The following is a 57,671-nucleotide window of genomic DNA, read 5'->3' as shown; positions in this document are numbered from 1 at the left end:
TCCTGTTAAGGCTTTTGACCAAAATGGAAGCGCCTATGTATCCGATATCATCGCGGGTATTGATTGGTGCGTGCAAAACGACCTCGATATAATTAATATGAGCTTCGGCATGAAGACATACAACCCATCTTTGGAACAAGCGGTACTCAATGCTTATTACAGAGGGAAGGTTATCGTAGCTTCTTCCGGCAATGACGGCAGAAAGAAAACGGTCGATTACCCTGCTCGCTTTTCCCAAGTCGTCTCCGTTGGCGCGACAACACGAACGGGCCGGATTGCTCCCTTCAGCAATCAAGGCGCACAAATCGACATCTATGCACCTGGCGAGCGTGTGTATTCCGCTTGGCTCGGCGGCAAATACAACGAGCTCAGCGGCACTTCTATGGCAACGGCGCATGTAAGCGGCGTTATCGCTCTCATGCTTTCGCTGCGATCCATGTCGCCGCAGCAAATCAAGAATGCGCTGCGCCGCTGCGCATTCCCGCTGAACAAGCGCGCCAACGCCAAGTGGCAGCCTGGGCAATTGAACGCTCCGCGAGCGATCCGCGCAGCGGGGCAAGATTAATGGCGCTGACGGAACCCCAGCGCCTAAAAGAATAAGCTCCCTCTGACCTATGGTCAAGGGAGCTTATTCTCGTTGAGCGGGGATTACATCCGCTCAGGGGCAGATACGCCAACCACGCGAAGCGTGTTGGCTAGGGTCGTGCGCAACGCGCCGAGCAGCGCGAGGCGGGCCTGGGTTAAGGCTGCGTCATCTGTGATGACGTAGTGGCCTCTATAGTAGCTATGGAACTGGCTTGCCAGTTCGTAGACATAGCGGATCATGCGGTGCGGCGTGTACTGCTCAGCCGCAATGGCGATCTCTTCCGGAAGCTCGCCGATCTTGCGCAGCAAGTCGAACTCGGCTTCCGAGGTGAGCTGGGACAGGTCAACCTGCTCCAGCGGCAGCACTGCGATATTCTGCTCTTCCGCCTGACGGAAGATGCTGCAAATCCGTGCATGGGCGTATTGCACATAGAACACAGGGTTCTCATTGGACTGGGAAACCGCCAAGTCCATGTCGAAGTCAAGATGCGAATCCATGCTCCGCATCGCGAAGAAATAACGAATCGGATCTACACCGACTTCGTCCATCAAGTCCTCCATCGTAACGGCTTTGCCGGTACGCTTGGACATTTTTACCTTTTCGCCATTCTGGAATAAGCTCACCATTTGGGCGATCAGCACGACAAGTCGATCTGCTTCAAAGCCTAGGGCTGTCATGGCTGCTTTCATCCGTGGGATGTAGCCGTGGTGGTCAGCGCCCCAAATATTAATTAAGCGGTCATAGCCGCGTCCAAATTTGTTGCGGTGATAAGCAATATCAGGCGTTAGGTAGGTGAAGGACCCGTCGTTTTTGATCAAAACACGGTTCTTGTCATCACCCAGCGGTGTCGTGTTCAACCAAGTTGCGCCATCTTCTTCATAGATATGCCCATTATCGCGAAGCTCCTGAAGCACAGGTGGGATAAAGTTATTGTCATAAATCGACGTTTCGGAGAACCAGTTGTCGAAATGAACACCAAAGCGACCCAAGTCGCGTTTGATTTTGTCGAGTTCTTTCTCAAGTCCGTAAGTACGGAAGTAGGTACGACGCTCTTCGTCCGACAAGCTAAGCAGACGATCTCCCTCAGCAGCCGCAAGATCCGTTGCGAAGCCCTTAATATCTTCACCAAAATAGCCATCCTCTGGCATTTCCGCATCCTGACCAAGCGCTTGCAAATAGCGTGCCTCGATGGATTTGGCCAAGTTGATTACCTGATTACCCGCATCATTAATGTAGTACTCACGAGAAACATCATAGCCCGCAAGATCCAACACGTTGCAAAGCACATCACCAACCGCTGCGCCACGCGCGTGACCCAAGTGGAGGGAACCTGTAGGATTCGCGCTAACGAACTCTACTTGCACTTTGAGACCTTGACCCACGTTAGATTCGCCATAACGGTCACCCAGCTTAGCTACATCGGCGATCACCGGATAGAGGTAGACTTGATTCATTTTAAAATTGATAAAACCCGGGCCTGCAATTTCCGCTTGCGCAATACTCGCTGCATCCTTGTTCAGGTTGGCGATGATTTGCTCAGCAATTTGTCTAGGATTCTGCTTCGCTATGCGCGTCAGCTGCATCGCCACATTCGTCGCGAAGTCACCATGCGTTTTCTCTTTCGGCACTTCGAGAATAATTTCTGGCAGCTGCGCCTCTTCGACGATACCTGCGGCAATAACCGCTTCTTTGATCGCTTGCTTCACGTTTGCTTTCACTTCGTTAAGAACATCCATTTCGTCTTACTCCTCCTGAATTAACAACTTGATTCGATAGGCCCCCGCATGCGTGCCTGATGCATATAGATCATAGCTCCATCTCGTAATTCCAATCCCATGGATGGCTTCCGAGGATAGCTGATGTGTCTCCATTTCCAGTTCCATTCGGAGCTGTGGTGTGTGATAATAGCCCGTCCGCTTCTCTCCGGGAACGAAGGTCTGCTCCGCTTGTACATCGCCTTGACGAAGAATACGGATCTGATTGTCTTCGAGCTTAATGATCGTCACGGTCCGTCCAAGCTCATTCTGCTCTTCTTCGTAGCGGATATAGGTATGATCGCCTTTGCGGTACAGATCACCGCGCGCTTTCTGCACGGTAGTTTCGCTCCCGCTTCGACTCTCAATTCGAATCCGCACCCGCTGCTTATCCGTCATGATTCGATAATCCCCTCTTCTTCTGCTATATCCGGACATTGGATATCCGAACGTAGACATGTTAGGTAATAGTTTATATGAAAGGATAAGTAAATTCAATGGATAGGGGCTCAGGAGGATGGGTTGGGCTTGTTTCTGTGGCGGCAAAAGGGGATGAAAAAGCCCCCACATCCGTTAGGTAACGGAGGTAGAGGCTTCTATCACATCTAAATTGCTGGGGCTGGTCGCCCAAAAGCGACCCATTCCTCTTTCGACGGGCCATAGGCACCGATCACCGGCAAGCCTGCTTGACGCATCAGGATCGTCAACTGGCCGCGATGGTGAATTTCATGTTTGAAGTAACTATATAAGGTATAGCTGATCGTCCACGATTGTCCAAACATCGGAACAACATCCTGCAGTTTCTCATCCGTCAGTTGCGTCCTGACCGCGCTTAGGATATTCTCTGTTGTTGATCTGAAGGCATCAGCAATCATATCAGCTTGCGCAGGCGGCTCGCTTACAAGGGGTGCTGACTCGAAGGCTAACCCAGTTCCGTACAACATGCCGCGTTCCGCATGCACAAGATGCCAAGCAATATAACCTAGTGGACGGTAGCCATCCGCTTGTGTTTGTTTGAGGGATTCATCCGTTAACGTATCTAATAGCTGCTGAGTTTTGGCGGACTCCATTTGGTATTCGCTGATAAAGCTTTCAATTGTCGTAAACATATATAAAACCTCCTAGGAATGGTGGTACAGGCTCGCTGGAGCTTGATGCTCGTGCTGGTGCTAGTGCGATTCATGTCCTGTCCTTGTGTTTATAGTATAGCTAGGAGCTACTGACAGCTGTATGGCAGTGATTGAAATTTGTTTATGGGAGATTAACGTAAGCGAGTTGGGTCGGATTGGCGGTTGACGGACCCGTGGCCAAAACGCAAAAAAGGAAGCCGAATAGTCGACTCCCTCTCTATCAAATCCTATTAACCGCAATTCCGCAGCTTATTTAATTAAATCTTCAACAAATTTAGGCAATACGAACGCTGCTTTGTGCAAGCGAGGTGTGTAGTATTTCGTTGGGAATTCTGGGATTGCTGATTCTTCCACTTGCAGTGGATCGTGCTTTTTGCTGCCCATTGTGAATGTCCACAGACCACTTGGATATGTAGGGATATTCGCACTGTACACACGAACGATAGGGAAGATTTCTTTCACGTCGCGATTAACCGTTTGGATCAAATCCGCTTTGAACCATGGGTTATCGGTTTGAGCAACGAAGATCCCGTCTTCTTTTAGCGCATCAAAAATACCTTGGTAGAAGCCTTTGGAGAATAGCTCCACAGCTGGACCTACAGGTTCCGTGGAATCAACCATGATAACATCGTACGTATTTTTGTGATCGTGAATGTGCATGTAGCCATCGTTAACGATAACTTCAACGCGTGGGTTGTCCAATTCGCCAGCGATCGTTGGCAGATACTTCTTGGAGTACTCGATAACTTTACCATCGATATCAACAAGAACTGCTTTTTTCACTTTCGGGTGCTTCATGATCTCACGAATAACGCCGCCATCTCCGCCACCTACAACAAGTACGTACTCTGGGTTCGGGTGAGTAACAAGCGCTGGGTGAGCAACCATTTCATGATAGACGAACTCGTCTTTAACCGTTGTCATAACCATACCATCGAGTGTAAGCATTGTGCCCCACTCTTCGGTTTCGATCATGGATAGATCTTGAAAATCTGTTTGCTCTCTTACGTATGTTTCTGTAACCTTCGCCGTGATCCCGAAGCTATCCGTTTGTTTCTCCGTGTACCATAATTCCATGAATAACCCTTCTTTCGTTTCTATATTTGGATGAATAATTCCTGATATTTGTCATCTCTAACAGTGTTCCACCAGCCCAAAAAGTCATACGATTTCGGACGTTAATTTCCAGTCCTTTGACATGCACAAATTGTATTATAGTTCATTACCCCCAAAATGCAATAATTTCCTTCCCTTTTTGCCCATTAAACAAAAAATATTTACAATTCATTGAATACGGACTGCCATGCTTTTCCATACTGGATAGTAGCGCCTTTGGGCACAGAGAAAGGAGGCATAGCATATGTCCGAGAACGAGAAACCTCGCCAACAACCATCCGAAACACAACCCGCTAGACAAAAAGATGATATTCCTGCTTCTATGCGGTGGATGCGGCGAATCAAGAAGACATTCTCCTTCTTCTTCACCTGCAGCCTGCTGTTACTCATTGGGGCAGCCGTTTTCCTGGTCTATTTGCGGTCCCAAACACTGCCCGTCACCAAAACGATGCAAACCTCTCAAATGTATGATGTCCATGGCGAAGTAATTGACACCTTTTATTCTGGCCAAAATCGGCAGGTCGTTTCCTTAAATGACATCTCGCCTTACTTGATACATGCTACGCTCGCTGTGGAGGATCAACAATTTTATAAACATTTCGGTGTCGATGTCAAAGCGGTAGCACGCGCAGCCATTGTGAATGTCCAAGCCATGGCCAAGGTGCAAGGTGCTGGCACGATCACACAGCAGTTAGCCCGGAATTTATACTTAACGCACGATCGTACGTGGACGCGTAAAATCAAAGAAACCGTATATGCCGTTCAAATGGAAATGCAACTGAGCAAAGACGATATACTGGCTGACTATTTGAATCAAATCTATTATGGGCACTCCACTTATGGGATTGAGACCGCATCTGAGCTATTCTTCGGCAAGCATGCCAGTGAGCTAACTTTAGCTGAAAGCGCCATGATTGCCGGGGTTCCGAAAGGACCGCGTTACTATTCCCCTTATTATGATCTGCAAAATGCCATGGATCGGCAAAAGATCGTCCTTCAGACGATGGTAAACAGCGGCTTCATTACTCAAAGCGCCGCTGACGCCGCAGCCAAAGAGAAGCTGACGATTCAGCCTCTTACCAAAAAGAAGCCTTCTGCAGCGCCCTATTTTAGGGATTATGTACGCAACCTCGCGACGGAGAAGCTTGGCATTACGGAAGAACAATTCGATGAGGGCGGCATCCGTATCTATACCACACTGGATAAGAATGCCCAGCAAATTGCTGAGAATGTCATCACGAAGCAGCTCGATGGCAAGCCCGATCTTCAGGCAGCTCTAGTCGCGGTTGACCCACGGACAGGCGAGATCAAAGCTATGGTCGGCGGACGCGACTACACCGAGAATCAATTCAACCGTGCGTTATCGAACACGCGACAGCCGGGGTCATCTTTTAAACCTTTCGTCTATATGGTTGCCCTTATGAATGGCTTTACACCCGTCTCCATGGTCAAAAGTGAACCGACGGTGTTTACCTATGATGAAGGGCGGCAGCAATACACGCCACGAAACTTTAATGACCAGTATACCAATGGGAATATCGATATGCGTCAGGCGATTTCAAAATCGGACAACATCTATGCCGTGCACACGATTCTCCAGGTAGGGCCGCAGAAAGTTATCGACTTCGCCCGTAAGCTGGGCATTGCTTCGCCAATGAAGCCGCTGCCTTCCCTTGCTCTTGGTTCCTTCCCCGTGAGTCCATTGGAAATGGCGTCTGCCTTTTCTTCCATTGCAAATCAAGGGTTACACCATGAGCCTACAGCTATTCTACGTATTGAGGATGCGAACGGACGTATTTTGTATGAAGCGACACCTGCGGAGGAGCAAGTGATTCCCCCTGCGGTTGCGTATGTGATGACCAACTTAATGGAGAGTGTGTTCGAAGAGGGCGGTACGGGCAATCGTGTTGCAAGTACAATCAAGCGGCCGATTGCAGGCAAAACGGGCACGACCGATACGGATGCTTGGCTCGTCGGCTTCACGCCCGAGCTGTCTACTGCGGTATGGGTGGGCTATGATAAGAGCCGAGATATTTCAACGGTGGAATCACACCTCGCCTCGCCGATCTTTGCGGATTTCACCGAACAGACCTTGGATGCTATTCCGCCCAAGCTGTTCCCGATTCCTGAGGGTGTATCGACGGTTTACATTGATCCTGTGAGCGGCAAATTGTCCAATGAAGACTGCCCGAACGCCAAGGTGGAAGCTTTCCTCGCTGGTACGGAGCCTACGACTTATTGTACAGGCAAGCCTGCAAAGCCAGATGCGGCGGGTGGTCAAAAAGATGGTTCCAAAGGCGCTAACGGCTCTTGGTGGAACGATCTCAAACGTTGGTGGAATGACTAATTTACACCTCAATGAAAACACAAAAAGGCAGTACTAAGCGCGTCTTAGTCCTGCCTTTTTGCTGTCCTAGTATATGAGGGTAACATACACTAGGGTCTAGTATACCCGCTTCGACATTGTGTAACAATGGATGACACATAATGTTCATATTCTCCAGATTGGCTACAGAAAGCTTAGGAGAGCGCGTCCTTGAGGCTCTGATCTGAGCGATTCCACCAGTCTTCGTTATGCTCAATTAGTCTATTGCGAAGCGCTGCGCGCTCGTTGTCTGACAATCCTTCTAGGATAAATTTACGTTTCATAGCGCCATCCATTTTGTTCACGTGCTCCGCAAGAATCTTCCATCCGCGGCGAGCTTCCGTATCGATCAACATCTCGCAAGCAGACATTCCCGCGTAGTAGGCACCTTCTTCTGTGCGATCAACTGCTACCCACACGATCCACGCTTTACGGCCATTCGGAACATCCTCTTTGTTCGTGGAGAATTTAATCCCTTTCTCAATCTTACTCTTGGCATGCAGGGTTCCTTCATCCAGATAAGCCTCATCCCCATCAATAATGATACCGGAGACGTTGCTTAGATCAATGGCTCCTGCACCGAAGCCTTTGTGATTCACTTTTGAACTTACTATATTTAAGGCCAGCTTCTTCTTATCCGCTTCCATAAGGGCACCTTCCACTCTACATAAAGTTAAAATAACGACTTGCTTTCATTGTAGCGAAAGTCATCTCTTAGAACAAGGGGCGGAGTATGGCATGGCCCTTTCTAACATTTCTTTCACCTCGCAGAAATATTCCCTAGGTTGTCTACATATACATGCTGTAGATGCTTGTTTAGGCGGGGTGAATCTCATGGATATGAATGCTCTATTCAATAGTCGCAAGGTACAGTGGTTTGCTGTCATGCTCCTTGCTGCCGGCGCAGTGTTAATAACGAACACCTTGCTCCCCTCCACATCAAGAGGGACTGTTCCTGTCGTCTCTAAAGAGGTACCTATTGCGAAGACACCGGACATGCAGCCTGCAGATAATGGCAAACCGTTAGAAACCTCAACACCACTTAGTTATCGTATTGCTGAATATCACATGAACGTTGCGTACACACCAGAAACGAGGCAGCTCCAAGGACAACAAACGCTCACGTGGGAAAATCCAGGCAATGTGCCTGTACAAGAATTGTATTTCCACCTTTATCCGAATGCTTTCGCATCGAAGAAAACGACATTCATGCGCGAATCCGGCGGGAAGCTGCGGGACGATGAAGCGAAGGCAGATAGTGGCGGAAGTATGGAACTGCTATCCGTGAAATCGGATACGGGTGATGATCTTACTAAGCGGATGGCTTTTGTACAGCCGGATGACGGCAATAAGGACGACCATACGCTGCTCAAAATCCCATTATCTAAACCAGTGGGACCTGGCGAAACAGTCACCGTGAAAACCGAATTCCTCGTTAAGTTACCTGCAGCCTTTGCCAGAATGGGCTACGTTGATGACTTTGTTATGGCTGGTCAATGGTTTCCGAAGGTTGCCGCCTATGAACGCAAGGGTACCAGAGGCCGTACTGAGGCTGGCTGGAATCTCCATCAATATCATGGCAACTCTGAGTTCTATGCGGATTTTGGTATGTATGATGTGAAAATTCAAGTACCCGCCAATTATATTGTGGCTGCTACTGGGCATCCTGTGAAGCCCGCTGTGACGGAAAAAGGAACGAAAACCTATCAATTCTACGCCGAGGATGTCCATGACTTCGCTTGGTCGGCTTCGCCTCATTTCGTCTATGCCGAACAATCATTCTCTGCTCCACAAGTTCCTGGTGTCAAAATTAAACTGTATCTCGATCCCAATCATCAAGATTTAAAGGACCGTTATATGTATGCGGCCAAAAAAGCACTCTCCCGTTATAGTCAGTGGTACGGAACGTACCCTTACTCTACCCTTTCTATTGTGGTACCGCCTCCAGGTGGAAATGGCGCGGGCGGCATGGAATACCCGACTTTAGTTACGGCTTGGGGGGCTAGTGACAAGGATCCCGACTTAGAACTAGAACGTGTCGTCGTGCATGAAATCGGCCACCAATTTTTCTACGGGCTCGTCGCCAGCAACGAATTCGAAGAAGCCTGGCTGGATGAAGGCTTTACCTCTTACGCAGAGGATAAGGTCATGGAAGCCGAATATGGCGAGGTGCCTAATTTACCTGTCGAATCCAGCTATATAACCTCTCCTAATGGGTTGCAGAAGGAAGCATGGGCTTACAAAGGCCATGACCAGTATGCTGAAAATGTGTACACGCGTGGCAAGCTAGTACTGAAAGCGATTGAGCAACAGGTCGGCACCAAAATGATGGACCGTATCATGCAAACCTATTTCGCGCGGTGGCAGTTTAAGCACCCTTCTACGAAGGACTTCCAGCAAGTGGTAGAGGATGTCAGCAAAACAAAGTGGGACGATTTCTTCAATCAGTATGTCTATGGTGAGATGATGATGGACTATTCTGTCGAGAGTGTTCACGTCCAGCCTCAGGGCGTTAAAGGTGCCGAGACTTACGAAAGCACAGTCCGCATCGTTAAACTTGGTGGCAATTCACCGGAAGTACCCATCCAGTTCCACTTCGCAGATGGGACAACATTAGATAAAACATGGGATGGCAAAGAAGGCAGTATTGAGTTCAAATTAACACATGCCTCTCCTGTCGACTGGGTGCGTATTGATCCGAAATACACACTTATTCTTGAGAATAAGCATATCAATAACTTTTACCAAACCCAATTAGATACAAAGTGGCAAATTCGATGGAATCTCGGCATTATTCAGTTCCTTCAAGCCGTCTTCGGCTCGGTCGCCTGGTAAGGACTTGGCTTACGTCTCATGACAAACGCTGAGGGTATGCTTATGATGCTAGTTTTCTAAAGAAAACGTTAAGGAGGGACCTCGTTGGCCACCTATATCAAATCAGGTTTCAGGGCAACTATGGCACAGCCATTTGCCACAATCATTTTGTTCCTATATCAGATGGGCTGGGGTATTCTCCTGTATAAACTCGTTCAGGGCATACTTGTCCCCCTCATGCATCGTTTCCCTGGCGCCGAGCAGCCTAAACAGGCATTGCAAATCTTCCTAGCTGAAGGCCAGTTTCAGTTAATAAAAACCGATCTTAGCTATTCCTATTTATGGTGGCTAGCTGTTCTCTTGTGTGCTCGCATGCTGATGACGCCACTCCTAAATGGCGGTGTATACTACTCACTTACGCACCCTCATCAGAATGCAGGCTATCGGTTCTTTCGCGGGATGAAAAAACTTATGTTACCGTTTCTGCTCGTGTATCTCGTCCGGATTGCACTTACCCTGTTTCCGCTCATCTGGCTGCTACCGAAAGCCTCATATATTCTCGCGCATAGCGGATCCTATGAGCAAGTAATTATCAAACTTCTGCCTTGGATACTTAGTCTCTTGGTCTACGGATTTGTCTTACAGCTTCTCTTTATGTATGTACAATTCGCCATCGCGGCGAATCTAGGCATCCTATCTACGGTTATCTCCTTTTTTCGACATTCACTGTCGATTGTCGGACTGGCCATTATTCTGTTAGTAATAACAGGACTTTTAGCAGGGGTAACTGTCACAGCTACCTACATATGGGCTGGACTGCTAGCACTAGTCATTTATCAGCTATATCCCCTATTCCACATTTTCATCCAGATTTGGGGGATTTCTTCTCAATATCAACTGCTTTCTGCCAAAATATCCAATTAATATTCAAAGAAACAGCCAATAGGCAAATATTCCCCCCCTCTCTTTGAGAAGGGGGCCTTTTTTTTGTCTATTCCTCGAACAATTCCGCTTATTTTTTTGCCTATTATGTAACCATAAAAGAGGAATTTCAAACTTTATGACGAATAAAAAGGACTAGCATCAAAAAACCAAATATTTCATGCCGAATTCCTCAGTTTATGGGGAAACGGGGGAACCACTCCGGGTGAATTGATCTTGCAAGACAGGGATCATAGGGAACCTTCAACCGAACCCTCCAGCTAACCTCGTAGGCACCGGAAGGAGACAAGCAGTTGAAGAAAGTTGTTGGTCTTGTTTTTAGCCTTGTTTTGTTTTTGAGCGTAAGCGTAGGAAGCGTTTTCGCGTCATCCTCTATGGACAACGCAGTCGAAGATCTCGTAGGAACTCCCTACAAATGGGCAGGAACGACAACCAAAGGGTTTGATTGCTCTGGTTTCACATCCTACTTGTTCAATGGTTTCGGCATCGACCTTCCACACAGCTCCAAATCACAAAACAGCGAAGGCTACTGGGTTGACAAAAAGGATCTTCGTAAGGGCGATCTTGTATTTTTCAACACGGATGGCAGCGGCATATCTCATGTAGGCATGTACCTTGGAGATGGTGAATTCGTTCACTCCGCTACAAATCAAGGTGTTGTGAAGAATAAGTTGAGCGAATCCTATTATGCGAAGCGGTATGTATCAGCCAGACGAGTTCTATGGGATGATATCTACAATCAACTAACTGCTGAATCCAAGTAATATTCTCGGCACAGAATGAAGCCCTGCAAGCTTTGCTCGTAAGAGCAGTTTGTAGGGCTTCATTCATTTGAGCGAGAAGATCTGCGTATACTACAATGAATACATAATGGCCTTCGGCCTCCAGGAAGGATAAGAATACATGGACAGCATACAAGATCTTACACCCCCACCGTTCCCCGGCATCATTCAATCCATTGATGAGATTCGCGCAGATATCGGAGAGGCGCATCCAGCAGTCCAAAAGAAAGTGATCAACCAAGTCGACGCACATGCTAGAGCGTTCATCGCCAAGTCACCCTTATTCTACTTATCTACTTCACATGCGAATGGACTATGCGATGTTTCACCTCGCGGTGATAGCGCAGGCTTTGTACGCGTTCTAGATGAACATCGCCTTATCTATCCAGAAAGACTGGGAAACCGTCGACTGGACTCGATGCAAAATATGTTAACCAACCCGCAAGTGGGTCTCTTATTCATCATTCCTGGCGTGGACGTGGTGCTTCGCGTCAATGGCCGCGCTTGGCTGACGAAAGATGAGGAGCTATTGTCAACGATGCAGTTAAACGGGAAGTCCCCCATCGCCGCTGTCGGCGTTGAAGTGCAAGAATGCTTCATTCATTGCAGCCGTGCCCTCAAGCTGTCAAAGATTTGGGATTCCACGACGTGGGTGCCTGAGAAAGAGCATCCAGACAGCATGGAAATGTTCCGCGCCCATCTAGCATTAAACGGCGTTCCGCTAGAAGAGTAGGAACAAAACACCCAACTAGCCATAATGTGTAACTTGACATCACATGTTACCCCATCCTATAATTACGGCATGTCGTTTTCTAGGGTTCCGCGGTGTACGTCGCCGGCTGGTCCGAGAGAAAACACACAGCGGATACGCTGTGGTCACGGAGGGAGAAAAGCCCGGGAGTCTTATCGCGCAAGCGATATTACTTCCGGGCTTTTCTCTGTTTTTTGGTCACACTAAACAACGTGTATCCCCACTTTGAAAGGAGTGTATGTACATGGCCTGGTTATACTTAGTCATTGCTGGTGTTTTTGAGGTGGTGTGGGCGATTTCATTGAAATTTTCCAATGGATTCACACGACTCGTCCCCTCCATTGTTACGATCCTTGGCATGATAGTTAGCTTCTATTTCTTAGCCGTAGCGACCAAAACGCTTCCGATCGGAACAGCCTATGCCGCTTGGACCGGAATCGGCGCGGTTGGTGCTATTATCATTGGCACGATGTTTCTCGATGAACCCATCAGTTTGCTTCGTATCTTGTTCATGGTTCTGATCCTAGTCGGTGTGCTTGGGTTGAAATTCACGTCAGGGCACTAAAATGTCTATTTGATCGTATAACTTACGTACCACAAGCTGCCACCTACGAAGATGCGCAAATGTTGGGACAATGGACGAAAAATATCATTCAACTCTTCGTAGCTCCAATAATTTTTGAGAATGTCATGCTTGGAACCGTCGGCGAGCTCACGCCTTTTGTAAGTATCCTCACTATCCGCATGGGTGATGAGCTCGCCGCCTCTTCCAGGTACATACACATTATCCGCGATAAACACCTGTGCCCCGCTGCCCAACCGTTCATGTAATCCCTGCAAAAAGCTATCGATGCGATTGCGCGGAATATGCGAGAACCAGAAGTTGGCCAGCCCGTAATCAAATTCGCCTCGCACCTCAGAGAGCTTATAAGCATCTCCTTCTACAAAAGTGGCATTCCCCTTGGGCCATGTCTTCGACTCCGCGATGCGCAGCACTTCAGGACGTATGTCCACGCCAACAAGCTGTGCAGCAGTTTCAGAAGCTATGTGTGTCCAATACCCCGTGCCGCAGGCGATTTCCAGCACACGGCGTCCAACTACCTGTTTCCTAATCATATCGGACAGAACGCTCAGTTCTTCTTGGTACCCCGCATCTTCGCGGTGATAAATCCGTTCATACTCCTCTGCTCGTGCACCATAATAGGCTTGCATGCTTAGTTTTTCTTGGTCCAAAAGCGTCTGCTTCTCCCTCACCTCATGAAGGATACGATGTCTCGCCGAAAGCAAATCCGCAAAAATCGCGCCGCCTTGCACCGCGTAATTTGCCAGCAGCCCCTGCGTCGCCATAACGATCAACTGTGTCATCGATAGGCCCGTGTCTTCGGCCATCCGCTCCAGGTCGGATTTTACTTTCTCAGGCAAATAAACAGAGAGTCGCTTCGTCTTGTCTTGTTTGTCTTCCATGGTTATCCGCCTCCTTTTTTTATTATTATAACATATAATATATACCATAGTAACACTTATTTTATATCAATAAACTTTTCCGTTCTCTTTATGCTAATCCCCCCACAAGCAACAAAAAAGCCGAGCCCCATCCATAAGATGAAAGCTCGACTCTATTACATCAACTGGCGCTCCTCGCCGTAGCGGCGCTTAAGCTGGTTCAAGAAAAATTGCAGAGAAAGGAATAACAACGCAAAGCTTGTCCCCGCACTGAGAATAATCCACGGGTGCAATCGAATATAGCGTGCGCCGTAAGCGATCAGCGACAGCCATTCACCGGAGGTACTGATCGTAATCTGGAAGCCAGCTTCCTCATCCCCGATCGTTTCGGTACCACCGAGTACGATATTAAATACAGCCAGCTGCCCCAGCAGGAACAACACTTGCATGAACTCGCTTAAGAAGATGAACATCATTTCATTCCGCATCGAGGGGAAAATATGCCGAAGCGTCCGATGCCAGAACGAACCGCCCATGAGTCGGGATGCTTCGATAAACATTTTGCCACTATAATACCGTGTCCGATCTGCGATCTGATGAGCCAACGGGAATATACCGATCAGTGTAATTAAGGTAATAAAGGTGATGCTGAACAATAGCTTATTGTGAGGATCCGCCTTGGCCCCGAGATCGAGCCTTAACCCATAATACATCCCCGCTAGCGGCGGGTAGAGAAAAATGAAGGCCGGCACCGCCGCAACTGCCCACTGCAAGGACCGGAGAAGGCCGCGCCCTCGGCCCGTCATTCCGCTCGACAATCCCCATGGCAGCGCAACTGCAAGACGAAGCAAGGTTAACCCAAGAGCCGTACCTAGTGTGTATTTTAACCCATTTAATAACAAGCTGAGCATATCGTAGCCACGATGATCTGTACCGAGCACGAAGTTGCTATTCGGCGCATACGGTGGGATGGCGTATCTGGTTTTACCATCTTCTTGATATTGAATCATGTTGATCTTGTCCTCTGGCGATATCCCATGCGGCTTCAACCAAGACCCGAACACCATCACAATCAGGAAAAGCGCCAAGAAAGCGATGGAGATATAAAAAGCAGTAGAAGGACGCTTTCTCATGGTCTAGCCACCTCCTCAGCATGTACCACGAAACGTTTTCGCAGCAGCGCATACAGAACATGGAAAGCCATCGCAACAATACCAAGCACGACACAGATTGCAGACATAGACGTGATTCCCTGATAAATCGGCAAGATGATGAAGCCCCCCAAGCCCCCAATGCCACAAATAGCTTCGGCGACAGCCATACTGGCTAGGGCCAATGTCGTTGCTCTAGGCAAGATAGCCAACACATCCTCCATCACATTTCGAAGCACATGGGAGAAGAGTACCTCGCGGCGCGTCAATCCTTTGGCCAAGGCGGTAACGACGTAATCCTGCCCCAGCTCCCGCGCAATGGCAACACGAAGTGTCCCATAAATCGTCACGGACGGAATCAATGCAATTGTCAAAAATGGAATGAGGAAAGGAGTTCTATCTCCCACCTGAACAATCAGCAGCACATAGTGACCGAGAAGCTTCGTTGCGTAAATAGCCCCTAATTGAATAAGCACAATCAAGAAAAAGTCCGGCAAACCCACTAGCAGTGCATGCAGGCCATCTAGCAGAACGCCAATACGTCTTGAGATCGAAGCCCACAGCGCAAATAGCATACTAAGTAGAATCGCGAGCAATAAGCCTGGTATGAAATAGGTGCAGGTTTTCAGAAGCATTTTCGGGATGGCTTGTGTGACAGCAACCTCTTTGCGTGTATAGGGATCTCGATATTTACCAAAATCACCATGCAGGAATCCCTTAAGCTGGTCTTTGACGGTATAGCCATAATAGCGCCACGATATGATTGGCTTCTCCAGCGGAACGACTGAAGATCGTAAAACACCTTTGATCGTCATAGCCGTTCCCTGATACTCCCAGAACTTCCCGTAGGGAACCTCGATTAACCCCGTTTTCTCATTCAAAACCTTACTGCCTGGCAGCATCTCACTGACCTTTTGCATGTTTATGCTGGAATTGACTGCCACCTTGATCTGATCAGGTTGAACGGACAGAAACATCTGCCGAATGTTACTCAGCAAAAAAATTCCGATTAGCGTAATCACACCCAGCAACAGCCATCGTCCTATTACCTTCAATCCGTGCCACCTCATTTATTATTTACCTTAGGTAAAATAGTCATCGTATTGTCATAGTTTATCACGAAGGTTTTGGACAGGACTAGTCTATTCTGTTGAAAAATAAAAAAGCCTCCGCCTCCCTAACAATCAGGGAGGCGAAAGCTTCCTAAGAGCTGAACTGCGCCTGATGCAGGCGGCTGTACACACCGCCTACGGCGATAAGCTCCTCATGCGCGCCTTGCTCGGTGATGCCCTCTTCGGTTACGACGACAATCCGATCCGCGTTCTTGATCGTCGCGAGTCGATGCGCAATGACAAGCGTCGTGCGGCCCTTCGACAGCTCCGCCAAGGACTGCTGGATCGCCGCTTCGGTCTCGGTATCCAGCGCCGATGTCGCCTCATCTAAGATGAGAATCGGCGGATTCTTCAAGAACATGCGCGCGATCGCGAGGCGCTGCTTCTGCCCCCCGGAGAGCTTGACGCCGCGCTCTCCGATCACGGTATCCAGTCCCATCGGCTGGGACTGAATGTAGTTCTGCAGCTGCGCGCGACGCGCAGCATTCCAGATCTCCTCATCCGTCGCGCCCAGCTTGCCGTACGCAATGTTCTCCCGCATCGTGCCGGAGAACAGGAACACATCCTGCTGCACGATGCCAATTTGGCGGCGCAGCGATTCCAGCTCGATACTCCGAATATCGAGGCCGTCAATGGCGATGCTGCCCTCGCTGACATCGTAAAAGCGCGGCAGCAGGGAGCAGATCGTGGTTTTGCCTGCGCCGGATGGACCGACGAAGGCGACCGTTTCACCTGCTTTGATCGACAGGTTGATGTTGTTCAGCACACGATCTTCATCCCCGTACCCGAAAGAAACGCTATCGAACTTGATCTGACCTGCAAGGTGATCCACCTTACGAGCATTCGGATGATTCGCCACTTCTGGCTCGGTGTCAATCACCTCTACATAGCGTTTGAAGCCGGCAATTCCCTTCGGATAGCTTTCAATAACGTTATTGATTTTTTGAATGGGGCCTAAGAATACGTTCGTTAACAGAACAAAAGCAATGAACTCCCCATAGGTAATCTGCTTGTCGATAACGAACCACGTTCCACAGATAAGCACGAATACCGTCACGGAACGCATTAAGATGTAGCTTAATGAAATGTTCCACGCCATGATTTTATAAGAAGCCAGCTTCGTCAGTCGGAATCGGCCATTGTTCACTTCGAACAATTTCTTCTCATGCGCTTCATTGGCGAAAGCCTGTACCACACGAATACCACCGATATTGTCTTCCACTCTTGCATTAATATCAGCCAGATCGCCCATCATGCGACGGAACGTTTTTGTCATTTTCTGATTAAAATACACCGCAATCCACAGAAGGAACGGCACAATGACGAATGTTAACAGCGCAAGCTTCACATTAATTTGCAGCATCAGCACCAGCGCCCCAATGAGTGTCATCACGGCAATGAACAGATCCTCCGGGCCATGATGCGCAACTTCGCCGATCTCTAGCAAATCATTCGACATCCGCGACATAAGCTGCCCCGTTTTGTTATTGTCATAGAATCGGAAGCTTAGTTTCTGCAGATGGGTGAACAGCTTTTTCCGCATATCCGTTTCAATGTTAATCCCCAGCATATGTCCCCAATAGGTAACGACAAAGTTCAGCAGTGTATTCAGCGCATAGACGGCCAACAATCCGATACACGCCCAAATAATCCATGTCCAATTTCCTGCTGGAAGCAATTTATCAATTACCTGGTTGACGGCCAGAGGGAAGCCTAGCTCCAACAACCCAGCCACCACTGCACAAGTAAAATCCAAGATAAATAAGTGCTTATAGGGCCGATAGTACGAAAAAAACCTTTTCAACATGTGTCTACTCCACCTTTCCTTTACATATTATACCTGAAATCCTCCACAAATAGGCAATTGCCAGAGGACATGTATCCACTATTTTCATATGAATAGGTATATCTTATTCTGGCTGTGGAGGCATGGAATCATGTTCAGCAACACGATGGATACGCGAACTGCCATTCGCCTTTCAGCGATGTGCGGTCAAAGCTATACCCAACTGGAACAAGGAACTGAAGCTATCATTTTACCTGCTGCCTATCGCATCGTTTCTCCGATCACAGCAAATGCCGCTTTTGGCGGGCGTGAGCTATTTGGTTTTATTGCAGAATCCGACAGTCAAATTGTGATTGTATTTCGAGGAACCTCCACCACATCAGACTGGATCTCGGATGCTATTGCTAGACAGACCGATTTCCCCTATGCCAAAAATGGTGGTCTTGTACACCAAGGATTTCTAGATATTTACGAATCTGCACGGAAACCTATTCTAGCATCAATGAGCAAACTATCCCCACACAAACAAGTTTACCTGACAGGGCATAGTCTCGGTGGCTCGCTCTCTACGCTATGTGCTGCTGATTTGGCAACAAACACGAAGTTCAAGAATCCTGCTGTGTACACCTTCGGTTCACCAAGAGTCGGCAATACAACATTCGCCAAGCAATTTAATCTCAAAACAGGGCCACATTATCGCGTCTACAATCGCAATGATATGGTACCATTCCTGCCGCCTCTCGTGTATAAATCGCCTCGTACCGGTGATCTCTATCACTATATCCATGTAAAAAGAGGCGTTGAGCTCGCCTTTCCAACGGGGTCGTTCGCGGGAAATCATGCGGTTAGCAGCTATTATACGGAACTCGCTAAGCTTGATCCCAAATATGTGAAGCTGATCTGCGCCAAAACACCGGGCTTCTGCCCGAACTGAAAGAGACTATGGGAACTGGCCCATAGTCTCTTTTTTAATGGAACAAGCTTATACGACATCCTCTTTCACAGCGAAATGCTTCTGTATCAAAGAAATTTGACCTGCATGAATCCCTGTGTGGTACATCAATCTTCCCACTGCTTCTAGCGGTGTCGAAGGCCCCATCGGCGAATCTACGGGCACGGTCCAAGCCTCTTCAGGCAAAGCACGCATCGCTTCAATGAGATGGTTGTTCGAAACCGTTAGATCATCAACTAATTCCTGCAGGTTCGTATAGGAAGCCTTTGCCTTCGCGCCGCCAGGGCCGCCACTAGTAGATAATTGGATGCCTGCTGGCATTTTCACCGCGAAGGTGCGATTTCGCTACCCTTAACGGTCTATTGGGGATTCCTATTCTCCTTATTCAAGCTCTGTAAAAAGGGCCGACGACAAATATCGCTCACCTGTATCAGGGAGGATAACGACGATCGTCTTCCCTTTATTCTCAGGTCGTTTCGCCAGTTGAACGGCGGCATAAGCCGCAGCACCTGACGAAATTCCGACGAGCAGCCCCTCGCTTTTGGCTAACTGACGAGCTGTCTCCATCGCTGCCTCATTGCTGACAGAGAGGATTTCATCGACAATGTCTCGGTTAAAATTATCCGGCACAAAACCAGCACCGATCCCTTGGATCTGGTGCACACCTCGCTTGCCGCCGGACAGCACAGGGGAGCCCGCAGGCTCCACGGCTACAATTTGAACATCAGAGTGGCGCTGCTTCAGAATCTCTCCTACCCCAGTAATCGTGCCTCCTGAACCGACGCCTGCCACAAATATATCAACCTGCCCGCCCGTATCTCGCCAAATTTCTTCTGCCGTTGTCGCACGATGGATTTCAGGGTTAGCTGGATTACTGAACTGCTGAGGGATGTAGGCACTTGGCAGCTGAGCAGCTAGTTCCTTGGCTTTACGAATAGCACCTTGCATACCTTCAGCAGCTGGCGTGAGCACAAGTTCTGCGCCTAGGGCTCTTATGATTTTGCGGCGTTCCTCGCTGAACGAATCCGGTAATACAATAATCAAGCGGTAGCCTAGTGCAGCCGCTGCAAAAGCGAGACCAATGCCCGTATTCCCACTCGTCGGCTCGATAATCACCGTGTCTTGCTTGATCTTCCCTCTGCGTTCTGCATCCTTCAGCATGCCATAACCGATACGATCCTTCACGCTTCCCGCAGGGTTGAAATACTCCAGCTTCGCGATAATTCGCGCTTCAAGTCCTTGTTGTTTATTGAAATTCCAGAGCTCAAGCAGCGGCGTATTCCCGATGAGTTCTGTTAAATTATTATATATGTTAGGCATGTGAGACCTCGCTTTCACGGATTTGTAATTAAACCTATACGTTTAGTTGGATAAGTAAAGTATAACACCTGCTGAAAGGGATATTAAATCAATAATCCTGATGAATGAGTGTGGCATTCTCTTATATTGAGCGATAGGCGACGAGCGTTAGAAGCTTAATTAGAAGAGAACTATGACGCGAACATATGATACACTGGTTGCTAGATGATAATTATCATACATGGAGAGTAAGGAGTACCGATTATGAAACTAGTATCTTGGAATGTTAACGGCTTGAGAGCCTGTGTGAATAAAGGATTTTTGGAGTACTTTAAAGAGGTTGATGCGGATCTCTTCTGCTTACAGGAAACAAAGCTGCAAGAGGGGCAGATCGACCTCGAACTAGGAGAGGGCTATAAGCAATATTGGAACTATGCAGAGAAAAAGGGGTATTCCGGCACGGCTGTTTTCTCCAAAGTGGAGCCTCTTTCTGTCCGTTACGGTATTGAAGAAGATTCTGAGCCGGAAGGTCGTATCCTGACCCTAGAATTCGAGAACTTCTATCTCGTAACAGTGTATACCCCGAATGCGAAGCGCGATTTATCAAGGCTGCCTTACCGGCTAGAATGGGAAGATCGCTTTCGCGACTATTTAGTCGGACTAGATGCAGCGAAGCCTGTCTTGGTGTGCGGTGATTTGAATGTGGCCCATCATGAAATCGATTTAAAAAATGCCAAGGGCAACCACAACAATTCCGGCTTCACCCTCGAAGAGCGTGGCAAAATGACGGATTTGCTGGCGGCAGGCTTCCTTGATACGTTCCGACACTTGTATCCAGAGCGAACAGATGTATACTCATGGTGGTCCAATATGCCAGGCGTTCGTGCACGGAATGTGGGCTGGCGTATTGACTATTTCCTCGCATCTGCTCGATTAGCACCTATGATTACGGAGGCATCAATTGCCTGTGATATTCTAGGGAGCGATCATTGTCCGGTGGTTTTGGAGTTGGATTTAGCCTAGAGAGTTGGCTAATCCAATCCCCGACTTCAGGAGGAGCACACGTTCCGACCTTGGTCTCTTCTGGAAATAACTTCCTAAGTGGTAAGATCGAATTAACAAGAATTCGATGAGCTGCGAGGGATGCAAAGTGAAAAGAAACCGAAGAAGAAGACGGAATTGGGTGTTTGGCATTCTCGCTTTTCTAGCCGTTGGGATCGCGGCTTATGCTTTGTTACTCTATGGCAACCCAGACGATATCAAAGATCAAGGTTTCGTTACGGAAAAAGGTACCATGCCTGATCTCTGGTATACCGTGCTTTGGGTCCATGCGGTTTCTGGTGGTGTAGCGCTCGGCATTGGTTGGCTGCAATTCATAAAGAGGATTCGCCTCCGAACCCCGAATATTCATCGCGCGATTGGCTATGTCTATGCAACGATGATTACAGCAGCAGGTTCGACAGGTCTCTACATGGCTTATTACACTAGCGGTGGCTTGAGTGCTCAGCTTGGTTTTGCAGCCCTATCTCTCATGTGGTTGTACACACTTTACCAAAGCCTTAGGAGCATCATTGCTGATCGCAACCCACGCGTACACGGTCAATGGATGTTACGAAATTACGCGTTGTCCTGCGCAGCGATCTCGCTTCGTATCCTGACACCGTTAGCCGCTGTATTCTGGGGCCTTACGGATACGAATGACACATTCGGCGTCATTGCTTGGATCTGTTGGCTGCCGAATTTACTCATCGCGGAAATGTTCATTCGCGTTGGGATTCGCAAGTATAATAGGAGTAAAGGAGTGATGTTGTTATAAAAGTAAAAATGAGCCACGATACGCTTCCGCTTATAGAAGACAAGGCACTTATAATGGCCTGTTTTCAACCACTCATCCTCGCCTATAAAGAAATTCAATCCCGAGGCGAAGATTTCACCTCGGGACTATATCAAGAGCTTACGCCAGACCAACAAGCCCTGTTTGCTTTCTGGACCTATTATACCCATGCCATCAAATCACAGGCTGATTTCTATTGGTGGAGTGCCTATTTCCTAGCTCAGCCGGCAAAATGGGCTGGAATTCAAAGCGCGCTGCGCTTTTTCGAAGACAGCTGCACGTTGCCTCTTGTCGAGCGCATGGAGTCGCTTCTGAAGCAAAGAAATCACCCGAGGAATATGGCTACCTTCGATATATCTACAACGGATCTTGAACAAGATGCCGATCTGTTGTCTGAGGTCAGACCGCTCTATGCAGCTTTATTAGAAGCTAGGGAGACCACTCAACATGGCATTGCTGCTTACATTAGGAACCATCCTGATGCGTTCTTTGTCTTACACTGATTCAGGATTAACCGCAAAAAGCGAATGAATATTCCCATCCGGATCAGCAAAAAAGGCTGTTACGTGTCCCCATGACTTTGCTTTTGGCTCCATAATCGCAGTAGCCCCTTTCGAAACATACTCCCGATATAGTGCTCCCACTTCTTCTGGTGAGTCACATTGAAAATTGAACTCGTAGGCTTGCCCTCTGCGCTCTTCCAGAAATGAAGGATGATCATTCGTATTATCCGCCATAAGCGGAGTCGAGCAGATCGCTAAACGGACGCCGTTATTTTCAAATTCAACATACGCCGCTTCTTCCACCACAATTCGAAAGCCAAGCACATCATGATAAAAACGAGCTAGTCGTGCAACATCTGTCGATAACATGGTGATACCTTCTAATTGAATTTTCATATTGCGTGCCCACCGTCCCTCATCTATTTCCTAAAATTGTATCACGCACATATAGATGGGATCAAGTGTTCCTATTCAATGAAAATCCTACTCAGCCAGCAATCCCTTAATAACTGTCCGCATCTGATCTTCCGTTAATGTGCCTACTCGGTTGTAGGCAACTCGTCCCTGCTTATCTACAAAAATAGAAACCGGAATGGATCGAAGTTTGTACGCTTGGGTAACCTTTTTATCCGGATCGAGCAGCACACGGAAGGAATAAGGATGTTCTTTCAGATAATCGCTTACCTTTTCATGACTTTCTCCGACATCAATAGCCAGCATGACGATATTGTCATCTTTGTAATCGTGATAGACCTTCTCCATGTCCGGCATTTCTTTGATACACCATTTGCACCAAGTCGCCCAGAAGTTGATATACACGTTCTTGCCTTTCAGATCGCTTAAGGTGACCCGCTGCCCATGTAAATCTGTTACGGTGAAATCAATCGCATTCTCCCGCTCCTGAGCATCGAGTAATAGCGTATTGGGCGCTGTCGCCCCCTCTGCGCTCTCCGTATTCGCATCCACCGTCTGCAAGTTGGAAGTTTGCACCACCGCCTCTTCACTAATGCTATAGGAGCTGGTTAAAAAGGAAAGGGATTGATTAATCGTCTCCATCCGATTCGTGAAAACAAGAACGCCCATAAAGATCATAATGATGCCGCTGATAACGGAGAAAATGGGCAAGTATTTGAACACCTTTTTCAACAATCGGGATAAATGTTCAACTAAAAAAGCCGAAAGCACAAAAGGCATCGCCATACCTAGTGAATAGGCCGTGAGCAGCAGGACTCCCTTTTGGATGGTTTCCATGCTGCCTGCATAGATGAGAATCGTAGAGAGCATCGGTCCAATACACGGTGTCCATCCGACTGCGAAGGCCATTCCTACCAGGAACGGACCTGTTCTTTTCACAGATGGGCCGCTGGTTAAGAACCTTTTTTCGGAATACAACCATTTAATCTTAAATATCCCTGTCATATGAAGTCCGAATAGGATGATAACCACGCCGCCAATCTGCCTGAAAATCGATAAATTGGACGTAAATAATTTGCTGATCGAGCTTACGGAAATACCTAAACCTATAAACTCGAGGGAGAATCCCAATATAAAGAATAAGGATTTATAGACAACATGACTCTTCCCTTTATTTGTAACCATATCAGGTATAGAGGAGCCTACAATATAGCTGAAATACACAGGAATGAGCGGAAGAACACATGGGGATATGAATGAAAGCAGCCCCGCTGAAAATGCCAAGATGAAATCCAAATCGCCTCTCCTCCCCTGTTCGTTTTAACCAAAATGGGCAGCCTTGCGGCTACCCATTTCACCTCTTATTTAAGTAAGTTGTATAACACTTGAGCGGCTTCAGCTCTTGTGGATAGGTTTTGCGGGTTAAGCTTAGCGTTATCCCCTGTTAGGATCCCGCTCTCAACAAGTGACTTGAATGCCTCTTGTGCAAATCCTGCGATTTGGCCCGCATCCGTGAAACTAGACAATGTAGCTGCCCCATTCCCTTTTGGAAGCTTATTCAATACACCTAACGAGCGATGTAATAGTGTGAACAGCTCCTCACGAGAGATGCTTTGATTCGGCGCGAATTGGTTGTCGCCAACACCACCTGCGATGTTCAGACGTTTAGCAGCCGCCAAATAAGGCGTGTAATATGTGTTACCTGCATCCGCGAAATTGTCTTTCGCGTTCTCTTCCGGCGCTATGCCGTATGCTTTTAATAGGAGCGTAATGAACTGTCCTCTTGTCAGCTTGTCATTCGGACTAAAATGAGTCTCGTCTGTGCCGCCAGCAATCTTATTGGCTGCTAGGAAGTTAATCGCTTGATGATGCCACGCTGACTCTGGCACATCTACAAAGGCAGATTTCGTGTAAGTAATAGCAACATCCGTTGCTGGACTTGGGTTATACCCATATTTGGCTGCATATCTAACTTGATATTTACCGGTGGATAATCCTGTCGTTTCTGTGGCTTTGGCTGCTGTGTATTTGGTTGTTCCCGCAAGTTTATATTCCAACAGCGCAGTTGTGCCTGTGATTTTTCCATCAAGACTCAACGAAGTCGTTGCTGCTGCAGTGCCAAGACCTGTAGGTGCTGCTGATTGTTCCAAATTCAAGTCGATGATCGTGGATGGACTTGGCTTGAAGCCAGCTTTAGCTGCAGTCCTCACGTAATAAGTACCTTGCGTAAGTCCTGTAAGGGACGTACCCGTTACTGGTGCATAAGCTTTGTCTTCTGCACGTTTGTACTCAAGAGCTGTAGACGTACCGCTAATTTGGCCATCTTTGCTTGTATCTGACTTCGGAGCTTTTCCTGTCAGTCCTGTTGGAGCTGCTTGATCAGCCGCACCTTGCAGTTCTGAGAAGGCACGATCTAGCGCCTCAATGTAGTTGTTGTAATTGACACCTTTTTTACCATTCAGTTCATAATCAGGTTGAATATCTTTCCATGTGTACATTAACTCAACATGATCAAGAATTGGGGCTGGTTTGCCTTGCGCATCTTTATGATCCTTATTGTAAATAAAGAAGTAAGGCACTTGCAGCTTGTTAGCTACATGATCAACGCCATTCGCGTCCTTGTAGCTGACGTTATTGCTTGCTTTTGCATAAAGAGTTTCGATATTCGTTAAGTAGGTATTAACCAGATCTACGTATCGATCGGAAAATAGAGCACCAGTTGCACGGATTTGAAGGAAATTGCTGCTATCCGTTCCTACAGGCACATCTGGCGTACCGCCAATGCCTCCGTCCAGCTTCGTATCCCAGTTGTACACTTTGGTTACATTGTATTTCTTCGCATATTCATTGACATACTTCGCAACTGCCCGTGTATTAGGGCACCAAGAGCATCCGAATAGGAAAACATAGTTCCCTTCGCTTTTCAACACTCCATTAAGCTCGTCATAAGTTACTGGATCAAGCACGATGTCTTTATCTGCTTCACCAAAAATCGTTTCTCCCGCGAATTCGTTATAAGAGGAGGCAATATAGTTGTTGTTATTTTGATCGGCTTGCAAGCCAGCTTTCAGATTAGCTGGAACAGCATCAAATGCCGCGCTAACTTTGGCTTTATACGCATCCACTTTGGCATTATCCACAACACCATTGGTTAAAAGTGCGTCGATTCCCTCTACCGAAGAAATAATTGGAGCGTTGGCTGCGCCATTTTTGTTATTTTTGTTGTACACGAACAAGTACGGGGTTTGAATCTTTTGAGCTGTTCCTGTCAGGGTTTTCGTAACGAGGTTAGGCGCTTTGCCTGACGTCACATCATTGCTGTAAGTGACACTTTCCGAACCCTCGATTTGTGTGCTGAGATTCGTTAAATACTTATTAACCAGATCGACATAACGTCTCGAGATTGGATTGTTGGCGGAATCAGCGATATCTGTAGCAGGGTTTGCACCATCTAACCGCGTATCAAAGTTATAGACGGACTTGATTCCCTTCGCTTGTGCCACCTCGTTTATGTATCCAACAACAGCTTGTGTATCTTTACTCCAGGAACCACCGAATAGGAATACATAGGTTCCTTCGGAGTCTAGCAAATAATCAAGTTCATGATAGGTTGTTGTTTTAAAAACGTTCTTATCGTCAACGAGATTATCATATTTTTGATTGAAATAACTTGTATAAGTGCTGTTGAGTGGTGCTGATGGCGTTGATGATGCTGCGGCACTTGCTTGGTTCGTATGTAAAAAAGGTAAAACTAGCGTAGCAGCCAGAAGCAGCGTTAAGGCTTTATTCGTAGTCGATGATTTAGTCATGGTATTCTCCTCTGTGTTAGTTTCGTTAGTGTATGGCTCCGATTAGCAACCCTCTTCTTCGATGTCGCAGTTCTCTTCATCTTGTGCAGCAGGCGCAGGAGTTGCAGCCGCTTTGGCAGGTGCCGGTGTAGCTGCTGGCTTCACTTGAGCAGGTTGTGGAGTCTCAGCCACGGCAGCTTTAGGCTCTTCTTTCTTCACAGGTTCAGCCGTTGGTTTAGGCTCTTCCGCTTTTGTGACGACTTCTGCTTTTTTCGTTTCAGTCGCAGTAGTTACTGCTGCTGTCTTAACTTCAGGCGCTTTTGTATTCACGGCAGTGGTTGCCGCAGTGTTCGTTGTAGGCGCAGTTGTCGCTGCCGGTGTTGCAGCAGCAACTTGCGTCTGTGTCGCTTCCACAGCTGGTGTTGCAGCTGCTTGCGGCTTAACTTCAGCAACTGCGGCTACCGCAGCTTGAGACGGGATCTCCACTTTCGGTGTTGCCGAAGGAGCTTGTGTTGTTGTAGTCACAACAGCATTCGTTCCATTATTATCCGTGCTCTTCGAAGCGGATACGGTGACCGCATAGATGACAATAAGTACAGCAATCGCTGCGAGTATTGCCAATAATTTAAATTTTGATAGTCCAATGTTAGCCATGTTTGAACATCCCTTTCCTCTTAGGTTTCATGTGTACAGTTGCCATCGTGCCGACTTGCCTCTTCGCTGCCATCCTCCTTCTAGTTGTTTTGAAGATAAAAAAAAGAGACACAACAAAGAGCGATTACATCTGCTCCCGTTGAATCTCTGGCTGTCCAGTAGATCACATTCGATATTCTGTTGAGATACATACGACATGTGTGAATCTCAATGTAAACATATCTTAAATGGCATTGATAGTTATGTCAATCATTTTTTAATTAATTCCTATCGGTTTTGTTGGAATTAATAAATTTGCCTGTAAATGAGGCTTTCTGCCCCCTGTCGCCAGACAGAAAGTCAGCATGTCGGTGGTACAATAACAATGTATATCAGCCGCACTATCACATCTCATAAACCAATAACTTGAAAAACTTCATCTATTTTGACATGAATCAGCTATTTATTTTGAATAGATGGAAAACGTACAGTTAATTCTTCGCATTCTTCCGTTTTTGACAACTAGCCTTAAAATTAACTGCGTTTTTTACAGCTAATGACTCCAAACTCCAGATGCTGAGGCTCACGCTTTCTAATACGGCAATTCATGCCCCTCCAAGTAAGCTTTCAAATTGTCCAATGACATCGCATACCCTTCTTCGGTCGGCTTCGCCTGCTCTTGGGTCTCATACCCCGTCTCGGTGATCGTTACACGTGTGCCGTCGCCTTCCGCCGCGGTGAGAAATGTCGTGATCATCTCATAATCCGGCACACTGAACTCCCAACGCAACGCGAAGCGTTGCTGCAGTTCAACTGCCTCGATGGTCGCTCGCAAAGTTACAACCTCCGTCCCTTCGTGGTACTCATTCGGTACATGGTGAAAGTAGACCTCAGCTCCCGGCGAAAGCTCGGCAACGTCCCATGGCGAGCCTGGCGAGTACCACTCCGTTAGCTGCTCGCCTTCCGTCACCGCTTGCCATGCACGCTCCAGCGAAGCCTGAATCCAAATGCTTTTGACGACTGTAAACTGTTCCATACCAACTTTTCCTCCCTATAAATTCTGCTGAGTGACACCCGTTGCCGGATCAAATGTCAGCATTTTCGTACCGATTTTATCAATAAAGAACCGATCGTGACTCACTGTAATGACCGCTCCTGGGAAATGAATCAACGCCTGCTCCATAACTTGAATACTCATGAGATCAAGATGATTCGTCGGCTCATCCAAGATGATGACCGCAGCGCCGGAGAGAAGACATTTGGCAAGCGCGACCCGTGCCTTCTGACCACCAGACAAGTTGCCAATAAACTTGCTGAGGTCCATCTCCGAGAATTGCAGCATGGCGAGGAATTTATTCACCTTTTTCCGCGGCGCATCCAGTCCGAGGCCGTACGTATTCACCGCATGGCTAACGGTATCCTTCGGATTAAGCTCTTCCCACATCCGGTTAAAATACGCGTAGCTGACGCCTTTCTCCCAGATCACCTCGCCGGACTCCGACTTCTCCTGTCCCGTAAGCACCTTAATGAGCGTGGATTTCCCGCTTCCGTTCGGGCCTACGACGACTAGGCGGTCTTCCTTTTGAATATCGAAGCTGACGTTCTCAAAGATGGTCCGACCCTCGTAGGTCTGCCCGATACCTTTCACCTCGCACAGCTTGTCCGGAAACCGTAGACGCTCATAAATATCCGTGATCAGCACGTTGACGGGGTGAGGCTCGATCCGTTTCTTGTTATCTGCCAGTTGACGTGAGAGACGGTCCTTGGACATTTTCTTGCTTGCGCGGCTATCAATAGCCTCCGACTCCATGAGGAGCAGCTCTTCTTCCCACTCAAATTGGCGGTCGAGCTCCTTTTTGCGCATCTTCTTTTTGCGAATATAATCCGTGTAATTGCCCTCATACTCTTGAAAACGATAGTTCTCGATCTCGATCACTTGCGTGACCACCTTATCGATAAATTCCCGATCATGGGAAATCAGCACCATCGCACCTTTGAACCGATACAGCCACTGCTCCAACCAAGCAATCCCTTCAATATCCAAGTAATTCGTCGGCTCGTCCAACAGGACAACATCGGGTTGCTCTATAAGCATTTTGGCAAGCGCCGCACGGTTTCTCCAGCCGCCGGACAACTCATCAACAGGTTGATATCGCGACCGCTCATTGAATCCAAGCTTGGTAAGAACGGTGTTAATTTCAACAGATACGTTCCACCCATCTAGATGCTCCATTTGCTCAAATAGTTCCGCCTGCCGCGTCAAAAGCTTATCCATCTCGCCGTCATCTGTGACGGTACCGAGCTTTTCACCAACTTCTTGCAACTCGCGTTCAATCAGTGCAACCTGCTCAAAACACATTTCCAACTCTTGCTGAACGGACAAACTTCCGGTCATTTCTGAGAATTGCGAGAAGTACCCTATTTTAACCTGAGGATCTATCTCTACCTTGCCTGACGTTGGCTCTTCTTTTCCCATGATTAGTCTAAACACCGTCGATTTCCCGGCACCATTCCGTCCAATCAAACCGATTCGCTCACCTTGACTTACTTTAAAATAAATATCGCGAAAAATCATCGCGTCCTCATATTTCTTTATCACGTTCTCCAAACGGATTACACTCATAGCTATCCCCTTTGACCTGCATCATTCATTCTAGGCTGATTATATCATGTTTAGCTTCACGACATTTTTTTATAAATAGTGTATTGTACAGTTGACTTAATGTATAGTATACGCTACATTGTGTATAGAGTATTTTACTAAAGGTAAAAATGAGCATACAGGAGGCACCAAAGAAATGTCCTATCAAGAGAAAAAGCATATCGTCTCATTTATAAGCACGGTGTTCATTTTTGGTTTCTATTGTTGGTATATCTTTCAAAAGGTTCAAGATACGAGCATGGATACAACGGAAACCTTTCACTTCTGGGCGGCAGCCATCTTAATCTTAATACCAGTCTCCATTGTTGCCAAAATCATCATTGCGATCATCTTCAATATCATTTATCGCATTACAACTAAAGAAGTGGAGCCTTCTTTCTCGGATGAACTTGATAAACTCATTGATTTGAAAGCGACAAGAAATTCGCATTATGTCTTTACGCTTGGTTTTCTCCTAGCGATGGGGTCGCTCGTGTTGGATATGACGCCTACCACGATGTTTATCATTCTTATCTTCTCAGGATTCATGTCAGAAATGGCCAATGTATTCACGCGGCTCTACCATTATCGGAAGGGAGTTTAAGATGGGCAAAAGTCTGTTCAGCAATCACATACGGAAATTACGATTTAACCATGATGAAATGACACAACAACAACTAGCAGATAAAGTTGGGGTAACCAGGCAAACGATCGTCGCTCTCGAACAGGGTAAATACTCCCCTTCTTTGGAATTAGCTTTTCGTATTGCACAGGTCTTCAAGTTACCGTTGGAGGATGTTTTCTTTATTGAGGAAGAGCAGTTATGAGATCGGCTAATAACAACCCATTCAGGAGGGAAACGAATGAGAGCGATTGTATGTTCAAAGTACGGAAAACCCGAGGTTCTTCTGCTGAGACAGGTAGATCTGCCAGAACCTAAGGACAATGAAGTGCGGATTAAACTGCACGCGGCTATTGTCACTCCTTCGGATTGTGCTTTTCGCAAGGCTGATCCTTTTATCATCCGTTTGATGTATGGTCTACGCAAGCCCAAACATACGATACTCGGCGTCGAGTTCGCAGGTGAAATTGACGCAGTGGGTAAAAGCGTAACGGCCTTTCGAGCCGGCGACCGCGTTTCCGGTATTAGTCCGACTAGTTTCGGTGCCTATGCGGAGTACGTATGTCTGCCAGAAGCTGCCACAATGGCTAGTCTGCCAGTTAATGCGAGCTTTGAAGAGGCTGCGGGCCTCTGTGACGGTGCCTTAACAGCATTGATCTTCCTCCGTGATACAGCCCAACTTAAACGGGGGCAAAAGATCTTGATCAACGGCGCCTCCGGATCCGTAGGGGCTTACGCGGTACAACTGGCGAAGTACTTCGGTGCTGAGGTGACAGGTGTGTGCAGTTCCACGAATGCCGCATTCGTGAAATCGTTGGGGGCTGATCGGGTTATTGACTATACGCAGGAGGATTTTACAAAAAGCGGTCAGTCGTATGATGTTATTTTCGATGCGATAGGCAAACGTTCATTCACACAATGTAAAGACTCGCTATCTGCCAAAGGCGTCTATCTCACTACCGTTCCATCACTGGGCATCATGCTTCAGATGTTATGGACATCCAAGCTTAGCAGCAAAAAAGCCAAGTTCACAGCCGCGGGCTTACAGCAAAAGAAAGAGAATCTGGCTTTTCTCGGGAAGCTTTTTGAGGCAGGTCACGTGAAAGCCGTAATTGATAGACGCTATCCACTCGAAAAGATGGCTGAAGCTCACAGCTATGTGGATACAGGGCGTAAGAAGGGGAATGTAGTGATTACGTTTGGGGCGCATCCCCTCACTCCAAATTAGCAAACAACTGCTGCGTATACTCCTTAATTACCGCGGACACTTCAACATCCTTCTTTGTAATACGCCATAGGTAGTTCGGGTATTTTTTATATGTGCCAATCGGTATCGAGACGACCCCGTTCTTGAATTTCTCTGGCATAGTATTCACGATGTAGTCCGTCGCAATGGTAATCGCATTGCCGCGGCTAACCATTTGCATGATGGCTTGCGTGTTATTGGTTGTCAGGGCAATTCGATTGCCTGAATCTCCGGAAATTAACTCCGCTGCAATTCTTTCTATATAAGCATCTTTATAAATAACGAATACTTCATTATGTAACTCAGAGCCAGTTATCGCAGTTAAAAATCGCAGAGGGGATTGTTTATTCACGACAATGACGGCTTCCCCGCGAATCACAGGCTCCCACGTGAACGAATCGTTCTGACTCTCGCGCGACAAAGAGACGAACCCCATGTCCGCTTCCCCTTTCATCACCTGATTCATCACCGCTGTATTATCGCCCTCCAAAAGTTGCACATTAATATGCGGATAGATCCCCATAAAAGTAATCGTGGTATCTGTTACTAATGAAACCATGCCAGGAATCGTGGCAATCACAATATTCCCTGTATTGATGGATTTGGATTGGGAGAGCTCATTTCTCATATTCCGCACATTCGTCAGTATGGTACGTGCATATTGCCTAGCTTTAAACCCATCCTGTGTAAGTGCGATGCCTTTTTTGGAACGAGTAAACAACGTAACTTCTAATTCAAGTTCTAGCTGGCTAATGGACTGACTTACGGCTGGAACGGTAATCCCATGCTTTTTGGCCGTTTCGGTGAACGAACCTGATTCCGCCGAGTCAATGAAATATTGAAGTTGTATGATATTCAAAATAGCTCATCCTTAACTTTTTGTTTAGTCAAATAAATTAAACTTAAATATATTTTATCATATGATAGTGGTATTATATAGTAACTATCTCAACCTTGCCGAAACCACTTCAATGAAACTTATTCTTTCGAATAATTGTTTGGATTAAGGGAACATCATTAACGACGAATATCACTCACATTAACCGACCGCATCGTCTTTCTACGACGATTGTGTTTATTTATTCTATCTTGAAAGGAGCATTACCATTGAAAAAAAACAACATTTTTCAAGTATTCGCAGGTGAATTTCGCCGATTTATTAAGAACCCCATGATGATCATTACCTTTATAGCTGTTGCCTTAGTTCCTATTTTATATAGCGGATTCTTACTGAAAGGCACTTGGGACCCTTACGGCCAATTGGAGAAACTTCCAATCGCTGTGGTCAATATGGATCAAGGCGCTGATTTTGAAGGCGAATCCCGCAATGTGGGCAATGAATTCATCGATGAATTGAAGAAAAACAGCTCATTTGCGTGGGGATTCATGAGTGCAGAGGAAGCCGCACTTGGGATGAGAAATAACCATTATTATGCCACGATTACTGTTCCGCCTTCATTTTCAACAGACGCCGCTTCGATTACAAGCTCGACACCGAAGCAGGCAGAGATCATTTTCGAATCCAACAGTTATTACAACTTTGTTGCTGGTCAGATTGGGGAAAGCGCGACAAAAGAATTAAAAAACAAGCTTTCTCACACATTGACGGAAGCTTACTCTACAAGCATTCTTTCTGAATTCGAAACGATTTCAAATGGGCTCAGCGAAGCAGGCAAAGGAGCCTCCGATCTCCAGGCAGGGGCTCAAACCTTAAGCGACGGGATTCATCAAGTCAAATCCAACTTGGTCATCCTAGCGGATGGCACCAAACAATTGGACGACAGCGCTGGTTTACTTCAAAAAGGAGCCGCTTCCCTTAGCTCAGGCGCATCGGAAGTTAGCAAGGGAGCCGCTTCTCTAGCGAGCGGCGCCAACCAATTGCAAGACGCAGGCGCTCAGCTGGAGCAAGGTGCTCAGAAAGCAGCAGCAGGCACTTCTTCCTTGGTAACAGGGCTACAAGCCTCCCAAACCGGCGCTGAGCAATTGGCCTCTGGGCTTGCCGCTTCCGCCAAAGGCAGCACGCAAGTCGTCGATGGCCTTACATCAGCTGTAAGTGCCAGCAATAAGCTGGAAGATGGCTCCGCACAGGTCGCCACTGGTCTTGAAGCCTTCGTCGCAGCGCATCCTGATTTGGCTTCCAATGCGACAATGACCAAGCTCATCGCAGCCAGCAAAGAAGTCGCAGAAGGCAACAAAAAGTTGCATGATGCGGAGTCGAAGCTGCTCACAGGCAGCCAGTCCGTGGCCTCTGGCACAGAAAAGCTCGTCACTGGCGCTGAGAAGCTCCGCGACAGTCAAAAGCAATTAGTTGCTGGAGCAACTCAACTACAAACGGGCGGGCAGCAGCTTGCAGATGGCCTGCACGCCTTTAACGCCAACTTGCCGCAGCTAGCTGCGGGCGCCACCAAGCTGCAAAGCGGCGCGGCGCAAGTCAGCACAGGAGCCGGAGATCTGGCAAGCGGCATGACGCAAATGACAGCAGGCATTCATAAAGTGGCAAGTGGCGCCGCGCAGCTGAATGAGGGTGCGACTGCGCTTGACACAGGTGCAGCGAAATTGGTCGATGGCAGCGGTCAGCTAGCATCGAAATTAAACGATGCCGCGGCGCAGACAGCCGCGGTCAAAGCTGATGACAACACGATCAAAATGCTGGCAGAGCCCGTTAAGATTACAGCTAATGACGACCGTAAGGTGTCGATCTATGCCAATGGCATTGCCCCTTATTTCATATCCATGGCGTTATTTGCAGGTTCGCTCGTGTTCACAACGATCTACGCAGCTAGAAGCACGTTCACTACAGGTGCTCACGGGTTCCGGTTGCTGGTCAGCAAGCTTTTAACCTTTAGTTTGATGAGTATTTTCCAAGCATTGATTGCAACGACCGTTCTCACTTATGTCTTAGACTTGAAGGTACAGAGCATTCCCTTGTTTTATGTCTTCACCTTCGTCGTTGGCCTAACTTTCATGCTGATCATTCAAATGCTGGTCACATGGCTCGATCAACCTGGTCGATTCGTCGTATTGCTGCTGATGATTCTACAGTTAGCATCAAGTGCGGGAACTTATCCGCTAGAGCTATTGCCTGATTGGGCGCAAGCTCTGCATCCTTGGCTGCCGATGACTTATGCTATTCAAGGTTTCCGGTACGTCATTTCCAGTGGTCAGTATGCGGAGATGTGGCATCAAGTGGGTTACCTGAGTATCTACTTGGTAGCCGCTTTGATACTAACCAGCGTTTATTTTCTCACTCGAAAAAAGCAAGATAGTCACGATGAGGAACAATTGATGCCTGTTACGGTCTAATGAAATTAATAAAGGCTAGAAGCCACCTTCGAGGTGATTTCTAGCCTTTTTTTGTAACCTTTACCGGATATCCTGCTTCATACGAGGCCGTTTCCTAACTAGCTTGCTGTTGTTGGCCCGCGGGCTTGCACACAGCTCTTCCACGTATTGATCAAATATCTCCGCGAGGACTTCATACTGGAACCCTGTCTTCGCACGTTTATAGCCAGCTGTGATCAAGCGATCTCTAAGCGCATGATCTTGGGCCAATTGGAGAACGCTTTCTATAATTTCCGTATGTGAATCTGGATTAACGAGCAGCCCCGTCACCCCGTCAAGCACCGCCTCCAGAGCTCCGCCGGACCTTCCAGCTATAACCGGCACTCCTGCCGAGGCTGCTTCCAAGTAGACGATCCCGAAACCTTCGGCATCCCCCTTCTCCAGCTCTCGACACACCATAATAAACTGATCTGCCATGTTGTAATAGTCATTCAAACTCTCACTTCCGCTGATACTACCAATGAAAATAACCGCATCTGAGACGCCATTCACCTGTACAATGTGTTCAAGTCGTGCACGATCGGGACCATCTCCGACAATGACATACACTGCATTGGGAATATGCTTTAGGATTTCGGGCATGGCCTCTATGACGCGATCCTGTCCCTTCCTAGTGACAAGTCGACCGACGGATAAAATGACGTACTTATCTTCAAGCCCATGGCGTCGGATCAGTTCCACATTTGCAGATCTCTGGTCAAAAACAGCCTCCACACCAGGATGTACAAGACGAATACGTGAAGGATCGACGCCATAATCTTCTACCAATTTTCTGGTAAATATACTATTCGTCAACACACCGTCTGCATGAACCAATATGAGCTTCACGATTTGATTTAGGCCGATAAATCGACGAAACATCAGCATATCCATCCCATGCGTGGAAATGACATAACGTCGTTTGCCAAAAACCCGAAACAACAGACCGATGATACCAATTAGCACATATCCGTAGACCGTAACATCAGGCTCTTCCACCATCATTTTTCTCACATGCCGAAAAAGTCGCCCCCAGCTCAGAATGTGCGCACGCTCATTACGCATGAATGCCCCACGCACCGTTCGAAAGGATTGCTGACCATCGAAAGCTTCGCTGCCTGGATACGCTGGAGCGAGAACTGTAATCTCATGTTTCGTATGCTTAGAAAGGTTGTAGTAATAACTTTGCATACCACCAATTCCAGGAGGGAAAACACCAGCTACAAGCACGACTTTTTTACGATTCATAGCTTCTCACCTTTCGAACTAGTCTGTTGGCCATTTGAATCACGACCCAAAATGTAATTTCAGCCATCATATTCCATATCCTTGCTAGGATCGAAATGTTCAGTGCGGCCTCCGCACCTAGCTTGTGCGATAAAAAGTAAACCAAGAAGCCCTCCCTAACACCAAGCCCGCCAGGAAGTGGACTTAACAATCCGAGCAGCCAAGAAGTGGCGAACGTACCTGCCGCATACAATACGCTAATTCGGCCAGCTCCGAAGCTATTTGACAACATCCAGAAGGCGATTCCCATCACGAAATGACTGCCTAGAAAACAACAAAAATAACTAAAAAATTGATTGCGGGACAAGATGGCACCCGCGCTGCTACTCGACAGGGTATAGGCGGAATTAGTGAATCGCTGTAGCAGCCTATGGAGTACCTTCCATCGAGAAATGTGAGCGAATACTCGGCCTAACCAAGCTGTAATCCTTGAATAATACCTATAGGCTACACCGGCAATAACAACAATGAATATGCAAACAGGAATTGATACAACGTCTAGGCTAAAAGCAAGTAAAAGTGCATACGAAAGCGCCGCGGACACTAAGAGAACGTTTTCGTATAGGATGGCGGCAAACTGCGTACCCAGTGATACACCAGCCCTTGTGGCGAGTACAATGCGGCCCGCATAATTCCAGAAGCCACCTGGTATGTACTTGGCGAATTGCGAGTTAATAAACATAGTCAGACCTAATAATAGATCCAGTCTTGTAGGACTGTCCGTTCTTGCTCCAACGGCATTGACAATAAGCACCCAAATGCTCGCTTGCAGTATTAAAAACACGGTGAAAAGGACCATAGATACATAAAAACGATAATCTGCATCCATCAGAAACGTTAGTAAGTCCGCCGGCTCTAGCGCTAAGCTTCTCTTGGCAAAATACAAAATGACGGCCACGAGTAAGCCCTTTAGAAGCACTGGCCACCATCTCCGCAGCATCTTGGCTCCACCGTCCCTTCCTATACGTATGGCGGGTCCAATTATTGTACAACAGCATTGTAAAACGTCATGCAGGCAATCATTTTTATTTTGTTAATGTGCTGATCACACTCTAAATCAAACTAAATATTCCCAATTACAACAAATACCGATATAGTTAACTTAATCTCAATTTCTACATTCCAGAAGGAGTCCAAATGACTACTAAAGAGCAATCCTCAGGCGGCAGCACCATATATCGCCATCAAGCAACAGATCGACCTTTCACATTCGCCCAAGGGAATGAAGCTTCAATCGAACTCATTTCTCAGCATGTGGAGACGTACATCGGACCGATCCAATCCGTATTCCATGAAATCATCTCCGACTTGGTTCATATTGACATCCTTTACGTAGCTCCGACTAAGGAGCGCAATTACATCACATTGGTAACCTCCGGCATGAGCAACTTACCCATGACGGTCCCACAAGGAGCGGAAGCCTTCCGCTATGCCGAACTTTTGATCTGTCTTCCTGCAGATTGGCAGCTATCAAACGAAAGCATGCAAAAAGAAGAAAATTATTGGCCGATCCGCAGCTTAAAAACGCTAGCAAGACTTCCACACGAATACAATACGTGGCTGTATACTGCTCACACCATTCCCAATAACAATCCTGCTGAACCTTATGCAAGCAACACGAAGCTGATGGGCATGATGCTAACGATTCCTTCCATCGTGCAGCAAATTAATGAGTTCTTCACATTAACCATCTCGCCAGACAAAGAAGTTCATTTCTTCAGCTTAACTCCACTTTATAGTGAAGAAATGGACTATAAACTTAATCATGGTGCCGAAGCATTATACAAAAAGCTAGACAAAGCAGGCGTTACTGAACTTCTTGATCCTCGACGTAAAAATACGTGCAAAAAACGATTCGGATTGTTCTAAAGCAGTGAAAAACCCACCGAAGGCTTGCACAATCGTGCGGCCAAAAGTGGGTTTTGAAAGATCTGGATCAGAAAAATTTGCTGAATATGCCATTCGGCTGAAGGGGTTGTTCCTATGGGGATTTTAGAAAACTTGGGTAAACGCATTTCACATAAGGCTACCGTCATTCAAAAGCAACAAATTGCTGAGCATACGTTTAGAATTTCACTTCAGCTACAGCAGGCCAAAGGCCTTTCCTATACGCCAGGAGAGTTTCTGCGCGTATTGGTAGGTGCTGATCAATCCGTTAAACTAACCGACATGATCCGAACCTATTCCGTCTGGCGTTATGATACGGCATCTCAAGTCATTGAAATAGCGGCTTGCACATTTTCCTCAGGATCTGGGGCAAGTTGGGCTAAGCGTCTACAAAATGGTGATACCGTTCATTTCACAGGACCTAAAGGAAATTTTGTGTATGATGAATCCCCTGATTACTATATCCTTATCGGAGACATCTCCTCATTAGCCCATTTGTATGAAATCCATCGCCAAATCCCTCCACACAAAAAGGTATTTAGCCTCATTTATGCCGATCATAAACAAGATTTTTTCACCGATTTGGATGGAACATCTCCCCTCACCTTCTATAACTTGCCTGCAAACCCTGTACAGTCGTTGACGGAACAACTAGAGCTAATCATGAAACAAGCACAAGGTAAGGGCATGCTCTATGTGGGAGGCGATGGACGGGTTTGTGTCGAGATGCGTAACTATATGAAAATGCATCACCAATGGGAGAATCGTCAAATTAAAGCGAAGCCCTTTTGGATGCCCGGTAAGAAGGGACTTGAATAGAGGCTGTTCACAGCATTAACCGATCAATGGAGCCGTCTCGCCGAGCGTTCCCTCTACATTGTTCCCTTCCTTCCTCCAGTACTCCATGCCTCCGAGCATCTCTTTCACCTTAAACCCGAGACCAGAGAGTCGAGCTGCTCCTTTGGTTCCACCGTTGCAAGCAGGTCCCCAGCAGTAAACGACGATTGTTTGTTCTTTTGCGAATGAAGCAGTCGTCTCTTCGTTGATCTGGTTGGAAGGTAGGTTAATCGCACCGGGTACGTGACATTCTCCGTATGCTTTAGTGCTGCGAACATCGATGAGCAAAAAATCATTGAAGCCATGTTGCATATCATAACGCACATCCGCAACATCCGTTTCCACGGAAAGCTTATTCATATAATGACGATGAGTAAGCTCCGGTGATGCGGCAGGTATCTCGAGAACGAGTGATTTATTCGTTGGAATGGTCATTTGGGTTGCCTCCAGTGGGTTTGTCGATTTCTTGATGTTAATGTAACACAGGAACCGACACTGGAGTTATCGATAGAAATCGATACTAGACTTCACTCATTTCGATAGTTAGTTAGCACCACCGAGTATCTCTAGAAAACCAAGATAGGCTTTCGATCTCCATTTTTTCTTGGCGATAATCAATTGTGTATAGAACTTACACTCGGGATGAATGAATGGTATTGCGACGATCTGGCCTTTGCGAAGTTCCTCGGCGACAGCAATTCGCGGCAACAAGGCAATGCCAAGCCCGTAGGTTACACACTGCTTGATTGCTTCGAGATTGCCGAATTCGTAGGATAAATTGTAGCTCACTTGATTACCTTTCAACACTTTCAGGAGCATCGCTCGGTACGTACAGCCATCTTCGGTCAGGATGAGGGATTCGTGCGCTAGATCTTCCACATGGACTTCGGTTTGCCCAGCTAATTTATGATCAGGACTTGCAATAATGACTAATGGTTCTTCTCTCAAAATGGTGCTGTCTAGCTCTGGATCTGTAAATGGCGGGTCCAATATAATCCCAATATCCACAGCCCCTTCTTTAACTGATTCGATAATGAAAGGCTCGTTCCCTGGATGAATGACAATGTTGACGTCCGGATATTGGCGTCGATACGCCTGAAGATGGGGTGGTAGATAGAAAGCGGCCAACGTCTCAATGGTTCCAATCGCAAGCGTCCCCTTGGATTGCTGGGATACAACTTCTTTGGATTCTTCATGTAAACGATAAATCTCGTTTGCATATTGCAGCAGCGCTTCTCCGGCCATTGTCAATTTCATCGTCCGTCCGAATCGTTCCAAGAGAACAGCGCCGTAAGATTCCTCCAATTTCTGGATCTGCGCCGTTATACTGGATTGCGCATAGCCCAGCGTTTCCGCGGCTCGCGTATAACTGCCATACTTCGCCACTTCACGAAATGTCCTCAAATATGTCATTTCCACAGGGCTCAACTCCCTTCTTCTATTCTAACTTCCCGATAAAGACCGCAGCCTCCGAAGCGACGGAAACAGATACATCCACAGGCCTGCAACAGCAAGTGTCCCTATGCCACCGACGAGCGCGGCCGGAGCAGCGCCGATGAACCCAGCCACGATGCCCGATTCGAACTCTCCCAGCTGATTGGATGTCCCAATGAATAGTGAATTCACGGCGTTAACCCTGCCTCGCATCTCGTCTGGCGTTTGCAGCTGCACAAGGGATGACCTGATCACGACGCTGACTACGTCCGAAGCACCCACGAGGAATAGAGCGAATAACGATACGATCAGGTTCGTCGAGATGGCGAATAGCATCGTTGCAAGTCCAAAAACAGCGAGTGCCCCAAAGAGCTTAAGTCCGACTGACTTTTGCAGTGGAAAATAGGCCAACACGACTGACATCAATAAGGCACCAATTGCCGGTGAGGTTCGCATAAGCCCCAGTCCCACAGGTCCCGTATGCAAAATATCCTGCGCAAAGATTGGCAATAGAGCTGTCGCTCCGCCTAATAAAACAGCAAATAGATCCAGAGAAATCGTCCCGAGAATGATCGGTTTGCGATAAATAAACGTTAACCCCATGAACACAGAACGCATGGTGACCGGCTCGAATTTACGTTCGATAGGCGTCATACGAATCAAGAACGTTAGGATGCCAGCACCGAGCAAGGCAATTGTCGCTGTGCTGTATACAAAAGTGGGCCCTATCGCGAAAAGCAAGCCGCCGAGCGATGGTCCTATAATTTGCGACGTTTGTCCGACGGACGTGCTCCAGGCGATCGCCTGCTGCATGATGGATTTGGGGACCAACTGCGGGAGCAGCGCAGAGGAAGTGGGCCCTTCAAAGGCGCGACAAGCACCGAGAATGGCAGCTGCCACAAGAATTTCTTCTCGTCCGAGCCAGTCATTCAGGTTGCCCAACAGCAGCAGCACGGCAATCAAGGCCTCGATGAACTGACAGATGAAGACAATCCTCCGACGGTCGAAGCGGTCCGCCACTTGCCCTACCACGAAGGTAAGCAGCACCATCGGCACAAACTGAGCTAACCCGACAAAGCCGAGACTGAACGCATCGTGGGTCAAGTCATACATTTGCCATCCGATCGCAACAGATAGCATCTGAAAAGAAGAAGAGGAAAACATACGCGAAATCCAGAAATAATTGAACGATGGATGACTCAACACAGAATCTTTGGAAGTAAATCGCAAATGAACTCACGCCCTTATCGTAGAGTAGTTGAGGTTGGGCTGTCCCATCTCCTATTTGTAAACAGATTAATTATACGACTAATACGGGCCTTGTTGAAACGTTTCATGCAAAAAAGTAAATTCAGAAAAAGCGCCCTCTCACCATCCGGTGGGAGAACGCTCTTATCAATAATCATATGTTAATTTCCGTCGACGATGAAGGGAGGTTCTAATCCTTTTGTACATATAAAAGGCAAGCAGCGTCATCTCAAGTCCCCAAATGATGTAAGTCGAGGTTTCGCTTACTTCAATTTGCAAATAGTTAAAGTCAGCAAATTGCTTTCTCACAAATTGGTCTGCCACCATCTTGGCCACATGGTCCACAATCGGCACAAAATCTTTGCCAAACCCCTGCGCCATCATGTAGTCCTGAACTTCAAGCTTGAGCATATCTACTTCACTCCAGGAGAAAGCATGCACCCACCTCATCGAACCATCCGTTGACGGGCTGAAGCTAACGACAAAATCGTTCTTATTGCCGTTCTTCCATTTATCCTGAAGAGCATAACCGTATTCTTGCGGCAGATCCGTCCCCACATTCACAAAAATTAAATTGACTTGTTTCCACGACTTGGTCTCCCCCGGATTCTCAGGGTCAGGCACCGCTTTGTTCAGCTCGGTATTCCACGCCGCCAATGCTTGCAAGGCTTGCAGACCATTCGGCACAGCGCCTACAATCCTATCGACATGAAGCAACTCAGATACATGGCTCGGATACCCTGGCAGGTCGGGGTAATCTTTTAGATCAATGTCGTCATGTTTAAAAAGACTGTAAGAACCTCTCACCTTATTCACATACAAATGAACAGATGCTGAAGGCGTCCCCAACGGAAAATATTTGGCTAATTCGGCTGTCGTGTTGGGGGAGCGATCATTAAACCTAGTTCTCCCGTTCATGGACTCGTCCACTTCAAACCATCCGTTGTCCGAGGTTTTAATCTTGTTTTTCGCCTTGTGGTGCTCGTAGTGCCCCGGATTTTGGGTACAGCTCTTGCGGCCGTTAGCATCCGTGGAACATTCTTTCTTGCCTGGAATCCACTCGTCCCACTCTTCCGTGTGCTCCCAGTTCGTCACGCTCCCCGACCAGACCTCTGTATCGACCGTCCTCACATAAAAATCACCAGCTACTACACCAGCAAATAGGGTGGCGGCCAACAGCGATATCCCCACATATCTCCACCATTTGCGTCCCGTTACGAGCTCAGTGGCAAAACCAACAATCAAAACGAGAAAAAACGCTGACCAATACGCCATGTGCTTACCTCAGTTTCACTTCGTTATCTTTGCCTGTTTGATACGCATCGCTCGTACGATCCGAAGTAATAATAAACTTCTCGGCATCCATGGTTTCAAAATGGAAAATAGCGTTCATCAGCACATGCTTCCGAATATGCGTGTTATACTCACGGACTTGATCAGCAATTTTCTTTTGATTCCGGTCAAACTCGGTCCGCGCCGAAGAAACTTCATTTTGCAGTTTCGTATACAAAGTGCTGCTCATTTGCGGGTTCTGCTCTTGTATCACTTGGAAAAGTGCTTGTGTATTCGTGTAACGACCTGAAATGAGGTCGGTATATACTTTTTTGATATCATCAGCTTGCATATCAGTGACTTGCGCCATTTCTTTGAACCGTTTCCACATGTTATCGTAGTTGGACTTATTCGCCACATGTTGTGACATAATTTGCTCATCCAACGCAATGGCTGTCCCCCGTTGTCCCCACACCACGGCTGCCGTAATAATTGCAATTACCACCAATATGCCAATAAAACCAAGACAACCCACGACCAAAATCCCACTCTTGTTCCTCATACAATACCCCTCTGCCTATTATTCCCAATCCTTTCTATTATTCTAGCATATCGAGACGACAAGATATCTCAAGATTTCACAAAATTTTTGATATCAGGAAATAAAAAATACAGAGCAGCGGTGTTGGTTGGTCCAAGCACCACGCTCTGTATGCTTTTCACTCTTGTAATGACTTTTATTCAACATTAGTCCGTAATAATAAACCAGTCAGCCTTCTGAGTGGCTAACAGCTTTCTCTGACCTTGGAATTCATCATAAATGCTGAGCGTATACTTTTGTAGAAATTTAGTATTGTAAATGAGGCCAGGATCTGGAATGGTTATTTTGAAATTATCTCGGTTACCAAGGCGAATCTTCGTATCTTCATCTGCCGTTGAATCCCCATTAATGACGTCGAAATCTTTGAAATCAAATCTCTTCTCAAATCGCTTAATCCCGCCGCCATCTTCAAACACAAGCAGTAGGTTATGACCTTCGGTATTGATTTCTGTCATTTTCTCCTTGGTTAGCTGGTAGTTGAATTGCAATGTAAATACACCGTTCGAAATGGATGTTCCTATTTTTTCAATCGAGATCGTATAAGGGAACAATTCCACATTTTTAAGTGTTGTAGCTACATCGCTCTTCTCATCTGGCAGCAAATAAGCTACTGGGTTCACATAGCCATCCGCGACAGCTTTCTCACCTTCCGACAACTTACCTTCTGTCACGGCTTCTCCTAGAAGTAAATTCATATTTGTCGTGCCGAATCCCTTGGGAACCGATGCCCAAACATTTAACAGCGCTTTGCCCGTAGGGCTAATTTTGTTTTTCACTTCCGCGACGTTTGCTGGGAAAATCGTACCGTCCGATGAACGGAAATTAGCAACCAATTTAGACACATTCGTGAATCGCTTCTCCAAATTAGTCGCTTCCACCATCGCCGAATACATCGTATTCGTTTTGTCTGCATAGGTCGATACGCTTAGAACTCCGTACTTAGCTTTACGTCCGATATCATTAGATGTATAGAACTCCCCCATCCCCATCAATGGAATAGCCTGGAGCTCCGCCTGTGTCGAGAATTCCAGCACATCAGTCGCTGTCGCACTGCCTGTGTTTGTGCCTGTTCCGGTTCCCGTCGTTTCCCCCTCATTCTCTTGGAGAACTAATTTGATTTGTGAGAACTCATACGTATAAGGTACCTTGCCTGCAACTTGCAGGTTGACACTTGCACCCGCTCCTAACCCAATCACTTTCGCTGTTTGAATAAGCTTGGCATCAATTTTCACTGCGTCATCCAATAAAAAATACCCGGATAATTTCGGAATAGGCAGCGAATCATCCCCGTTATTGCTTAGCGTTAAATCAGCTGTAAGTAAGTCTTGATCCTCCCACGGCAATCTGTGCAAACCGTTCAGCTGCGCCGTATACACACCTGATTTATTGGTGAAGGTATATGCTTTACCAACAGAGCCACCTTCAGGCTGAGAAACCGTTGGCAGCTGGAAATTCGCGACCGCAACATTCAATTTCAAGTCTGCAATCGTCTCCGCAATCGCTAATTGCCAAGCATCTGCAGCAACAGCAACTGGAATTGAACCAGAGAGCTGAATTTCCTTGGTTTCCTTCGGATTAATTTGCAAATCCTTCAATCCTTTGGCTTCCATCGGATACAGGAGACCTTCTGAAGTGCGGATTGAGAAGAGGTACGCAGGAATGGTTACAGTATGACTTCCAACATTCTCTAAGCTTACATACACCGTAGGCACATGATATTTCTCATTCTTGTTGCTGACAAACTTTTTAATCGACGCCTTCACGTTAGTTCCACCAACCGAAATCACAGAGGCAAGATCAGCAGGTGTTACATCCGTATAATCATCGGGAATCGCTACCTCACCTATAATTCGTTCAAAATCCGTTTGGTTGAAGTCCCACTTAATAAATTGCACAACAAGATCTTGTAAATTCGTACTCGCATCCACCGTTGCATAAAACGTCACATCTGTCGTTGAACCGGGAGCTACCCGGTTCTTATCCTTGTCTGCCGGAAGTAATCGTACGGAGAATTGCTTGCCGGATTTACTTTTCAGACGTGTCCAATAATCAATAAATTGCAGTTCATTGCTGCCCTCGTTATGGATCGTAATCGTAAATGTCGCTAACTTCCCGCTAGCATTTTGTTGAAGATGAATCTGTTGCAACTCAAAATAACTGCTTCCCGTTATGTTTACCTTCCCCACATCTAATACAGGGGCGGAGGGGCTGCTATCAGCCCAGACGGGGGTAGTCGCTCCTAGCACAAGCATCGCTGACAAGGCTATAGTTACTAGGCGCTTGTGGTGAATTGGGATGATCATGATGGATTCTCGCCTCCTTCTATCTCCTTCTTATCCTGCTGGAACTGCAATTGCTTGATTCATTATGGGTTGCCCGGGTGCTGTTGGGTTTTCTTTCATTTGCTTGATCATCGCATCGCCATCTGTCTGCCATTTTTTTAATGCTTCTCGTGCCGCCATTTTCCCCTGTAAGACATCACTAAACAACTTACGACCAATTTCCTGCACTTGATAAATATTAGGATTATTACGGTAAATTTTCGAATTATCTTCCATCGGAGCTGGTGTCACATTATAAAAAGCTTCCATGTGAAAATCCAGTCCTTCTGTAGGTTTTAAGTATTTCGAGCGTGACACCAACATATTTTGACTACGCGATTTAAGTTTAGCCCACTCATCGCCATTAATGAACTTGATGAACTTCCAGGCATCATCCGGATTTTGCGATTTGGCGTTAATGCCCATAATGCCATTCATATAAATAGAGCCGCCAACGCCTTTGGCTTCGGGGTGAGAAGGAATTGTTACAACATCCCAATCAATCGGTGTGTAACCTTTATAATTAGCTGCATTTTTATTGGCGTTCGTGAGTTGTGGAAGTTGACCATAATTAAGAATCGACATGGCTAAGCGACCCGACATAAAAGCATCGTACGCAAAAGGATTATTCTGATCAAACCTCTGATTCATTTGTTTCTGAGGATCAGCTACCGGTGGGAACACATTATCTTTTTGCAACTGTGCCATTTTGGCCCATACTTTCTCCCACTGGTCCGTATCTACCGTCATTTTCTCGCCGGCATCATCAAACATTCTTAATTGCAGAGGGGCTGTATACATTTGCATGCCGTAGAACAAATCCGCACCTTGGGCTTGGGTTGTAAAAGAGAACCCATTGATTCGCTGATCCCCTTCCCCTTTTGCCAATCGTTTGGAAAGATCAAATGTCTCATCCCATGTCATGCCGTCTTTCGGATAATCGACTCCCGCATCTTGAAACATTTTCTTATTATAAATAAGTGCAGAGGAACTGAATGTCGGAGCAAGTGCATAAATCTTACCACCGCCTGCATTTTTCATCCCCTCCATCACGGCTGGGACAATGCCGGCTGTATCGAATTTATCCTTCGTTATGCGTGAATCCAGCTGTAAAAGCAGATTGCTATCGATAATTTCTGGCAACTGTTCATAACCAAGCATGACCACATCCGGCGGATTATCACCCTGCATTACTTCTTTTAACTTCTCCATCGGGTCTGGCATCTTCTCACCAGGCTGAAGGCCACCGTTCATAAGCTTTTCATCCATTGTTGAAACGATTTCCAGCTTAATATTCGGGTTGGCAAATTCAAATATTTCAGTGAATTGCTGTGTGAAATATTCATAATTACCACCATACCCCATATTCGTCGCGATCCTCAGCACACGCTCTTGGTTATCGTCTGCTTTCTCCCCTTTGGTACAAGCAACAGCAAGTGGAGCCATTAAAGCTAAAGTTAAGGTTGTCACTATCATTTTACGTTTCATTTTGATTTTCCTCCGACCCTTTGTGGATGAATTGACGTTTGCTCCTCTTCTGCCGAAAGTGCTCTCGGTGCTTTAATTGTGATGGTCTCGCCATCAAACTCCATTGTAGCTTTCCCTTCAATGTTCAGTGCGGTTAAATACGCTTTGGGAACCTGTAGACGGCCTGCACGATCCAACACGACATATTCTTCATGAGCCTCACCTGAGAGCCCCGTCGAAGTCCCCTCTTCGGCTGAATTCGAAGGATTGCGAGCGATAAACTCTGAACTTGTCATTCCATCTCGAATAGCAACAACGCGCCCTACTTTGCCAGCCATGGACATATCGTGAGTAACTATGACAATCGTGACACCCAGTTCCTTATTCAATCGTTGAAAAATAGAAAGAATCATATCCGCTGTCTTCGTATCAACCGATCCCGTTGGTTCATCCGCAAGCAGCAAACGCGGACGATTGGCTAATGAAATCGCAATAGCTACGCGCTGTTGCTCACCACCGGAAAGCTCTTGTAGTTTATTATTCAAGCGGTGACCAAGACCGACCCATTCCAGCAATTGCTTCGCGTAAGCAGGGTCGTAGTTCCCGCTCAGCATCATGGGCATTTCCACATTTTCGAGTGCAGTCAAGTAAGAAACGAGATTCCGTGCATTATTTTGCCAGATGAAGCCGACTGTATGTCGTTTATAATCAACGAGCTGCTTATCTGTAATCTTCAGCAAATCCCAATCTCCGACTTTCACTGCACCTGCGGAGGGGCGATCAAGACCTCCTAAAATGTTCAGCAACGTAGATTTACCGCTTCCACTGTTGCCGATAATCGCCATTAATTCACCGTCATTAATCTGAATATTAAGTCCTTGCAGCGCGACAACTTCGATCTCGTCGGTTTTGTAAATTTTCACTAAGCCTTCGCAAGTTATCATGCTATTTCTCCTCTCCCAGCTTCACTGCTTGGTGAACACGCAGCCTTCTAATATGTAAGAACAGCAACATGGCCCCAGTTAGCATCATGAAAGCAACCACGATATATAACTGGTAGGTGTCCTTGGAATCGAACACGACTCGGAACGGTGGCACCTGTGTCTTCACATTCTGGGACGTTTGCAGAAAGGGTAGGAAAAAATAACTCGTTAGCTTGCCAATTGCAATACCTAACACGATGGATAGTCCAGCTGTGAACCCTTGCTCCAGCAACAACATACCCGTCAATTGCTTACGGGAGAGCCCCATAGCACGCAGAACACCGAATTGTACAACCCTGCTAGATAAGTTAAAGAACCAATACAGCATGTAACCGATTAAAGACACCACGACAGAAACAAGGAAACCCAAGCTAAGAATACCGAATACACCACCTCTTGCTGGGAGCTTCTTCTGGACAATGAGCTCATTGCGAACATCCTTGATGGCAGCAATTTCAATCCCTTTGTCTTGCAATGCCGTAACAATCGGCGTCACCTTAGCGTCTGGTTTCATTTTGAGCCATACGTCATAAGGTATAATTGGTGCTTGATCATAGATATAGTCTAGATTTGCTATGAAAAATGGCATTTGATCTGGATATTGAGACGGCCAATACGGTAATATCCCAACAATTACAAATTCCAAAGGCTGTTGGCCAATTGTAATGGAAAGCAAATCACCCGCTTTAAGTGCATATTTGCTAGCGTAGCTGGAAGGAATGATAACCGCTTGCTCGTAGCTGCCTAGTAAATTTAAATATTCATTCGGATGAGCTGGAAACAAGTCAGGACGGAACCAGGCTACTTTTGCGAAATCCGTGTTATCGATCCCCATGACAAGTCCCTGCCCGGTAGATTTACCGGATACAACCACATTCCCTTTGGTTTGCATGACTCTAGCAGCAGCCTGAACGCCTTCTAAATCGCGGAATACTTGAAATGGCGGCTCTACATATCGGATTTTGGAAGGCGTTTCCTCGCCAGGTTTCTGACCACCTTGGCCTTGACCTTGACCCTGACCTTGGTTCTGCCCACCACCCGTACCAGCTCCGCCATTTCCGCCTTGAGCTTCGCCACCATTCCCTCCGGGGTTCGGATTCTGTGGCACATCATCCGAGAAACCTTCCCACACGGTTTGAATCACGACGTCAGTCCCATACTGGTACAAGATTCGCTCCGAAGAGTTCAAATCAATCGTACGTGCAGCGGAAGAATTGTACACGCCAAGGCCGAGCGTAAGAATGAGCAACAGCATTAGCGGGTAATAGGCTTTAGCTGAACGTGACAGCTGTACAAGCGTTAAATAGAGCGGTACAGGCAGGAACTTACGGCCAAACCAATTGAACAATCGCAGCAGCCATGGGAAGATGCGTAGAAAGAAAAGTCCCAACGCAAAAATCGATAGCGCCGGTACGAAAAACAGCAGCGGATGAACTTGCAGTTGATCAGTTGTCATGCCTGTTTGCACAGATAACACTTGACGTTGGTCAAATAGGTAGAAGCCATAACCAACCAACCCCAACAGAACGATATCAAGGAACCACCGCTGCCATAGTGGCGAACGGTCTGACCTTGCAAGCTGCTGCTTGTAGTTTACGATTGAAGATCTTGCAAAAAGCACAGCTGGAATGACGCTGGCGAGAATGGCTATAAGAACAGCGAGCCCACCGTAGAGCAGTGCTTCTGGTGTAAGGCTGATCGGCATCGATTTGCGATCCACGAAGGTTAGAAAGCCACTGGTGGAACCAATGCTTTTCGCCATGAACCAGCCTATGCAGGGTCCAATCAACAGCGCAATCACGCCTAGTAATAATCCTTCTAGGAAGTAGATCCCCACAATTTGTTTCGTGCTGCCCCCACGGCTTCGCAAGATCGCAATCACACCGCGCTGTCGATCTAGCGATTGTCTGGCATTCATCAGAATGTAATAGAAAACCATCGCAATCATCGGCGCCGCTAATGTGAATAAGAGAATCTGCATCTGTAGGCTTTGTGTTTTGAATTCGCTTAGAATCGGCTTGAAGGAGACATCTACCTTCGTATTCTTAAGCTTCTGGAACAAGTTGATATCTAGTCGTTCCAAACGGTTATCAAGCGGCGACAATTGACTTGTTTGAATGTCTCGCAGATCGAAAGCATAATACCAATTCGCAAGTTGCAATGGAATTTTCTTATCCGTCAACAACGTCTTGATGAATGCATCATCGCTAATAATAAGTGCATTGATTAAACCCTCTAACCCTTGAAACCAATATGCGCTCGTTTCGTCCTTCGGCTTGAAGGAACCCACGATCTTGACCTTAAGCAATTGACTGCCGCTTGCACTTGCAACGGAATAATTGAACACGTCACCTACGTGCAAATCGTTGCGGAACAAGGCTTCTTCCATGACAACTGCTTCGATTTGACCATTTTTCATGTCTCCAGAAGCCATTTGGCCATTGGACCATTCGACTTGGTCCTTTAACCCACTTAGTGACGTTAAAGTCATTTGACGACGTTTACTCGGATCGGCTTTGGTCCCTTCAGCAGGAGTTAGCTGTGCTCCTTTAATTGCATAACTACTTGCATATGTATGTATTGGAAAACCTATATCTGTGGGAACATCCTGTTCAATATACGTCTTGACGCTCTCTAGATCATTCAAATCTGCCCGTTCTGTTCCTACTGCTTGATACCTCATGAGCAACGAACCTGCCGGAAGTCCCTCGCTCTTAGCTTCTAAGGATTTGGCTACGACACGCTTCAGAGACCCATTAGCATACATAGGAATGCTGGTGGTGAAAGCAACTGCCAAGACAAGACCAAGCAGGGTGCTGAGCGTTAGCCAGCGGGTATTCCACATTTTCCGAAATAAAAACCGCAGCATCGGCATGGACATTAGCGACCTACTACTTTCTGTCCGGCTGTAAGACCCTTGATGATCTCCACATCCGTTGCTGTCTGCTGCCCAATCTCCACGTCCACTTCTTTCTTGTTGCCTTGGGCATCAACTACTTGCACATAGTTTCGGCCTGAATAGGAACGAAGTGCCGCAAGAGGAATTGTCGTGGCATTTTCTTTTCTCTGCGTCACAATCGTCACACTTAGCGGTGTACCGCGATTCAGCCCTTTGGGAAACTCATTCAACTGCACGACTAAATAATTATCAATCGTATCTTGTTCCCCTTGCTGTCCCTGACCGGGGAATCCACCATTATTCGCGTTGTTTCCAGCTTGAGGGTTTGGTAGCTGCTTTACTTTCCCTTTGTGCGAACCAGCTGAATTAATATCCACCTGAGCTTCCATGCCAATCGCTACTTTCTTCGCATCATCTGCACTAATGCTTGCGGCGACAGTTAGTTCATTCAGATTGGCAATAATGGCTACGGATTCACCTGACTTCACGGTATCCCCTTTCTTAGCCGATACGGTGACAATGGTTCCACTGAACGGTGCGAGCAACTTCGCCTTACCCACTTGTGATTCAAGCTTCGTCAGTTCCTCACGTTTCAGTTCAAAATCAATCTTCGCCTGCTCGATCTGTTCTGGCGACATCTCGTCAGCCTTGCGAAGTGTTTCGATCATTGTCAGCTCATCCTTGCGTGTTTGAAGCTTTTTACGCTTCAAATCGCTTTCGATATCCGATACGTCGAGTTCGGCAATTGGCTGTCCCTGTTCGACGGAATCGCCATTTTTTACAAGTATGGCACTTATCCGTTTGGCAGACATATCCTCCGAGAAAAATAATTTCTCTTCTTGCAAGGCCATTAATCGCCCGCTCCCTCTCACTTTCGTCTCAAGGGTTTCCGTTTTCACCGTATACTCAGGCTTCTTGGACAGCTTCGGTGGATTAATTGACGGAAGTGCTTCTTCATCTTGTTCCTTAGGCAATAGTGCGCATCCTGAAGATAGAAGAAGAGTAGAACTTAATACTAATGCTGCGAGTGGTTTCATCGTCCACTTACGTGACGAATCTTCCGTCCACCATTTCATAAACATGATCGGCATCCTCCAAAATTGTTGGGTCGTGTGTCGTCATACAAATCGTAACTTGCTCTGTCGCGATGATGTTGCGAAAAACCGACATAATTTGCGCGCCCATCTGTGAATCCAGCTCAGCAGTTGGTTCATCGGCCAATATGAGCGATGGCCGATGTGCAATCGCTTTGGCGATCGCGACACGCTGCTGTTCACCACCGGAAAGCTCATAGGGACGATGATGCATCCTTTTCCCGAGACCGACAAGGTCAAGACAATGATGCACCCGCTCTTTCCACTGAGAGCGCGGCGTGCCTGCCATCCGCAGCGCCAACTCAACATTTTCCCAAGCAGATAGCAAGGGCATTAAGGCATAGGACTGAAAGATAAAACCAATCTCCTTACGACGGATCAACGTCCTATCATCATCACTGCTATGGTGAAAGGCATGCTCTTGAAACACAATTTCCCCCTTCGTTGGCAGATCCAGCCCTCCGATTAAATTCAGCAGCGTCGTTTTCCCTGAACCTGATCGCCCTTTGAGCATGACAAGTTGCAGCGGCCTCAGCTCCATCTCAATCCCTTTCAGAACATCGATTTTCCCACCTCCAACTTGAAAAGAGCGATGTACATCGCTTACCCTCAACAAAGGTGTATGGGGCGTAATGCTGCGAGTGAAACTGCTACTAGCTAATGGCTCCTCTTCTAAAGCAATAGTCTCCAAAGTGCCTTTTTTACGAAACCAGCTTGTCATGCGGTTTATTTTCCTTTCATTTCCATATTATTCGTATGATAAAGTAGACGGTGAATGTTGGAAAAAAGTTGCAAGTTACTGGTAATTTAAATGGTTGACAATTCCAATTTAGTCAACCAATTGGAATATAACCTTAATTGGAAAATACATCCATACAACTAATTACCTATTTTATTTCATGCGCACGAAAAAATGGTTCACCGCAAATTTCTTAGCAGTGAACCATTTTTGTTGTAGCACTTCATATTATTTAGTATTATCTTCGCGGCCAGAGAGGATTGAAGCACAAAAGTAGATAGGGTTACCAAACGGAAGAATGATTCCTTATTGGCTTTGTGACTGGATAAATGCTGTCAACCGTAATAGTAAAACGGCAGCTTCCGCTCTTGTAGTCGTGCCCAGCGGATGAAACACATTTTCGTTCTGGCCTTGCACGAGACCAGCCCTTTGGGCTGCGCTCACATAAGGCATTGACCAACCGGCTATTGCAGCGTCGTCTGCAAAGGTTGTCCTCTGCTTATTTGCTGTCTGCAGCTTAGCCGCTTTGGCAATTAGGACCGTCACTTCCGCACGGTTGATGTTCGAGTTCGGGCGGAACGTATTGTCTGGGTATCCGCTGATGGTACCTGTTTGCACGGCTGCCGCCACTGCACCGCTTGCCCAGCTTGGGATATCACTCTGATCTTGGAAAGATACCCCTTTTCCGTCCGGCCAAGCCATGATTCGCTGCAGCATAAGTGCAAATTCGGCTCGGGAGACAGGGGTGTCAGGACGGAAGGTGCCATTGGGATAACCATTAACTAGCCCTTTAGCAACACCGTCGCGAATTGACCGCTCCGCCCAATGACCGGAGATATCGGTGAGCCCCGGCTCCACAGCAACAGCGATCACCGCAAACTTGGTAAAGTGATCTGTTTGGCCTGCCAGGGTGTTTCCAGCGGTTTTACCTCCAATTATCACCCACTGCTGGGTGGTTTCATCGTAGTAGGCTAATACCGGCCGCTTCTGTGCACTAGCCAATTCCCTATTTGTCCATTCAAGGCTCAATTGAACAGGAATTTTAAATTTACCCTGCACATCTTTCTTTATTTCATATGCATCACTAAGAAGCAGTTGATCCGAATGCAGCAACTCTTTTACTTCACCTGTTATGTTCTGCATGTTTATGGTCATCGGTTGCTCGATAGCACCAATAGGAATGAATAGTGTGATTCCAGCGATTCTCAGGGTGTATTCCTTCCCCGGAACGATGAAGAACGAACCAGGCGTTGGAACTGCTGTAACCACCTGCTCCTCTGTTGAAGGAGGACTGATGATATTCGTAATTTCAATCGACTTAACCTGCTTATTTCCTACGGAATCAGCTGCGAATATCGTATATTTACCGCTTTGGGCAATATACACAATTCTCGATAACGGCACATTCTCACCAAATGACGGGACGGCGAAGTCCTCGGTTGTGTGTTCACCTTTTGCCCAACGCAAATCAGTCAATGCATTGCCTGCCGCCTGGTTATAAACAGTTGCTGATACAGTTAAGTCCACCCCAGTGCTAACTGGGGTCATTGGTGTATAGGTCAGTGTAATTTCAGGAGCTTCCGTAACGATATTCGCAATCGTGATTGTTTTGACAAGCGTATTACCGCCGCCATCTTTGGCGAATACGGCATAGCTTCCATTGGTGCTGACTGAGAAGGTTCCTCCCGTTATGACTGTTCCCGAAGTGTCAAAGTAGACGGCATCCTGAACGCCCGCGGCCCACTTGAGAGATGCCAACGCGCTGCTTGTTCCATCAGCATGAACTGTGACGGTTACTGCGCTGTTGGTCGGGACTGTTGCAGAAGGTGTGAGACTGATTGTTGGTGTTACTCCGTCGACAAGAATTCCGTTCAGATTCGGGCGTGAAACGGGCAGATTCAGAGAAACGGTTTCACCCAACGCGGTGATAGCTGCAGGAGAAACTGCGGCAATGGCCGCACCTAGTTCAATGCCATCCGCGTCCAGATCACCGGATTGGACGGTATAGCTGAATTGCAGTTTTTCCGGGTGGCCTACAGGTTTTCCTATATAAAGGGCAGCATGGTCAATGCTGTCCAATTGAAAAGGCAGCACTGGTGTACCTGCAACATCGACAGGTTTCGTAAACGTGACTGTGAAGTCGAGCTTTTGTCCGATGCCATATGTTCCGTTAGCGGGAACCTCTACAGCAGATGGCTGCGGAGTAGGCACAGCTACCTTCACACGGTACACACCCTGCCACAGTCCGGCCGCATCTGTAATTCGAATTTCGACGGGGTTATCCCCTAAGCTCAAGTCGATTTCCGCCGTGTTGCCTGCAGTGCCATTGATCGCTACATGTGCGCCCGCTGCATCAACCGCTGTGACGAATATATGCGCTGCGGCAGCAGGCGTGTTAAGTGTTGCAACATAATTTCCGCTCTTACTGTCAAAGGCAGAATTCAAAGACACTGTTGCCCCCGGGGCTGTGACCGTCATTCCGCTCAGCAGGACTCCCCCGAAGCTAGCGTATGGCATAGGATAAGTCGTTCCTTCAATCATCCCCCACCGCTTGCCGCTGCCAAATTCCCACCCAGCAGCGGTAAAGGTTGCTTGCTGCATCATTTGCTGTGTCGTAAGACCCGTTCCCCCGGCTGAGGCTACTTGACCACTGCTGTTGATGTCCCAGAATGAGTTAGACACAGTGCCGCCGTTTCGGACGCCAATCAAGCCGCCAGTATCGATACTCCCGCTAACAGCCGCAGCTGAATATGACTCACTGGTGGTAGATACTCCATCAACAGAGCCAATTAAACCACCAACCTTGTTAACACCGTAAACCGCCCCTTGTACGGATACACCACTCATTGTAGTGTTGGCTGCCTCCCCGATCAACCCGCCGACCCTATCCTTGCCGTGGATATCCGTGTTCAGCAGGGCAATGTTCTTTATCGTTGCGCCGGAAGTAGAACCGAATAACCCGATGCCATCCGATACCGATCGTTGAATGCCTATGTTTGCAATCGTGTGATCTTTTCCGTCAAAACTTCCAGTAAAAGGTGTTAATGTAGTGCCCACAGGCATCCAGCCCGCACCTGCTCCGAAAGTGGATAAATCGAGGTCGTTTTCCAGCGAATAGACATCAGCCATCCCATAACCTTCTGCTGAATCACCAATCTTGGAAAGCTGTGTGGCTGTTGTGATCCGGTGCGGATATTGTATGGTGCCCGCGTCCCGGATAACGGTCAGTTTGTAGATTGCGTTAAGCCTTGTCGGCTCAACTGCATCGCTTACTTTTATCTGAAAATCATTTTGCCCAGGGTTCAGGGACAGTATCTCCGAACCAGAACCTCCTTGTACGGAGACATCCGAGGTTCCGCTTAGCGCTGTTCCCGCTACGATAACGTGATCCGTTTTACTCAAGACTTTCACTATGTAAACCCCGTAATCGCTGCTAAACGTACGATTCAGTGCCTGCGGCGCATGATTAGCCGAATCCTCCACAGTCAACGAAGTCAATGCTACTTTTGTGTAGTCGCTGCGTAAGAGCGGATACGTGGTCTCTTCAATAAGGCCCCATGTGTTGGTGAAATCCCAACCAACGTATGTCGCTTTACGTTTCATCTCGGCAGTGGTCTTTCCGATTCCACCATCGGAAGTACTCCTTCCGCTTGTCTCCGTATTCCAGTAAGAAGAGGTGATTCCTCCACTAACACTTGTTCCAATCAGCCCTCCTGATTTGGTACCAGATGCCACTGAAGTTGTTGCGTAAACTCGGTTTGTCGTGCCGCTAGAGTAGCCGATCCCACCGCCGAAACTATCATCAGGAGATGGACCGATACTAACCTGCCCTTGGGCATAGCTATCGGAGATGTTAGAGTCATCATTATAACCGACTAATAAACCAACGGATCCATTCCCTGTCACATTGCCTTCAGCGTAGGAATTTGAAATAGAAGTTCGATACGCATCACCTGCAATCCCACCAACATAGCTGAAGCCTTTAACTGTGATATTCGTCAGATGTACATTAGTAATCGTAGCATTAGTGGTTCGACTAAATAATCCAATGTTATTGGTATTGGGCCGGTCGATCGTCATATTGCGGATCGTATAGCCATTGCCATCTAGCGTTCCAGTGAAATTTCCCAGTGGAAGCCATCCCTCGTGATCTCCGTTATCGTATCCCGCTAAATTGATATCGCTCGTTAATCTATACTCTCCCGCCAAACTCAGCGCAGAAGCATTAATTGCAGCGAGTTCCGCTGGCGTGCTGATGTCTATAACTGCCGCTGAAGCCAGCCGAACAGGCATGAACGGATTTGGCAGGGTCGATACGATGAGCAGGACCATCAGCCAAAAGGCAACTATTTTTATTTTCACCCTATTTCTCTCCCCTTTACATCAAATAAAAAATGATTAGCAGATCTTTCAGCGGCTGATTCTTACTACAATCGTTGCCGCTGCGGAGTTCAAATCTCTTTATTACATCGTTCAAATTACTAGTCTCTCAAATCATGATGTACACGCACACTTAATAGAAGCATGAGTTGCCTCAATGCTTCATGATATTTCGCTTTATTCCAGCAATATCTGCTAATATTTTACACGAAAATTCTGGAAATTTAAAGTAAATTG

49 protein-coding genes and 2 riboswitches (1 of these 51 only partly in view) are annotated in these 57,671 nt (G+C 47.1%); of the genes, 17 read left to right on the top strand and 32 right to left on the bottom strand.

The window, feature by feature from the left end; all coding sequences use genetic code 11:
• Window positions 1-565, top strand: the 3' portion of a protein-coding gene (locus J2736_RS28085; RefSeq protein ID WP_310501890.1) for a S8 family peptidase. It extends 602 nt beyond the left edge of the window; 565 of the gene's 1,167 nt are visible here — the last part of the coding sequence; its start codon lies beyond the left edge, outside the window; its stop codon occupies window positions 563-565.
• A gap of 83 nt (window positions 566-648) precedes the next feature.
• Here the strand turns inward: J2736_RS28085 and argS are convergent, their stop codons facing one another.
• The 4 genes from argS to speE all read right to left on the bottom strand — a co-directional run bounded on the left by argS (window position 649) and on the right by speE (window position 4,547).
• Window positions 649-2,322 (bottom strand): arginine--tRNA ligase, encoded by a 1,674-nt coding sequence (argS, locus tag J2736_RS28080; RefSeq protein WP_310501889.1) that lies wholly within the window; start codon window positions 2,320-2,322, stop codon window positions 649-651.
• A gap of 6 nt (window positions 2,323-2,328) precedes the next feature.
• On the bottom strand, window positions 2,329-2,739 hold the full coding sequence (locus tag J2736_RS28075) for a YwiB family protein (protein WP_310501888.1): 411 nt from the start codon (window positions 2,737-2,739) through the stop codon (window positions 2,329-2,331).
• Window positions 2,740-2,945: 206 nt separating this feature from the next.
• Window positions 2,946-3,449, bottom strand: coding sequence for a DinB family protein (locus tag J2736_RS28070; RefSeq protein ID WP_310501887.1), 504 nt, complete (start codon window positions 3,447-3,449; stop codon window positions 2,946-2,948).
• 270 nt (window positions 3,450-3,719) lie between these two features.
• A complete protein-coding gene (gene speE / locus J2736_RS28065) occupies window positions 3,720-4,547 on the bottom strand; it encodes a polyamine aminopropyltransferase (RefSeq protein ID WP_057311106.1) in 828 nt (275 codons plus the stop codon).
• A gap of 283 nt (window positions 4,548-4,830) precedes the next feature.
• Between speE and J2736_RS28060 the strand changes: the two genes are divergently transcribed.
• Window positions 4,831-6,933, top strand: a complete 2,103-nt coding sequence (locus J2736_RS28060; protein ID WP_397341783.1) for a transglycosylase domain-containing protein — start codon at window positions 4,831-4,833, stop codon at window positions 6,931-6,933.
• A gap of 173 nt (window positions 6,934-7,106) precedes the next feature.
• Here J2736_RS28060 and J2736_RS28055 read toward each other — a convergent pair whose 3' ends face one another.
• Window positions 7,107-7,598 carry a YwhD family protein gene (locus tag J2736_RS28055; RefSeq protein ID WP_310501886.1) on the bottom strand — a complete coding sequence of 164 codons (492 nt, stop codon included), beginning with the start codon at window positions 7,596-7,598 and terminating at the stop codon, window positions 7,107-7,109.
• A 193-nt stretch (window positions 7,599-7,791) separates the two neighbouring features.
• Between J2736_RS28055 and J2736_RS28050 the strand changes: the two genes are divergently transcribed.
• The 5 genes from J2736_RS28050 to sugE all read left to right on the top strand — a co-directional run bounded on the left by J2736_RS28050 (window position 7,792) and on the right by sugE (window position 12,805).
• Window positions 7,792-9,786 (top strand): M1 family metallopeptidase, encoded by a 1,995-nt coding sequence (locus J2736_RS28050; RefSeq protein ID WP_310501907.1) that lies wholly within the window; start codon window positions 7,792-7,794, stop codon window positions 9,784-9,786.
• 84 nt (window positions 9,787-9,870) lie between these two features.
• Entirely contained in the window at window positions 9,871-10,689 is an 819-nt protein-coding gene (locus J2736_RS28045; RefSeq protein WP_310501885.1) for a hypothetical protein, read from the top strand.
• 169 nt (window positions 10,690-10,858) lie between these two features.
• A riboswitch (cyclic di-AMP (ydaO/yuaA leader) is annotated at window positions 10,859-10,997 on the top strand.
• Between the two features lie 3 nt (window positions 10,998-11,000).
• Entirely contained in the window at window positions 11,001-11,471 is a 471-nt protein-coding gene (locus J2736_RS28040; RefSeq protein WP_310501884.1) for a C40 family peptidase, read from the top strand.
• 139 nt (window positions 11,472-11,610) lie between these two features.
• Window positions 11,611-12,222 (top strand): MSMEG_1061 family FMN-dependent PPOX-type flavoprotein, encoded by a 612-nt coding sequence (locus J2736_RS28035; protein ID WP_310501883.1) that lies wholly within the window; start codon window positions 11,611-11,613, stop codon window positions 12,220-12,222.
• Window positions 12,223-12,290: 68 nt separating this feature from the next.
• A riboswitch (guanidine-I (ykkC/yxkD leader) is annotated at window positions 12,291-12,392 on the top strand.
• Between the two features lie 92 nt (window positions 12,393-12,484).
• Window positions 12,485-12,805, top strand: coding sequence for a quaternary ammonium compound efflux SMR transporter SugE (gene sugE, locus J2736_RS28030; RefSeq protein ID WP_310501882.1), 321 nt, complete (start codon window positions 12,485-12,487; stop codon window positions 12,803-12,805).
• A 5-nt stretch (window positions 12,806-12,810) separates the two neighbouring features.
• On the opposite strand, the gene J2736_RS28025 is transcribed toward sugE, so the two are convergent.
• The 4 genes from J2736_RS28025 to J2736_RS28010 form a co-directional block, all read right to left on the bottom strand.
• Window positions 12,811-13,704, bottom strand: a complete 894-nt coding sequence (locus tag J2736_RS28025) for a methyltransferase domain-containing protein (RefSeq protein ID WP_310501881.1) — start codon at window positions 13,702-13,704, stop codon at window positions 12,811-12,813.
• 155 nt (window positions 13,705-13,859) lie between these two features.
• Window positions 13,860-14,816: an ABC transporter permease subunit gene (locus J2736_RS28020; RefSeq protein WP_310501880.1), complete on the bottom strand. Its 957-nt coding sequence runs from the start codon at window positions 14,814-14,816 to the stop codon at window positions 13,860-13,862.
• Window positions 14,813-15,889, bottom strand: a complete 1,077-nt coding sequence (locus J2736_RS28015) for an ABC transporter permease subunit (protein ID WP_310501879.1) — start codon at window positions 15,887-15,889, stop codon at window positions 14,813-14,815. Before J2736_RS28015 ends, J2736_RS28020 begins: the two co-directional genes overlap by 4 nt.
• A 148-nt stretch (window positions 15,890-16,037) precedes the next feature.
• Window positions 16,038-17,753, bottom strand: coding sequence for an ABC transporter ATP-binding protein (locus J2736_RS28010; RefSeq protein WP_310501878.1), 1,716 nt, complete (start codon window positions 17,751-17,753; stop codon window positions 16,038-16,040).
• 130 nt (window positions 17,754-17,883) lie between these two features.
• Between J2736_RS28010 and J2736_RS28005 the strand changes: the two genes are divergently transcribed.
• The gene (locus J2736_RS28005; RefSeq protein WP_310501877.1) at window positions 17,884-18,666 is read left to right on the top strand and encodes a lipase family protein; all 783 of its coding nucleotides are present in this window, start codon (window positions 17,884-17,886) and stop codon (window positions 18,664-18,666) included.
• Between the two features lie 48 nt (window positions 18,667-18,714).
• On the opposite strand, the gene J2736_RS28000 is transcribed toward J2736_RS28005, so the two are convergent.
• Together J2736_RS28000 and cysK are read right to left on the bottom strand one after the other, a co-directional pair.
• Window positions 18,715-19,005, bottom strand: coding sequence for a DinB family protein (locus J2736_RS28000; RefSeq protein WP_310501876.1), 291 nt, complete (start codon window positions 19,003-19,005; stop codon window positions 18,715-18,717).
• 60 nt (window positions 19,006-19,065) lie between these two features.
• Entirely contained in the window at window positions 19,066-20,004 is a 939-nt protein-coding gene (cysK, locus tag J2736_RS27995; protein ID WP_310501875.1) for a cysteine synthase A, read from the bottom strand.
• A 243-nt stretch (window positions 20,005-20,247) separates the two neighbouring features.
• Here cysK and J2736_RS27990 point away from each other — a divergent pair, with 243 nt between their 5' ends.
• The 3 genes from J2736_RS27990 (at window position 20,248) to J2736_RS27980 (ending at window position 22,320) form a co-directional block, all read left to right on the top strand.
• A complete protein-coding gene (locus tag J2736_RS27990) occupies window positions 20,248-21,006 on the top strand; it encodes an exodeoxyribonuclease III (protein WP_310501874.1) in 759 nt (252 codons plus the stop codon).
• 127 nt (window positions 21,007-21,133) lie between these two features.
• Window positions 21,134-21,799 carry a DUF2306 domain-containing protein gene (locus J2736_RS27985; protein ID WP_310501873.1) on the top strand — a complete coding sequence of 222 codons (666 nt, stop codon included), beginning with the start codon at window positions 21,134-21,136 and terminating at the stop codon, window positions 21,797-21,799.
• An 8-nt stretch (window positions 21,800-21,807) separates the two neighbouring features.
• Window positions 21,808-22,320: a hypothetical protein gene (locus J2736_RS27980; protein WP_310501872.1), complete on the top strand. Its 513-nt coding sequence runs from the start codon at window positions 21,808-21,810 to the stop codon at window positions 22,318-22,320.
• Here the strand turns inward: J2736_RS27980 and J2736_RS27975 are convergent.
• The 6 genes from J2736_RS27975 to J2736_RS27950 all read right to left on the bottom strand — a co-directional run bounded on the left by J2736_RS27975 (window position 22,312) and on the right by J2736_RS27950 (window position 29,778).
• Window positions 22,312-22,716, bottom strand: coding sequence for a VOC family protein (locus tag J2736_RS27975; protein ID WP_310501871.1), 405 nt, complete (start codon window positions 22,714-22,716; stop codon window positions 22,312-22,314). The two genes, J2736_RS27980 and J2736_RS27975, sit on opposite strands and share 9 nt — an antisense overlap.
• An 87-nt stretch (window positions 22,717-22,803) precedes the next feature.
• The gene (locus J2736_RS27970; protein WP_310501870.1) at window positions 22,804-24,030 is read right to left on the bottom strand and encodes a redoxin domain-containing protein; all 1,227 of its coding nucleotides are present in this window, start codon (window positions 24,028-24,030) and stop codon (window positions 22,804-22,806) included.
• Window positions 24,031-24,095: 65 nt separating this feature from the next.
• The gene (locus tag J2736_RS27965; RefSeq protein ID WP_310501869.1) at window positions 24,096-26,543 is read right to left on the bottom strand and encodes an S-layer homology domain-containing protein; all 2,448 of its coding nucleotides are present in this window, start codon (window positions 26,541-26,543) and stop codon (window positions 24,096-24,098) included.
• A gap of 42 nt (window positions 26,544-26,585) precedes the next feature.
• On the bottom strand, window positions 26,586-27,176 hold the full coding sequence (locus J2736_RS27960; protein WP_310501868.1) for a hypothetical protein: 591 nt from the start codon (window positions 27,174-27,176) through the stop codon (window positions 26,586-26,588).
• Window positions 27,177-27,747: 571 nt separating this feature from the next.
• Complete coding sequence (locus J2736_RS27955) at window positions 27,748-28,191, bottom strand: SRPBCC family protein (protein WP_310501867.1); 444 nt, start codon at window positions 28,189-28,191, stop codon at window positions 27,748-27,750.
• Window positions 28,192-28,206: 15 nt separating this feature from the next.
• The gene (locus J2736_RS27950; protein ID WP_310501866.1) at window positions 28,207-29,778 is read right to left on the bottom strand and encodes an ABC-F family ATP-binding cassette domain-containing protein; all 1,572 of its coding nucleotides are present in this window, start codon (window positions 29,776-29,778) and stop codon (window positions 28,207-28,209) included.
• 175 nt (window positions 29,779-29,953) lie between these two features.
• Here J2736_RS27950 and J2736_RS27945 point away from each other — a divergent pair, with 175 nt between their 5' ends.
• From J2736_RS27945 to J2736_RS27935, 3 genes are read left to right on the top strand one after another with little or no spacing between them, the layout of a single operon-like run.
• The gene (locus tag J2736_RS27945) at window positions 29,954-30,400 is read left to right on the top strand and encodes a hypothetical protein (protein ID WP_310501865.1); all 447 of its coding nucleotides are present in this window, start codon (window positions 29,954-29,956) and stop codon (window positions 30,398-30,400) included.
• A 1-nt stretch (window position 30,401) separates the two neighbouring features.
• A complete protein-coding gene (locus tag J2736_RS27940) occupies window positions 30,402-30,623 on the top strand; it encodes a helix-turn-helix transcriptional regulator (RefSeq protein WP_310501864.1) in 222 nt (73 codons plus the stop codon).
• 36 nt (window positions 30,624-30,659) lie between these two features.
• Entirely contained in the window at window positions 30,660-31,646 is a 987-nt protein-coding gene (locus J2736_RS27935; protein WP_310501863.1) for an NAD(P)-dependent alcohol dehydrogenase, read from the top strand.
• Here J2736_RS27935 and J2736_RS27930 read toward each other — a convergent pair.
• Entirely contained in the window at window positions 31,633-32,523 is an 891-nt protein-coding gene (locus J2736_RS27930) for a LysR family transcriptional regulator (protein ID WP_310501862.1), read from the bottom strand. The genes J2736_RS27935 and J2736_RS27930 overlap by 14 nt on opposite strands.
• A 248-nt stretch (window positions 32,524-32,771) precedes the next feature.
• Between J2736_RS27930 and J2736_RS27925 the strand changes: the two genes are divergently transcribed.
• The gene (locus J2736_RS27925; RefSeq protein ID WP_310501861.1) at window positions 32,772-34,967 is read left to right on the top strand and encodes a YhgE/Pip domain-containing protein; all 2,196 of its coding nucleotides are present in this window, start codon (window positions 32,772-32,774) and stop codon (window positions 34,965-34,967) included.
• Between the two features lie 60 nt (window positions 34,968-35,027).
• On the opposite strand, the gene J2736_RS27920 is transcribed toward J2736_RS27925, so the two are convergent.
• A complete protein-coding gene (locus J2736_RS27920; protein WP_310501860.1) occupies window positions 35,028-36,233 on the bottom strand; it encodes a glycosyltransferase family 4 protein in 1,206 nt (401 codons plus the stop codon).
• Window positions 36,223-37,212, bottom strand: coding sequence for a flippase-like domain-containing protein (locus J2736_RS27915; protein WP_310501859.1), 990 nt, complete (start codon window positions 37,210-37,212; stop codon window positions 36,223-36,225). Before J2736_RS27915 ends, J2736_RS27920 begins: the two co-directional genes overlap by 11 nt.
• Before the next feature lie 197 nt (window positions 37,213-37,409).
• On the opposite strand from J2736_RS27915, the gene J2736_RS27910 reads away from it, so the two are divergent.
• Together J2736_RS27910 and J2736_RS27905 are read left to right on the top strand one after the other, a co-directional pair.
• A complete protein-coding gene (locus J2736_RS27910) occupies window positions 37,410-38,141 on the top strand; it encodes a suppressor of fused domain protein (protein ID WP_310501858.1) in 732 nt (243 codons plus the stop codon).
• 114 nt (window positions 38,142-38,255) lie between these two features.
• A complete protein-coding gene (locus tag J2736_RS27905; protein WP_310501857.1) occupies window positions 38,256-38,978 on the top strand; it encodes a siderophore-interacting protein in 723 nt (240 codons plus the stop codon).
• Between the two features lie 15 nt (window positions 38,979-38,993).
• Here J2736_RS27905 and J2736_RS27900 read toward each other — a convergent pair whose 3' ends face one another.
• The 12 genes from J2736_RS27900 to J2736_RS27845 all read right to left on the bottom strand — a co-directional run bounded on the left by J2736_RS27900 (window position 38,994) and on the right by J2736_RS27845 (window position 57,416).
• The gene (locus tag J2736_RS27900; RefSeq protein ID WP_310501856.1) at window positions 38,994-39,431 is read right to left on the bottom strand and encodes a rhodanese-like domain-containing protein; all 438 of its coding nucleotides are present in this window, start codon (window positions 39,429-39,431) and stop codon (window positions 38,994-38,996) included.
• Between the two features lie 108 nt (window positions 39,432-39,539).
• Entirely contained in the window at window positions 39,540-40,415 is an 876-nt protein-coding gene (locus J2736_RS27895; RefSeq protein ID WP_310501855.1) for a LysR family transcriptional regulator, read from the bottom strand.
• A 24-nt stretch (window positions 40,416-40,439) separates the two neighbouring features.
• A complete protein-coding gene (locus J2736_RS27890) occupies window positions 40,440-41,660 on the bottom strand; it encodes an MFS transporter (RefSeq protein ID WP_310501854.1) in 1,221 nt (406 codons plus the stop codon).
• A 165-nt stretch (window positions 41,661-41,825) separates the two neighbouring features.
• Window positions 41,826-42,953 carry a hypothetical protein gene (locus J2736_RS27885; RefSeq protein ID WP_310501853.1) on the bottom strand — a complete coding sequence of 376 codons (1,128 nt, stop codon included), beginning with the start codon at window positions 42,951-42,953 and terminating at the stop codon, window positions 41,826-41,828.
• 4 nt (window positions 42,954-42,957) lie between these two features.
• The gene (locus J2736_RS27880) at window positions 42,958-43,512 is read right to left on the bottom strand and encodes a hypothetical protein (RefSeq protein WP_310501852.1); all 555 of its coding nucleotides are present in this window, start codon (window positions 43,510-43,512) and stop codon (window positions 42,958-42,960) included.
• Between the two features lie 185 nt (window positions 43,513-43,697).
• Window positions 43,698-45,854, bottom strand: coding sequence for a hypothetical protein (locus J2736_RS27875; protein WP_310501851.1), 2,157 nt, complete (start codon window positions 45,852-45,854; stop codon window positions 43,698-43,700).
• Between the two features lie 30 nt (window positions 45,855-45,884).
• Window positions 45,885-47,360, bottom strand: coding sequence for an ABC transporter substrate-binding protein (locus tag J2736_RS27870; protein ID WP_310501850.1), 1,476 nt, complete (start codon window positions 47,358-47,360; stop codon window positions 45,885-45,887).
• Entirely contained in the window at window positions 47,357-48,283 is a 927-nt protein-coding gene (locus J2736_RS27865) for an ABC transporter ATP-binding protein (RefSeq protein ID WP_310501849.1), read from the bottom strand. Before J2736_RS27865 ends, J2736_RS27870 begins: the two co-directional genes overlap by 4 nt.
• Window position 48,284: 1 nt before the next feature.
• Window positions 48,285-51,197, bottom strand: coding sequence for an ABC transporter permease (locus J2736_RS27860; RefSeq protein WP_310501906.1), 2,913 nt, complete (start codon window positions 51,195-51,197; stop codon window positions 48,285-48,287).
• A gap of 5 nt (window positions 51,198-51,202) precedes the next feature.
• Window positions 51,203-52,303, bottom strand: a complete 1,101-nt coding sequence (locus tag J2736_RS27855; protein ID WP_310501848.1) for an efflux RND transporter periplasmic adaptor subunit — start codon at window positions 52,301-52,303, stop codon at window positions 51,203-51,205.
• The gene (locus tag J2736_RS27850) at window positions 52,266-53,036 is read right to left on the bottom strand and encodes an ABC transporter ATP-binding protein (protein WP_310501847.1); all 771 of its coding nucleotides are present in this window, start codon (window positions 53,034-53,036) and stop codon (window positions 52,266-52,268) included. Before J2736_RS27850 ends, J2736_RS27855 begins: the two co-directional genes overlap by 38 nt.
• A 324-nt stretch (window positions 53,037-53,360) precedes the next feature.
• Complete coding sequence (locus J2736_RS27845) at window positions 53,361-57,416, bottom strand: S-layer homology domain-containing protein (protein ID WP_310501846.1); 4,056 nt, start codon at window positions 57,414-57,416, stop codon at window positions 53,361-53,363.
• Window positions 57,417-57,671: the final 255 nt, after the last annotated feature.

It is taken from the genome of Paenibacillus qinlingensis (genome assembly GCF_031455095.1).
Lineage (GTDB): Bacteria > Bacillota > Bacilli > Paenibacillales > NBRC-103111 > Paenibacillus_E > Paenibacillus_E qinlingensis_A.
This window is presented reverse-complemented; position numbering and strand designations above follow the sequence as displayed.

What these genes read in the sequence shown, in the direction of transcription:
- argS (WP_310501889.1), bottom strand. Translation starts at nt 2,322, where the DNA reads ATGGATGTTCTTAACGAAGTGAAAGCAAACGTGAAGCAAGCGATCAAA.
- J2736_RS28075 (WP_310501888.1), bottom strand. Translation starts at nt 2,739, where the DNA reads ATGACGGATAAGCAGCGGGTGCGGATTCGAATTGAGAGTCGAAGCGGG.
- J2736_RS28070 (WP_310501887.1), bottom strand. Translation starts at nt 3,449, where the DNA reads ATGTTTACGACAATTGAAAGCTTTATCAGCGAATACCAAATGGAGTCC.
- speE (WP_057311106.1), bottom strand. Translation starts at nt 4,547, where the DNA reads ATGGAATTATGGTACACGGAGAAACAAACGGATAGCTTCGGGATCACG.
- J2736_RS28060 (WP_397341783.1), top strand. Translation starts at nt 4,831, where the DNA reads ATGTCCGAGAACGAGAAACCTCGCCAACAACCATCCGAAACACAACCC.
- J2736_RS28055 (WP_310501886.1), bottom strand. Translation starts at nt 7,598, where the DNA reads ATGGAAGCGGATAAGAAGAAGCTGGCCTTAAATATAGTAAGTTCAAAA.
- J2736_RS28050 (WP_310501907.1), top strand. Translation starts at nt 7,792, where the DNA reads ATGAATGCTCTATTCAATAGTCGCAAGGTACAGTGGTTTGCTGTCATG.
- J2736_RS28035 (WP_310501883.1), top strand. Translation starts at nt 11,611, where the DNA reads ATGGACAGCATACAAGATCTTACACCCCCACCGTTCCCCGGCATCATT.
- sugE (WP_310501882.1), top strand. Translation starts at nt 12,485, where the DNA reads ATGGCCTGGTTATACTTAGTCATTGCTGGTGTTTTTGAGGTGGTGTGG.
- J2736_RS28025 (WP_310501881.1), bottom strand. Translation starts at nt 13,704, where the DNA reads ATGGAAGACAAACAAGACAAGACGAAGCGACTCTCTGTTTATTTGCCT.
- J2736_RS28020 (WP_310501880.1), bottom strand. Translation starts at nt 14,816, where the DNA reads ATGAGAAAGCGTCCTTCTACTGCTTTTTATATCTCCATCGCTTTCTTG.
- J2736_RS28010 (WP_310501878.1), bottom strand. Translation starts at nt 17,753, where the DNA reads ATGTTGAAAAGGTTTTTTTCGTACTATCGGCCCTATAAGCACTTATTT.
- J2736_RS28005 (WP_310501877.1), top strand. Translation starts at nt 17,884, where the DNA reads ATGTTCAGCAACACGATGGATACGCGAACTGCCATTCGCCTTTCAGCG.
- J2736_RS28000 (WP_310501876.1), bottom strand. Translation starts at nt 19,005, where the DNA reads ATGCCAGCAGGCATCCAATTATCTACTAGTGGCGGCCCTGGCGGCGCG.
- cysK (WP_310501875.1), bottom strand. Translation starts at nt 20,004, where the DNA reads ATGCCTAACATATATAATAATTTAACAGAACTCATCGGGAATACGCCG.
- J2736_RS27990 (WP_310501874.1), top strand. Translation starts at nt 20,248, where the DNA reads ATGAAACTAGTATCTTGGAATGTTAACGGCTTGAGAGCCTGTGTGAAT.
- J2736_RS27980 (WP_310501872.1), top strand. Translation starts at nt 21,808, where the DNA reads ATGAGCCACGATACGCTTCCGCTTATAGAAGACAAGGCACTTATAATG.
- J2736_RS27975 (WP_310501871.1), bottom strand. Translation starts at nt 22,716, where the DNA reads ATGAAAATTCAATTAGAAGGTATCACCATGTTATCGACAGATGTTGCA.
- J2736_RS27965 (WP_310501869.1), bottom strand. Translation starts at nt 26,543, where the DNA reads ATGACTAAATCATCGACTACGAATAAAGCCTTAACGCTGCTTCTGGCT.
- J2736_RS27960 (WP_310501868.1), bottom strand. Translation starts at nt 27,176, where the DNA reads ATGGCTAACATTGGACTATCAAAATTTAAATTATTGGCAATACTCGCA.
- J2736_RS27955 (WP_310501867.1), bottom strand. Translation starts at nt 28,191, where the DNA reads ATGGAACAGTTTACAGTCGTCAAAAGCATTTGGATTCAGGCTTCGCTG.
- J2736_RS27950 (WP_310501866.1), bottom strand. Translation starts at nt 29,778, where the DNA reads ATGAGTGTAATCCGTTTGGAGAACGTGATAAAGAAATATGAGGACGCG.
- J2736_RS27945 (WP_310501865.1), top strand. Translation starts at nt 29,954, where the DNA reads ATGTCCTATCAAGAGAAAAAGCATATCGTCTCATTTATAAGCACGGTG.
- J2736_RS27940 (WP_310501864.1), top strand. Translation starts at nt 30,402, where the DNA reads ATGGGCAAAAGTCTGTTCAGCAATCACATACGGAAATTACGATTTAAC.
- J2736_RS27935 (WP_310501863.1), top strand. Translation starts at nt 30,660, where the DNA reads ATGAGAGCGATTGTATGTTCAAAGTACGGAAAACCCGAGGTTCTTCTG.
- J2736_RS27920 (WP_310501860.1), bottom strand. Translation starts at nt 36,233, where the DNA reads ATGAATCGTAAAAAAGTCGTGCTTGTAGCTGGTGTTTTCCCTCCTGGA.
- J2736_RS27915 (WP_310501859.1), bottom strand. Translation starts at nt 37,212, where the DNA reads ATGCTGCGGAGATGGTGGCCAGTGCTTCTAAAGGGCTTACTCGTGGCC.
- J2736_RS27910 (WP_310501858.1), top strand. Translation starts at nt 37,410, where the DNA reads ATGACTACTAAAGAGCAATCCTCAGGCGGCAGCACCATATATCGCCAT.
- J2736_RS27905 (WP_310501857.1), top strand. Translation starts at nt 38,256, where the DNA reads ATGGGGATTTTAGAAAACTTGGGTAAACGCATTTCACATAAGGCTACC.
- J2736_RS27900 (WP_310501856.1), bottom strand. Translation starts at nt 39,431, where the DNA reads ATGACCATTCCAACGAATAAATCACTCGTTCTCGAGATACCTGCCGCA.
- J2736_RS27885 (WP_310501853.1), bottom strand. Translation starts at nt 42,953, where the DNA reads ATGGCGTATTGGTCAGCGTTTTTTCTCGTTTTGATTGTTGGTTTTGCC.
- J2736_RS27880 (WP_310501852.1), bottom strand. Translation starts at nt 43,512, where the DNA reads ATGAGGAACAAGAGTGGGATTTTGGTCGTGGGTTGTCTTGGTTTTATT.
- J2736_RS27875 (WP_310501851.1), bottom strand. Translation starts at nt 45,854, where the DNA reads ATGATCATCCCAATTCACCACAAGCGCCTAGTAACTATAGCCTTGTCA.
- J2736_RS27870 (WP_310501850.1), bottom strand. Translation starts at nt 47,360, where the DNA reads ATGAAACGTAAAATGATAGTGACAACCTTAACTTTAGCTTTAATGGCT.
- J2736_RS27865 (WP_310501849.1), bottom strand. Translation starts at nt 48,283, where the DNA reads ATGATAACTTGCGAAGGCTTAGTGAAAATTTACAAAACCGACGAGATC.
- J2736_RS27860 (WP_310501906.1), bottom strand. Translation starts at nt 51,197, where the DNA reads ATGCCGATGCTGCGGTTTTTATTTCGGAAAATGTGGAATACCCGCTGG.
- J2736_RS27855 (WP_310501848.1), bottom strand. Translation starts at nt 52,303, where the DNA reads ATGTTTATGAAATGGTGGACGGAAGATTCGTCACGTAAGTGGACGATG.
- J2736_RS27850 (WP_310501847.1), bottom strand. Translation starts at nt 53,036, where the DNA reads ATGACAAGCTGGTTTCGTAAAAAAGGCACTTTGGAGACTATTGCTTTA.